We start from the raw sequence: 57,671 nt of genomic DNA, 5'->3' as shown, positions 1-57,671 counted from the left end.
TGTTATTGTACCCGTTTGTTATCGGGATTAGTATGTTTTTAGGAATTCTGGGCGGTTGGATTGCTGGTGTTTACGGTGGTTTTACCTCAAGTACCGATTTTATAACAGGAGCACAAATGGAATTCATTCCATTTCATATTACCTATGCGTTTATCAAAACTTTCATTTTTGCCATGTTATTAGCTACCATTCCTTCCTTCCATGGTTATTATATGAAAGGTGGAGCACTGGAAGTAGGTAAAGCGAGTACAGTTTCCTTTGTTTGGACATCAGTTTCGATAATTCTTTTCAATTATATACTAACTCAGTTGTTACTAGGATCATGATAGAAGTAAAAGACGTAGAGAAATCATTTGGAGACAGCAAAATCCTTAAAGGAGTTAGTACAGTTTTCGAAACCGGAAAAACCAACCTTATTATTGGGCAAAGTGGTTCCGGAAAAACGGTATTATTAAAGAGTTTACTTGGAATTCACCAACCCGAAGTAGGAACTATTTCTTTTGACGGTAGAATTTATTCTGAATTGGATCCCGATGAAAAAAGAGAATTACGTACCGAAATTGGTATGGTTTTTCAGGGAAGTGCCTTATTCGATTCGATGACCGTAGCCGAAAATGTGGCTTTCCCTCTGAAAATGTTCACCAATGATGACAAGGCAAAAATTGACGATCGGGTAGATTTTGTTTTAAAAAGAGTGAATCTAATTGACGCTCATAAAAAATTACCTTCTGAAATTTCAGGTGGTATGCAAAAACGTGTGGCTATTGCCCGTGCCATAGTGAACAACCCAAAATATCTGTTTTGTGATGAGCCTAACTCCGGATTAGACCCAAATACATCGATATTGATTGATAACCTCATCAAAGAAATTACTGAGGAATACAACATCACTACCGTAATCAACACCCATGATATGAACTCGGTGATGGAAATAGGCGAAAAAATCCTATTCTTAAAAAACGGTTTAAAAGCCTGGGAAGGAACTAAGGAAGAAATTTTCAGAACCGATAATGAAGCTGTAGTAGCTTTTGTATATTCTTCTAATCTGTTCAAAAAAGTGAGAGAAGCACATTTGAAAGAATAGCGCTTTCAAATTCCAAATAATCAAAATCCCAAATTCTAACTTTACTATAATTGGAATTTGGGATTTTTTAATTGAGATTTTTAATCAATTCCACCTCAGCGTTGGGATTAAATAAATACAAACGTCCAGAGCTCATTTCTAAGCACTCATATCGTTTGGTTCTAACGGCTATTTTCTTGAAAACCTTACCATTTTTAATTCGGAATACACTGCCGTAGGGAATTTCGAAAACATAATTTTTATCGTTTTGCTTGTCAAATTGTTTCAAGGCAAGTGATAAAGTAGTATCGGTATCGCTGCTGGCACTAGGATTTCTAAAATGTCTGGCTAACAAAGGTAGCAATTGGTTTGGGAAAATTTCAGGGCGAATATAAGGCACCATCAATTGCTGAAAAGTATGTTTCCACTCATTTCCATGCGGTTTAATGTTGCGACCAAATTTTTCGAAAGCTACTAAATGTGCTATTTCGTGAATGAGCGTAATTAAAAAGCGGTATTTATTCAAACTTCCGTTTACGGTGATTTCGTGTTTTCCAGTCATGGCTTTTCGATAATCCCCATGACGGGTCAAGCGCTCGTTAACGATTTTTAAATGCACCCCATGCTCCACAATCAACTCAAAAACAGGTTTGACTGCGTGATCAGGAAGATATTTTGCTAAGGTATCGCTCAATTTTTTTTCAGTTATGGGTTATGAGTTTTCAGTTATGAGTTTTCCGTGAAATTAAAATAATAAAAGTTGTTAAATCCTTCGAACTCTTAACCTATAACTCTCAACTTTTTTTATGGATTAGTAGTTGAAACCTGCAATACTTTTCCGTTGAAATATTTATTTCCGTTCAATGTAAAATCAAAAATATAGGTTGCCATACCTTCTGCCGAAATTGGTGCCTGATAACCCGGAAAAGCTTCCTGCAACATTTCCGTTTGCACAGCTCCTAATGCCAAAACATTAAAAGCGATACCGCGTTCTTTGTATTCTTCAGCTAATAATTCCGAAAGCGTAATTACAGCTCCTTTACTGGAACTATAAGCGGCAAGACCTGCAAATTTCAAACTGCCTTGAACGCCTCCCATCGAACTGATGGTAACTACATGACTTCCTTTTTGTAAAAATGGAATGCAAATGCGAGTCAAATTGGCAACAGCAAAAACATTCACCTTATACACATTTTCAAAATCCGTTTGGGTTAAGGTTTCGAAAGGTTTACAAATTAAACTTCCCGCATTATGAATCACAGCATCAACCTGTTTCCATGTTTCAGCAAGAAAATTTTCTACTTTTTCTAAATCAGATTCGTTCGACAAATCAACCGAAAGACAACTGATATTTTCATGAACGATTAACTCTTGAGGTGTTTTTCTCGAAATTGCCAAAACCTGATGTCCTGCATTAGCAAACTTCAAAGCCAATTCAAATCCGATTCCTCTACTTGTTCCTGTGATAATAATATTCTTCATGCCACAAAAATAAACAAAAGCTACAAAATAGTCATTCGCTTATATAAAACAATATTGCGCTTATTTTTACGAACTCAAGGTTCTGGAAATTACTATTTTTTGAATCTCCGAAGTACCTTCATAAATCTGGGTAATTTTAGCATCACGCATCATACGTTCCACATGATATTCGGCCACATATCCATTTCCGCCGTGAATTTGGACCGCTTCAATAGTGACATCCATAGCCGTTTGTGAAGCAAACAACTTAGCCATCGCTCCTGATTGGGTAATATCCATACCCGCATCTTTCTCTGAAGCCGCTTTTAGACACAATAATTTAGCAGCGGTAATTTGGGTTGCCATATCCACTAATTTAAAAGCAATGGCCTGATGTTGGAAAATTTCTTTCCCAAATGATTCCCTTACATGGGAATATTTTAATGCCAATTCATAAGCCCCTGTGGCAATTCCTAAGGCCTGGGAAGCAATCCCTATTCGACCGCCATTCAATACCGCCATGGCAAAATGAAACCCAAAACCATCTTCCCCTATCCTATTTTCCTTTGGTACTTTTACATCATTAAATATTAGTGAATGTGTATCTGAACCTCGAATTCCCATTTTCTTTTCCTTAGGACCAATCTCAAAACCAGCCCAACCTTTTTCGACAATAAAAGCATTAATTCCTTTGTGCCCTTTTTCAGCATCCGTTTGCGCCATCACAATATAAGTCGAAGCCGTAGAACCATTGGTTATCCAGTTTTTTGTTCCGTTTAACAAATAATGGTCTCCCATATCGATGGCTGTTGTTTTTTGCGAAGTGGCATCAGAACCCGCATTGGGTTCCGAAAGACAAAAAGCACCAATAATCTCACCTTTTGCTAATGGAACTAAATACTTTTGTTTTTGTTCTTCGTTACAATATTTTTCTAATCCGGCACAAACCAAAGAATTATTTACCGACATGATGACCGCTGATGAAGCATCGACTTTTGCAATTTCGCTAAGCACCAAAACATAAGAAACATTGTCCATACCCGAACCTCCGTATTTAGGATCGACCATCATTCCCAGAAAACCTAATTCGGCCATTTTTTTCACCTGTTCGGCGGGAAATTTAGAAAATTCATCTCTCTCTATCACTCCCGGCAATAATTCGTTTTGGGCAAAATCTCTAGCGGCTTGCTGAATCATTTTTTGTTCTTCGGTCAAATTGAAATCCATAATAATTCTTTTAATAGATTAAGTCCTGAAATACGAATGAAAACTCATTTTGGACATAAAAAATATTTCAAAATTCCATACACAATCTTCGCTTATTGCTTTTGTGCTTTCTAAATTTACTTACTTTTATTTAAAAAAAGTAACTTCGGCTTTTAATATTTTAATCGTTTCTCATTTCCACTATATGAAAAAAGAATTTTACAACGTAATTGGCGTTATGTCAGGAACTTCACTTGACGGAGTTGATTTGGCTCACATTCAATTCGAAATAAAACAAAACCAATGGTCTTTTAAAATTCTGGAAAGCGAAACCGTTCCTTATAGCACTGATTGGGTGAATCAATTAAAATCAGCAGTGGATTTTTCGAAAGAAAATCTCGATATTTTAAATCAAAATTACACCCAGCTGCTTTCAAAAATCATCGTTGATTTTATCGAAAAAAATAAAATCATCAATTTGGATGCCGTATGTTCTCATGGCCACACTATTTTACACCAACCGCAAAACGGATTTACACTTCAAATAGGAAATCTTCCGGAAATTGCGACTTTAACCCAACAAAGAATAGTCTGTGATTTTAGAGTTCAAGATGTGCAATTGGGCGGACAAGGCGCTCCATTAGTTCCTATTGGCGACCGGATTTTATTTAGCGAATACAATTATTGCATCAATTTAGGTGGTTTCTCCAATGTTTCTTTCGAAGAAAACAATCAAAGAATTGCTTTTGACATTTCGCCAGTAAACACCGTTTTGAATTTTTATGCCAATCAACTGGGATTGAATTATGACGATAAAGGTAAAATTTCGAAAACTGGAAAAATCAGTATTGAATTATTAAACGAATTAAACGCTTTCGATTTTTATCAAAAAAAGCATCCAAAATCATTAGGATTCGAATTTGTAAAAGAAGCTGTGTTGCCGCTGATCGAAAAATTCAATATTTCAATCGAAGACAAACTACACACTTTTACCGAACATATAGCTTTGCAAACGGCCTTGGCTTTGCCAACAAAAAAAGGAAGTTTATTGATTACCGGAGGTGGTGCATACAATGATTTTCTTATTTCCAGAATCCAACATTATTTACCCGAAATGAAGCTCATCATTCCCGAAAACAAAATTCTGGAATTTAAAGAAGCTTTAATTTTTGCCTTACTTGGAATCCTAAAATTAAGAGAGGAAATCAATGTGCTAAGCAGCGTGACCGGAGCAAAAAAAGACCATAGCTCTGGTTTTATTTACTTGCCAAAACATAATTAAAACTAAATTCTCGATACCTGCCTGTGGCTGACAGGCATTTTTTGTTTCTCCCGAAGTTTCGGGACATTACACAAAAAACACTCGAACTGACATTTTGATAATTTAATCCGATGAGCTATTTTAATTGAAAGCAGTGTTTTTTACTCTTAACAATTTTTAGTACTTTTCGACGTTTTTAATACTAGCATTAAAATTTAAAAATACCAATGAGTTCAACCATTTCATCAGATCAAAAAAAATCGTTAGCAATCTCTACGCTTTTGTATGCAACACTGCTACTGATTTTATTCTTCATCCGTTTTTGGCCTCCTGCAAATTTGGACGAGCTAACTGGTGGTGGCGGTGGCGGCGGTGTTACTGTTAATTTTGGCGATAGTGATTTTGGTTCCGGAGCAAATTATAAAAGCGAGGTTTTAGAAGTAAAAAACCATGCGAAACCAGCACCTTCGAAAACAATTCCTGAAGAAGCCATATTATCACAGGAAAACACCACCGAAGAAAGTGTTGTAATCCCAACGAAAGAAAAGACAAAAAAACCTATAGTAGTCGTAAAAAAAGAAGAACCAAAACCTATAGTTGTTGCAAAACCTAAAGTTTCTAACAGTACCAACGATGCCTTAGCCAGCATTATGAAAGGTTCTAACAGAGGTGGAGACGGTGATGACAGAACAGCAGGAAACAAAGGAAAACCTAACGGAAGTTTAAGCTCAAACAGCTATTATGGAGCTGGTGGCTCTGGCGGAGGAACAGGTGGCGGCAATGGTACTGGAAACGGAACTGGCACAGGTCCCGGAAGCGGAAGCGGCTACGGAGGAGGCTCAGGAAGTGGTTCTGGTGGAGGAACAGGTTATTCGCTAGGAAACCGAAAAGCAATTTCAAAACCGGTTCCAAAATACACTTGTAACGAAGAAGGAAGAGTTGTTGTTGAAGTTTCGGTTGACCGAAATGGAAGAACCATAAATGCGGTAGCCGGAATAAAAGGAACAACAAACACAGCAAGTTGTTTATTAGACCAGGCAAAAATTGCAGCAATGAACACCCGATGGGATGCCAGTAGCAATGCTCCCGAAAAACAAGTGGGTAAGATTACTTATAATTTCAACTTGAATTAAAATTTTCTTTTTTGCTTGATCAAAAAAGAAACAAAAAAATATTCATGCGTTCTTATTGTTTTTTAGGTATTCATGAATCTTCGATTTCAAGTCTTCCGCTCCCTCGTCGGTCAAATTAGTTTTCGAATACTAAAAGAAAATAACTCGCTACGCTCAAACAGATTTTCTTTTTACGTATTCTTCAAACATTTGACACTCGACTGCGGAAGCTAAGGACAGCTAAACATCGGAAATAACAGCATTTTGTTTTATAATTAAAACATAGTTTTATCTTCCTTTACGACTTCCATAAAATCTAGATTACCACATATACATAACAAAAAATGCCTCGAATATTATCGAGACATTTTTGTGTATATAAATTTTTCTTCTTCTTTACTTTGGACTCGTAGCAATCACAAATTTCAGATTATTTTTAACTCCTATTTGTAACACATCAACCAAATCCTGTACTTGTAAATTAAACGGAATTCTAACAATTACCGTTTGGTCTTTCTCAGTATTCATCTTAGACATCAAAGTGGTTTCTAATTCATCAAAAACAACAGGCTGCTTGTCGATGTAGAATTTCTTGTCTTCAGTAACCGACAAACTAATGTATTGCTTGTTTGTTTTCTCATTAGACTTCGCCTTAGGCAAAGTCATTTTTATAACATTCGGATTTGCAAGAGTAGATATAATCAGGAAAAACAGCAACAAGAAAAACATAATGTCACTCAATGACGAAGTAGCTACTTCAGCATGAAATCTTCTTTTTCGCTTAATTGACATAACTTATGATTTTTGAATAATATTGACAAACTCCAATATTTGTTTCTGAATTTTTAAAGCAAAATGATCAATCTTTCCGTTCAACAAATGGTAACCACTGTAAGCAATAATCCCCACAATCAAACCAGAACCACTACTAATCATCTTTTCATACAATCCACCAGAAATATTTCCGATACTGATATTTTCCGTTACCGAAATACTGTAAAAGATTTTAATAACTCCTGAAATAGTACCAATAAATCCTAATGTTGGCGCAATACCAGCAATAAGACCTAATTGTCCCAGATGTTTTTCCATCTCCCCTATTTCAATATCAGCCGCACGATCCATATTCGACTCAATCTCGGTAATAGGTCTTCCCACAACCTGAATTCCTTCCTTAAGGATATTTCCGGAAGCCGAATTGCTTCTTTCGGCAATAGAAAGTGCCATATTCAAATTTCCTGAAACTAGATTTACACTTACATCCTTTATTAAATGAGCATCAATCTTTGAAGCTTTATGAATGTATAAATAACGCTCAATAATCAAATAAAAAGTATAAAATAATAATATCGAAATTGGAATTAAGAAAAAACCTCCCTTTAAAATAAAGTCCAAAACAGAAATTTCAGTATTTGAAGCCACCTTTTCGACAAGAACATTCGAAGCAGCATTAGCAATTGTATCGGCCTGTAATTGTATAGAACTAAACATATATTATTTTTTAATTTTACTCATTAATTATAAAAAATACTTCAATTTTGCATTGCAGTAACTTTTAGTTGCAATATTAAACTAAAAAAATCAAAATTTATTTCAGACCTCAACTAATTTATCAAAAATAAATGAATTATCAAGAAACTACAGCCTGGATGTTTAACCAACTTCCGATGTACCAATTGCAAGGAGCTTCTGCTTACAAAAAAGACTTAACCAATACTCATTTACTGATAAATCACTTAAATAATCCACATGCAAATTTAAAATGTATTCATGTGGCCGGGACAAACGGAAAAGGCTCTAGCTCACATATGCTGGCTTCTATACTTCAGGAAGCAGGTTACAAAGTAGGTCTTTATACTTCGCCTCATTTAAAAGATTACAGAGAACGCATTAAAATTAATGGCACTGAAATTACAGAAGATTTTGTTTGTAATTTTATCAATTCGAACAAAGCTTTTTTTGAAGCCAATGACATTAGTTTTTTCGAAATGAGCGTTGGATTGGCTTTTGCTTATTTTGCGAAAGAAAAAGTCGATATTGCTATTATCGAAGTGGGCATGGGCGGAAGACTAGACGCTACTAACATTATCACTCCGTTGGTTTCGGTAATAACGAATATTGGATTAGATCACGTACAGTTTCTTGGAAACACCTTAGAATCGGTCGCTTTTGAAAAAGCTGGAATTATAAAACCAAACATCCCTGTAGTTATTGGCGAATATATCCCTGAAACACAAGCTGTTTTTTTGGCCAAAGCCAAAGAAAATAATTCCGAAATCTACTTCGCCTCCGATTTAATTTCAGAAAACCTTCCTTCTGATTTAATTGGTGATTATCAAATTCACAATAAAAAAACGGTTCTACAAACCATCCAAATTTTAAACACTCAAACTGATTTTTCTATTAACCAAAACCAAATTGAATCAGGCCTATTAAATGTGGTCAAAAACACAGGGCTTTTGGGAAGGTGGCAACAATTAGGAGAATCTCCAAAAATCATCTGTGATACCGCTCACAACAAAAACGGACTTGAAATTGTACTGAACCAAATTAAAAACGAAAAATTCGAGCGATTACATATCGTTTTAGGAGTTGTAAACGACAAAGATTTAGATGAAGTCTTGCCTTTATTTCCAAAAAATGCCATTTATTATTTTTGCAAACCAAATATTCCACGAGGACTCGAAGCATTGGCATTAAAAGAAAAAGCAGCACAATTCGGCTTAAAAGGAGCGATACTACACTCTGTACCAGAAGCTTATAAAAAATCAAAAGAATCAGCTAATTCCAACGATTTCATATATGTGGGAGGAAGCACCTTTGTAGTTGCAGAAATTTTATAATTTTTTTCGTTTTTTGCTTGCACATTCGAAAAAGCATTGTATATTTGCACTCGCAATCACAAACGATAGCAACCTAGTAAAATAGGGCGATTAGCTCAGCTGGTTCAGAGCACCTCGTTTACACCGAGGGGGTCGGGGGTTCGAACCCCTCATCGCCCACCAAGAAACTCCTTAAGCAATTAAGGAGTTTTTTTTATGCTTTTTTTTAATGTAAATTAGCTCAGTATTTAAAGCATAAAACTTCCTTAATATATTATTTCAAATGAAATGGATCACTAGAGAAAGACCTAAAATAGATCGAATTGCCTGCCCCTGGTTAATTAAAAAATTTGTTGATTCGGAGGCTGAATTTATTTATGTTCCTTTCAGTGATGTTTTAGATAAAGCAAAAGAATTAGACGCCATTCCCTTTGATATTCCTGATACCGAGTACACACACTATAAAGAGCAAACCACCTTTGATTACATCATCAAAAAACATAAAATTGATGATGCTGCCGTTTTAATTATTGCAGGAATTGTGCGTGGAGCTGATACTGACAGACATGATATCGCTCAGGAATCGGCTGGACTTTGGGCTATTTCTGCCGGGCTTTCTTACAACATTACAGATGATGTTAAATTGCTGGAAACAGGAATAATTCTTTATGATGCACTATATAGTTGGGCCACTCATTTATACAAACAGAATCATTTGCAAAACAGTCCTTTTGAGAACTTATTACATCAGGTTTATAATAAGTTGTTAAATGAAAAAAAATCTAAAAACAAAAAAACACCTACTTGGGTCAAGGATTTAAAAGAAATGATTCAGGACCAAATTGACACTCAATTCACATTTGACTTAAAACAAATTTCAAATGACCTGGAATTGAATCCGTCTTATTTATCCCGAGAATTTTCTAAATATTTCGAAGATTTAAATTTTGGGGATTATGTGAGAAAATTGCGGATTGAAAAAGCAATTAATCTAATTGAAAACTCAACATACACACTAACTGAAATAGCTTATAGGACTGGTTTTTCAGACCAAAGTCATTTTACGAGAATTTTCAAATTGCATACCGGTAAAAATCCATCTTCTTATCGTAAAAAAAATACAAAAAAGTAATTCAGGTACAAAAAGTAAATAGTATACTATTTCTACCTTTTTAGTATGATTATTTTTGCATCATAAATAAACAACGTTATGATACAAATTAAACATGCTATTCTTTTAGTTTTACTGACATTTAGCTCCTCCATTTTTTCCCAGACCACTTATCCTAAAATTACTGGATACTTTGGAATCATGCATCCTTTAGTTTCGATTAATAAAGATGAAACTACCGTAAATTTTAGAGATTATTATGCTATAGGCTTCCCAACAGGAATTAACATCTGGAAAAGTGAAAAAATTGGATTTTCTTTTGAAGTAGTTCCTAATATCAAAGACGATCAAGGCACAAGCAAAGTAAATAATTTATTATTTCATCCCGGAGTTTTAGTAGCTTTAGGCCATGGATATACCTTTGCAGGAAGATTAGCATTCGAAACCAGTGGAAGATATGGTGTAACACCCGTAATTAATAAAACAATAAAGAAAAACGCCAATAGTAGTTACTTTGTAGCTGTGCCATTACCAGTTCGATTTGGTAATGACCACCCGGCAAGTTTTACTGTAGGTTTTCAATTTGGAATCGCTTTTTAAAATTACTTAGCTATGAATGAAAATCATAAATACACATTAAGAGAATTAACCCTATATTTTTTAAAATTGGGCACCATCGGCTTTGGTGGCCCGGTAGCATTGGTAGGCTATATGCATCGGGATTTAGTCGAGAATCGAAAATGGATTTCAGAAGAAGAGTACAAAGAAGGTTTAGCTTTAGCACAATTAGCTCCGGGACCTTTAGCAGCTCAACTAGGAATCTACTTAGGATTTGTTCATTACAGAATTTTGGGCGCAACACTAATAGGCTTTGCATTTGTACTTCCTTCTTTTATAATGGTCGTTTTGTTAGGGATAATCTACAAATTATTTGGCGGCTTATTATGGATACAAGCCGTATTTTATGGTGTTGGCGCAGCCGTCGTTGGAATTATCGCACTGAGTTCTTATAAACTCACCTTAAAATCAATTGGCAAACTCAATCTGGAGTCTTTTAAATCAAAATGGTTATTGTGGCTATTTTTTATTCTGGCTACAATAATAACTTATGTTACTGAACAGGAACAAATTTTATTGTTTATAGCGGCCGGACTTTTATATATGATTGTGAAAGCAAGTCCTAAGTGGTGGAATGTAAGTACAGTGAATTCTTTAATTCTTGCTCCTATTGCTTTTTGGAATTATGAAAGCACCACACTAACAAAAATAGCTGTTTTCTTTACCGAAGCTGGTGCTTTTGTCTTTGGAAGCGGATTAGCCATTGTTCCTTTTCTACATTCAGGTGTAGTTGTAGAAAATCAATGGTTAACGGAGCAACAATTTCTTGATTCGGTTGCTGTAGCCATGATTACTCCAGGACCTGTTGTTATAACAGTGGGATTTATTGGATATTTAGTCGCAGGATTCGTAGGAGCTGTAGTAGCTGCACTGGCTACGTTTTTACCTTGTTACTTATTTACAATTGCCATGGCTCCGTATTTTAAAAAAATTGCAAAAAACGAATCTGTGAAAGCGTTTGTAGAAGGAATTACTGCTGCAGTTGTAGGTGCCCTAGTAGGCTCTGTAATTGTAATAGCAAAAAGAAGCATCATTGATACTCCAACAATAGCTATAGCTATTCTAAGTATTGCTGCTTTACTTTATTACAAAAAAATTCAAGAACCTTATATCATTGCTATCGCTGCCGTTTTAGGAGTTTTTATAAAATTAATCTAGCATCGCAACTACAAAGCAACTCTTTTATAGCAAATTCAAAAAAGCCAAAAACTCCTTAAGAAATTAAGGAGTTTTTTTTTCGCCTTTATGCAAAATTATCCAGATCAATTCTTAAATCTATAGACCAGCAAAAACAAATTGATTCGTCAGTAGTAACAGGACAGAACAGGATACTAATAAAATGTTAAATTAATAGTTTTGAGACAACCAACTTAAAATCTATTAATTTATGAAATTTAAAACTTTACTTTTTAAGCAAGTTCCAAAAGCCCTAATGCTCTGCGGACTTGCATTAAGTTCCGGGAATGTTTGTTCCCAAACACTAGCCTTTCCTGAGGCACAAGGATTTGGCAGATACACTACCGGAGCCAGAGCAGTCGCTAACCCTAAAATTTATTTAGTAACCAATTTAAATGATAGTGGACCAGGATCTTTCCGTGATGCAGTTAGTCAGGAAGGCCGCTTTGTAATATTCAAAGTTGGGGGAATAATTAACACCCTATCCCAAATTGTCGTAGCAAAAAACACAACAATTGCAGGACAAACAGCAACCGGAGAAGGAATAGTACTTTTAGGTGCCAAAGTAACCTTTACAGGTTCAAGCAATACGATAGCCCGATATCTTCGTATTCGTTATGGATCTACTACCCAAGGCCAGGATGCATCAGGTTTAGCGAATGGGGCAAATATGATTTTTGACCACATGGCTTTTACCTGGGGAACTGATGAAGTATTTTCAATTAACTGGGACAGCAAAGGCACGAGTCCTGACAATATAACGATTCAAAATTCAATTATCGGTCAGGGATTACACCGTCACAATCACTCAGCCGGAGGATTGATGCAGCCTTCAGGTGGAAAAATAAGTTTAATTGGAAACTTATATATCTGTAACAAAACCCGTAATAACAAAATAAAAGGGATTAATGAGTTTGTGAACAATGTTGTTTACAATTGGGGTAATTATGGTAATACTTATGGACATGCCGAATCTGGAGAAGCCTACATCATGGGTGGTGATTCATCAGGAAGTTCAGATGTAAACATCATCAACAACTATTTCATTGGTGGTCCAAATACAAGTACTACTGTTGGAACACCTTTTAGCCGTGGAAATGACAACTTCTCATTATATGGTTCAGGTAATTATTTTGATAATAACAGAAATGGAATATTGGATGGAACATTAGTACCTCAGGATTTATCAGGATATCCTACCGGAGATGCATCAACAATTCATTCAACTCCTTATGATTATCCTATGAAAAACACAACTTTATCAGCTCAGGATGCTTATGATAAAATTGTGGCAGGTGTAGGCCCATCGTATCCAAGACGCGATCAGGTAGACAATCTTATGATTTCTGATTTAAAATCTAAAGGAACAGTCGCTACTTATGTATATGTTCAAACTGATTTAACGAACAAGTTTGGCTTTATTAATGGAGGTGCCGGACACGTTTATGGCGCTCCTGCCCCACTAGACACCGACAATGACGGAATGCCTGATACCTGGGAAGACAGCAATGGATTGAATAAAAACAATGCTAATGATGCCGTTGCTTACAGCACAACTTCTCCTGAATACTTAAACATTGAAGTTTACATAAATGGATTAATCAATACAGTACCACCTGAATTTGTAATTCCTCCAACTTCAATTGCTTTCAACGCAACTTCAGTTGAAACACCAACTCCTTCAAGCAAGGTAATTTTGACTTGGAAAGACAATTCAGACAATGAAACTAATTTTGTAATTGAGCGTTCAATCGATGGAACAAACTATACACAAATTGCGCAAGTAGCTGCAAATGTAACTACATACACTGATAATAATTTAATTCCAAATACTAAATACTATTACCGTATTAAAGCAACAACTACAACTGAATCTTCCAGTTATAGTGATGTAAATTCCCTTACCACACCAGCTATTCCTTCAGCCCCTACAAAAGCAGCTACTCCTACTCCTACAACAGGAATGAATACAGTAGACTTAGTAAATGGCACTTTAGCTTTAAAATGGACAGGTAGTGCAAATACAACAACTTATTCTGTTTATTTTGGAACTGATCCTGCTAACTTAACAAAATTAGGCGATATAGCTTATGTTGCAGCTCCAAGCTATACACTTACAGGTTTAAGTCCGGCAACAATCTATTACTGGAGAATTGATGCTACTAATGCCAAAGGAACTGTGACTGGAGATGTATGGAACTTCAGCGCTCAAAAAGCAGAACTGGTTGGTCATTGGCCATTTAAAGAAGTGGCAGGTGAAGGCGAACAAATTGCAGATATCTCTGCTTATGCCAATGATGGTCAGTTAGATGCTGCTTTCGACAAAGCTGCTGTCAGAGTAACCGGTAAAGCTAATAATGCAATAGATTTTTCAACATTTTTACCAAATAAGCAGATGGTGACTATCCCTCATCAGGACAATCTCTTATTCGATAAAAATTCATTTTCTGTTTCTTTTTGGATGAAGGCTGATGCCAGTCAATTACCAGCTACTTCAACTTTGAGTTCTTATATATTATGCAAAGGCTCGATTACAAAAAACACTACAACAGGTGCTACAGGTAAAAGATTTGATGTAGAAATTAAAAATAATCAATTCCGATTTGCTATAGATGATGACAAAGTAAAAACAGAACTTACATCAACATTAGCAGCTACTAAATATTATACCGGAGACTGGGTGCATGTAGTTATCATGCGAGATGTTACTGCAAAAAAATTAAGATTATACACTAATGGTGTTTTCACGAATGAACTAGCTGATGCAACAGGAACAGCTGTGGGTATTGGCGAGCCAACTGATTTAGTAGTTGGTAATATTGGAGTACTTGAGTTGTATGCTAATACTACTCCTGCTCCTTACAAAGGAAAAATAGATGAGTTAAAAATATTTAACTACGCTTTATCAGCTGCAGAAGTTGCAGCGATATACAACACAACCTTAATTAATTCGCCATCTAATGTAACATTCGAGACGAATATTATACCAACACCAACTCCCTCAAGTACAATAGCTTTAAAATGGAATGACAATTCTAATAACGAAGCTAATTTTGCAATTGAACGTTCATCTGACGGAAACTCTTTTGTACAAATAGCAGAAGTTGTAGCCAACACAACGACTTACACCGATACTAATTTAGCTGCTAACACCAAATACTATTACCGATTAAAAGCAACTAACAAAACGGATTCTTCAGCATATTCAGAAGTATTTAATGTAACAACACCAACTGATGATGACAATGACGGTTATTCCAAAACTAATGATTGTAATGATAACGACGTAACTGTACATGTACCTATTCAATATTATGTAGATGCTGACAAGGACGGGTTTGGTTCGACTGAAACAGCGATGTTATGTTCATCTGTCGCTACTGAAGGTTATTCGACCAATAATACTGATTGTAATGATAATGACGCTACTGTACATGAGCCTATTTTATATTATGTAGACACAGACAAAGACGGATTTGGTTCTACTGAAACAGCTATGTTTTGTTCATCAGTAGCTCCGGGAGGATATGCTAAAAATAATACCGATTGTAATGATAATGATGCAACTGTTCATGAACCAATTTTATATTATGTAGATGCGGATAAGGATGGATTTGGTTCGACTGAAACAGCGATGTTCTGTTCATCTGTCGCTCCGGAAGGATATGCTACAAACAATACCGATTGCAATGACAATGATGCAACTGTTCATGAACCAATTTTATATTATGTAGATGCAGATAACGATGGGTTTGGATCAACTGAAACAGCAATGTTATGTTCTTCAATCGCTCCTGCAGGATATGCTACAAATAACACTGATTGTGACGACAGCAAATTATTATATACAGATAATGATGGTGACGGCCTAGGTGCTGGTTTAGCTGTAGCTTGTGGTGTAGCAAACAATGATGATTGTGATGATACCAATGCTATTCAATTAACAGCATCGATTCCTGATGTTTATGCTATTAACAATACGCAGGAAAAAAACACAATCTATGTAGGTTATGGAACTGGATTTTTAAATATAAAAGCAATTCCGGCAGGTGGTACAGCACCTTATTCTTATGCATGGAGTACAAACCAAACCGATCAGACAATCGCAGTATCTCAACCGGGAAGCTACAACGTAATAATAACTGATGCAAAAGGCTGTCAAACTTCAGCTTCGATTATTGTTAATTCAATAAATGTACAATGCGGAAGCTCTGCTGATAAAGTTATCGTTTGTCATAATGGTCAGGAAACTTGCGTAAGTCCGAGTTCAGTTCAGGCGCATTTAAGTCATGGAGACAAATTAGGAAGTTGCAATACCATTTCTTCATCTAGTATTACTGAAAATGTTACAGTTTTCCCTAATCCGGTTGCAACAATTCTAACTGTTAAAGTAGATAAAGTTTATGACGGAGCAGAACTTGCGCTCTATAATATTTTAGCAAGAAAAGTAAAATCAGAACCTTTAACAAGCACTATGCAACAAATGTTTTTGGGTGATTTAAACAAAGGAATCTACTTTTTACATGTTAAGAATGGAAAATATTATACAATAAAAGCTATCGTCAAGAAATAACTAATTTTTTTAAAAGCAAAAGCCGACTCTAAATTTAGAGTCGGCTTTTTACTTTATCAAATAATGCCCCTAAACAACTGAAAAACTTTAATCATTTTGTTAAAATTATTTTTCGGGTTTCCACATTTTCTCCAATTATTAAGTTCAAAGAATACATTCCTTCTGGTAAAGTATGACTAAGTTCAATTGTTTCTTTGATACAACCTTCTATTTTAAATGCTTTTTTAGAATAAATAATTTGCCCAAGAGTATTTACAACTTGTAATTTTGCTCCTTTTACAACATTGTTTTTACAAACTTCTACTGTAAATGAACCTGTCGTAGGATTTGGATACAATATAAACATATCATTATTTTCTATGATAGAAGTATTTATTTTTTTTGCAAAACTAACTGCATTGTTACAGGTTCCCAGATAATCCCCATGCGCTAAATGCATTTTAACATCATTTGTTTTAACACAGGTTGTAACATTATTGTGGCATACATATATACTGCTTTTTCCGCAACTTATATCAATTGCATTTACAACCACATCATCAGTTTTAAAGCATCCACTGGCGTCTGTAACCCTTAAAGTATAGGTTGTTGTCACCGTAGGGCAAACATTAATACTAGCAGTTTTGGCACCTGTACTCCATAAATATTTATAGGGTGGTACCCCCCCAGATCCAGAACCACTAAGCGTGGCACATTTATTTTGAGTATAACTAGGATAAACTGTTTTGTCTGGTCCTGCATTTGCCATTGGACCATTAACCTGAATGCTTGTAGTAGCAGAATTACTGCAACCATTACTATCGGTATAGGTATAAGTAACTACATGATTCCCCAATCCCGCAACAGAAGGATTAAAACTACCCGAACTAACTCCGTTACCTGAATAGACTCCGCCTAATGGTAGACCTCCACTTAAAGAAAATGGAGTAGCATTTATACAAACGGGAGAATATGCTCCTAGAGATACAACTGGTATTGGATTGACTGTTATAGTAATTTCTTTAGAAACAGAACAACCTGCAATAATGCCTGTACCGGTTACCATATAAGTCGTAGTTTGTGTAGGTGTAGCTATGACTGTAGCTCCTGTGCCAGAACTTAATGACTCAGAAGGTGTCCAAAAGTAAGATGTAGCACCGGAAACAGTCAGTTGACTACTTTCGCCATTACAAATTTCACTATCACTTGCAGCAACTGTGATATCGCCTTCTAAAACTTCAACCTCAAAAGAAACGGTGCTGCTGTTTCCATTAATATCCGTTGCAGTCCAGTCAATGATATTAATTCCTTCCGCTAAACTGATTCCTGATAACGATTCTCCTGTTGAAGATAACCCTGCATTATTATTTACCATACTATAAAAGAAGCTGATAAGTTGGCAATTATCTGTGGCAGCTAAATCAAATTCCCCACCCTCAACATCATAAAAGCACAACCCATTGTTAGCAGTTCTTGTATAATGAAATTCCGTTGGTGCAGTTATATATGGGGCTTCAGTATCAACAACTGTTACAGTTTGTGTACAGGTTCCGGTATTATTATCTCCATCTATTGCCGTCCAGGTAACTGTTGTTTCTCCTAACGGATAGGTGACAGGAGCATCATTAGTTAGACTAATTAATTCTCCTGCAATATATCCTGCAGCCCAATTGGAAGTTAGCCCAGTGAGTGCAAAACTATTCAATGTCCCGTTAAATCCATTTCCTGAATCATCTATAGCCGTATTAATTGCCGGTCCCGGAGAAGCGGAGTTATTTCCTCCCACGAGTCCTTGATTAAAATGATACAAGGCTACCAGTCCAGACTGTGCACCAAGTTCTTTATTCATGTCAGCTTGTATTTGTGCTTGGGAACGTTCAATATTCCATATTCTTACCTCGTCCATTACATCTCCACTATTGGATATCGCGGCATCATCGCCTCTGGCACCAATTTTAAGAGAACCATTACTGGGAATTACAGGCAAACCTATTATACCATTTATCTGTCCGTCAAGAACTCCATTCACATAAACTTTTAAAACTCCTGCCGTTCTGTTATATGTGCTTGCCAGATGGTACCACACATTGGGTAATAATGTTGTTGATCCTGTTAACTGCGGTCCGTCGTAATTCAAAACCATTGTAAATACTTTATTTTCAGGAGAAATCCGTAATAAGTAACCGAATGAATCTGCCTGACTGGTATATTTTTCAATCAAACTTTTTCCACCTGAAACAAATTTAACCCAGGTTTCAATTGTCAGATTGTCTGTCGGGTTAATTAAATTATTATGAGGTATATTAACATAGCCACCATCAAAGTTCAAGGCGTTCCCAAAAGAAGTCCTGCAATTATCATTTACTATTGGATTTACCAATGTGATTGTACCGGTACAGAGTCCTGGTGTATTATTGAGAATTATATCGGGCGCACAAACAATAGTTGGGCTTTCTGCATCGACTACTGTTACTGTTTGTGTACAGGTTGCTGTATTATTATTTGCATCCGTTACCGTCCAGGTCACTGTTGTGTCTCCTTCCGAATAGGTAGCTGGAGCATCATTGGTAATGTCAAGTGTCTCTACTTCAGCATTTCCTAAAACCCAGTTGGAATTAGCACCTGTGAGTGCAAAGCCATTCAGTGTCCCGTTAAATCCATTTCCTGAATCATCTGTAGTCGTATTAATTGCCGGTCCCGGAGAAGCGGAGTTATTTCCTCCGGCGAGGCCTTGATTAAAATGATATAAGGCTACCAGTCCGGGCTGTGCATTTAGTTCATTATTAAAATCTGCTTGTATTTGTGCTTGCGAACGTTCAATATTCCATATTCTTACCTCATCCATTACATCTCCATTATTGGATATCACGGCATCATCGCCTCTGGCACCAATTTTAAGAGAACCATTACTGGGAGTTACAGGCAAACCAGTTATACCATTTATCTGTCCATCAAGAACTCCATTCACATAAACTTTTAAAACTCCTGCCGTTCTGTTATATGTGCTTGCCAAATGGTACCACACATTGGGTAATAATGTTGTTGATCCTGTTAATTGCGGTCCGTCGTAATTTAAAACCATTGTAAATACCTTATTTTCAGGAGAAATTCGTAATAAGTAACCAAATGAATCTGCCTGACTGGTATATTTTTCAATCAAACTTTTTCCGCCTGAAACAAATTTAACCCAGGTTTCAATTGTCAGATTGTCTGTCGGGTTAATTAAATTATTGTGCGGTATATTAATATAGCCGCCATCAAAGTTCAAGGCGTTCCCAAAAGAAGTCCTGCAATTATCATTTACTGTTGGATTTACCAATGTAGTTGTACTGGTACAGAATCCTGGTGTATTATTGATAATGATATCGGACGCACAAACAATAGTTGGGCTTTCTGCATCGACTACTGTTACTGTTTGTGTACAGGTTGCTATATTATTATTTGAATCTGTTACTGTCCAGGTCACGGTTGTGTTTCCTACCGGATATTCGTCGGGAGCATCATTGGTAATGTCAAGTGTCTCTACTTCAGCATTTCCTAAAACCCAGTTGGAAGTAGCTCCTGTGAGTGTAAAGCCATTCAGTGTTCCGTTAAATCCATTTCCTGACTCATCTATGGCCGTATCGATTGCCGGTCCGGGTGAAGCGGAATTATTTCCTCCGGCGAGGCCTTGATTAAAATGATATAAGGCTACCAGTCCGGGCTGTATATTTAATTCATTATTAAAATCTGCTTGTATTTGTGCTTGCGAACGTTCAATATCCCATATTCTTACCTCGTCAATTATACCACCATTGGTTAATCTTGTTGCGGCATCATCTCCTCTTGCACCAATTTTAAGTGATTGGGCACCCGGTGCTGTGGGTAATCCGCTTATGCCAGCTACCTCCCCGTCAAGAACTCCATTCACATACAATTTCAAGATCCCTGTATTTCGATTGAAAGTAGCCGCGATATGATACCAAACATTGGGTAAAATTGTTGTACTGCCTGCAACTCCTGTACCTTGATTACTGGCATTCAAGACCATCGTAAACGGCTTATTTTCAGGAGTAATTCGCAGTAAATAACCAAAAGTATTTACGCTATTAGAATATTTCTCTATCAAACTTTCTTGCATATTGTTTGATGATCGTTTCACCCAAGCTTCAACTGTAAATTGGTCTATAGGGTTTAGTAAATTGTTATGTGGCACATCAACATAACCACCATCAAAATTCAATGCATTTCCAAAAGATGCATTACAATTATCATTGACTGTTGGATTTATTAATACGGTTGTACCGATGCAATGTCCCGGTGTATTATTGATAATGACGTCTGGTGCGCAAACGATGGTTGGAATTTCAACATCATTTACAGTTACCGTAAAGCTACAGGTTTTGGTAACATCAGCTGTTAATGTGTATGTAACAGTCGTTACGCCTTTATTGAAGATTAACCCGTTGGCACTTCCGTTACCGGAACCAGTTGTTGCACCGCTTAAAGTATAAGTATAGGAAGAATTATCAGGAGTTACTGTTGGATTGATAGAATTAACTATCGCGGAGCAATATCCATTATCTGTATTTAAAATTTGGGTGGTTGGACAAGCTATGGAATAAGATATCTCATTACCAACAGAACAAACAAAATTGTTTTTATTAATGGTAGTTCCATCACCTAGTTGACCATACCCATTATATCCAGATGAACAAAACTCCATGCTATCAGATTTAATTCCCGCTGAATGAAGAAAACCAGCAGCTACATCTTTCCAGTTAGTAGATAAGTCTATTTGGAAAGGAACATTGCTATTGTCATTGATACCATTTCCTAATTGACCATAACTGTTAAATCCCCATCCCCAAAGAGTTCCATCAGATTTTATTCCAAATGTATGCTGATATCCTGCTGAAATAGTTTTCCAACTCGTGTCTATACCTATTTGAGTGAGTAGTGTATTATTAGTAGTGGTGCCATCACCTAACTGACCACTTGAGTTAAGACCTAATGCCCAAAGGGTGCCATTGCTTTGAATTCCAACGATATGTCTATCACCCGCAGCAATTTTTAGCCAATCGTTTGCCGAACCTATTTGAATTGGTATTGTTGTGTTTGGCTGTCCCTCAAAGAGTGTTCCCCATTCCCAAAGAGTTCCGTCATTTTTTATTCCAATAGTAAAAAGATAGCCTCCGGCCGCATCCTTCCAATTGGTATCTGTTCCAACTTGTGTCGGCGTGTTTTTATTAATATTTGTTCCATCTCCTAACTGCCCATTTGTATTAAATCCCCATGTCCAAAGAGTCCCGTCGGATTTTGTTGCAACAGTATGATGAATTCCTGCATTAATTGTTTTCCAATTGTTTTCGGTACCTATTTGAGTGGGAATATTCATACTTGCGTTATTTCCGTCTCCTAATTGACCGTTTGTATTACCTCCCCAAGTCCATATAGTTCCATCGGTTTTAATAGCCACAGTATGAAAGTCGCCTGCAGAAACATTTTTCCAATTGGTATCTGTGCCAATTTTTACAGGAGAATTTCTATCAGTTGTAGTACCATCTCCTAATTGACCCTGAGAATTAAATCCCCAAGTCCAAAGTGTTCCGTCAAGTTTTACCCCAACTGTATGGAACATTCCAGCCGCAATACTTTTCCAATGATTCTGCGGGTTTTCATTTTCTAAAACAGTTACCGTAAAACTACAAGTGCTCGAATTGCAATTATTATCCATTGCAGTTACGATTACTTCAGTTATTCCAAGGGGAAATTCAGTATTTGGGTCTTTACTGTAAGTAATAGAAGTAATACCGGAATCATCTGTTGCGGTAGCTATAAAATTAACTATTGCTGTAGTGTTCGGCGCATCGATGGATACTGAAATAGGCGCAGGACAGGTTATAACGGGTGGTGTGTGCTCAAAATCAGGGCTGGTACCACTAACATTGCCAGTAGTCCAGTTGGATGTATTTCCGGTTAATGCAAAATTGTTTAGTGTTCCGGTTAGATTATTGCCGCTGGAATCCAATAAACTGGTAATACTTGTATTTTCACAAATACTTAGACCTTGGTTAAATTTATAATACACCACTAAACCGTGTTGAGGAACAGCTAATTCACCGGTACTGTTGTTTACTATTTCTGCAGCACATAGAGAGCGGTTCCAAATCCGAACTTCTTCAATAGCTCCCATAAATTGTCTGTCTTGCGACATAAAAGGATCGTCTTTTCCTATTCGTGTTATACCGTTAAATTCTTCGATGGCATGAGTTACGTTGTTTACATGAGCTACTCCGTTTAGGTAAATAGTAGCTTTCGCAGGTTCAACAACTAAAGCCACATGACTCCATTCATCTGGCGGAGCAATAGCACCACTGGACCAGGCATAAGTTAAACCATCATTATTCCAATGGTATTCTATTTCATTATTAGCCTTGATTCCAAATCCCGCAATAGTACTTCCGGAACGGGAAAAAACAATCCCATCATAATCGCCCTGTAATCCTGTGGGTTTAATCCAGGCTTCCATTGTTACGGTATTAGAATTTAAATTCAAAGCCGGGATACTTACATAATCATTGATGCCATCTAAACTTAAAGCTCCCGCAGATTCTGCATTTACCATTACCGTAAAGTTGCAAGTGTCACCACTTCCACAGCCATTGCTTGCTGTAATAGATACATTGGTTACCCCTTTATTAAATATGGAACCACTGCCTGTTCCACTACCGCTTCCTGTTGTCGCTCCACTAAAAGAATAGGTTATAGTTGGGTCTGGCGTACCAGTTGCAGTAACCACATAAGATACAGTTACCGAACAAGTTCCTGTGGTCGTATCAGCCGTAATATTTGACTGACATGATGAAAATGTTGGTGCCAAACAAGGGGTATATAACTCACAACTGCTTATAATACCTCCTGCTCCCGTCCCGTTTGCCACCAGCACTTTGCCATTGGACAAGAGTGTGGCAGTATGGGAGCTCCGAATCTCTGCCATAGAAGCAGTTGTGCTCCATATACCAGCTACTGGATCGTATATCTCACAACCGCTCAAACCACCACCTGTCACCAGCATCCTGCCATTGGAAAAAAGTGTGGCAGTATGATAGGCTCGACTCGCCGCCATTGAAGCGGCCGTACTCCAGGTATTTGTCACAGGATCGTATAATTCACAACCGGCTAAAAGACTACTTCCGTTGGTTCCGCCTGTCACCAGTACCCTGTCATTGGACAAAAGCGTGGCGGTTTGATAGTAACGACTATCCGCCATTGAAGCGGCGGCACTCCAGCTATTGGCTACCGGATCGTATAACTCACAACTGCTTAAACTACTTCCGTTAGTTCCGCCAGTCACAAACACCCTGCCATTGGGCAAAAATGTGGTAGTATGATAGTAACGACTCACCGCCATTGAAGCGGCCGTACTCCAAGTATTTGTCACAGGATCGTATAATTCACAACTGGCTAAAACACCACTTCCGTTGGTTCCGCCTGCCACCAACACTTTGCCATTGGACAAAAGTGTCGCAGTAGGATAACTACGACTCTCCAGCATCGAAGCGGCCGCGCTCCAACTATTGGTTAGTGGATCGTATAACTCACAACTGCTTAAATTACCACCTCCGCCATACCCACCAGTCACCAGTACTTTCCCATTGGACAAGAGTGTGGCAGTATGATTGTAACGACCGACCGTCATTGAAGCAGCAGGGCTCCATATATTTGTTACCGGATCGTATAACTCACAACTGCTTAAAAAACTACTTCCGTTATATCCGCCTGTCACTAGCATCTTGCTATTAGACAAAAGTGTGGCAGTATAAGCGTGACGACTGTTCGCCATTGAAGCGGTTGCGCTCCAGGTTTGAGCATTTGCAGTAATTGTTCCTGCTAAGTACAGTATTATTGCAAATAGTAGTAAATTATAAATAGTAATTAATTTTTTCATGAGATTTGTTTTTTATTGTTAATTACAAATGATTGTCACCATCTAAAAATTGACTTTTGATAAAAGAAAAGAATAGCCTTGAGATAAACTAGATTTGTTTCTCATTATTCTTCAATAAAATCTTATTGGGGAGAATCCATTATTGGATGCTGAAGGAGGTATTCTTTTCCATAAACGTCTTTTTTAAATTTACTTTTTAAAAATCGGCATAAAATACAGCCGGCTACCGTCGGTTCGAAACTAATCCTAACGATCCTAAATCAATTAAAAATGTAGTAGATGGGGCGTTTATTATAGCAAATAACTGGTATTTAAACAAATAACTCCTTTTCAATCCAAATTCAACAGGAATCATAAAAAAAGGAATACCTTACAATTAGGTGTTTTTAAGTCTTTATTTTCAATAGGTTGAAAATAAAAACAGACGGATTTCTCATCTTCTCCCATTGGCTCCTTATTTTAAATTGGGTTTTAACACCAAATCAAGAATATCCTATCAAATTTCGAGGATATATTTAGTAAAAAAAATAGTTATAAATAGCTATTTTTTGTAAATTTATAAAGCTGAACACCAATTATTTACATTTTTATTTTAACAAAACTATGTTGGATTTAATAAAATTATCATGAAGAAACACTACCCTATAGATTACAAGACAGTTATCAAGGAAAACCCCATCCCGATTAAATCTGCCAGCAATGATTTGTTGTCAGTCTTCAGAGATGAAGCTGACCGATTAGCGGCTTTACCTTTGGGTATTTTGCCTACTTTTTATATTCTGAACTATCAAACCAAGGAATATGAATTTATATCGAAGGCTTTTCAATGTTTTTCAAAGTACAAAGCAGAAGAAATTATCGAAGGAGGTATTGAAAAGTTTTTGTCTATTTACCAAAAAGATGATTTTGATTTGTATTCGGAACAAATATTTTATAAAAATTTAGAAGTTATCCTTAATACTATACCAGAAGAGAGAGACCAATTACTCTTTACCAACACCTACCGCATTTTTAATAAAGACAAAACGATTTCTCATATTTTGCAAAAAAATAGGATCATTGCCGACCCAATAACCGGATTGCCGCTTTACGCTTACGGCTGCATCCATAATCTAACCCATCATACAATTTTCAACAGGGAATTGTTCCACCAGATTGAGAAAATAGAAGATTTGGAATCGGGCAATAAATCGATTATTTTTTCCAACACCTATAAAGTGTATGAGGAAGACAAAATGTTAACCCCACAAGAAAACCGGATTGTGGAATTATTAATTAAAGGTTTAACGACTAAAGAAATAGCCCAAAAATTATTTGTAAGTTATCATACCATTGATGCCCATAGAAGTAACATATTAACAAAAACAAACAGCAAAAATGTAGTTCAATTAATTTCAAAATTTATCAATTCAAACATTTAAATTTTCCAAATATGTTACATTTTGTCAAAAAAGGAAACGCTCCACAAAAAATAGTTTTTATTCACGGAAGTTCCAATGCGATGAATTACTGGGATAGTGCTTTGGAAAGTAAATGGTTAACTGACTATAAGCTTATTGCACTAGATCTTCCGGGACACGGGGAATCCTTTGTAAGCGATTTTCCGGAACGCGATTATAGTATTAAAGGTATGTCTAAAATTCTGTCTGAATTTCTTGAAGAAGAAATAAAAGAGAATTATATCCTAGTGGGACACTGTTTTGGCACCAATCTAATCGGGGAGTGCGCCGAATCTATGACGGGTTGTAAAGGTGTTTTTTTGACCAACCCAACAATTTTAGGAAAAGAAAAAACACCTTCGGATATTTTACAACCAAATCCTCTTATAACCCCTTATTTTATGGCTGATTCAAATGATGAGGATTTAAAAATCTTATTGGAAGATGCCATAATATGTGCCAATGAAAACAGTAAGCAAATTTTATTTGACAATTATAGAAATACCGATCAAAGGGTTAGAACCGTCATTGCTGAGGCTGTAATATCATCTAATTATAGTGATGAAATTGCCGCTATTGAAAAGCTTAAAATCCCTGTTGCTATAGCTTTCGGAAAAGAGGATACTGTAACGTTTCCTAACTATTTGGATTCAATCCCTTTTAAGCTTTGGAGAGATGAAATTATTAAAATTCCAGATGCGGGACATTATATCCAATCAGACCAACCTGAAAAAATAAATCAATGGCTGGCTATGTTTGCACAAGATTGTTTTACCTAGAAGTAATTTTAATAAATTCATATTATAAATAGATCATGAATAAACCGATTACATCTGAAACTTTTTATATCGATTTTATTGATTCATTACAATCTAATGGAAAAGTACATCCAAAAGAGCATTATCTAAAAAGTGATACTTTTTTTAAAAATGGATTGCACTTACTTCCTTGTGTTATGTATTTATTAGATTTTCAGAAACAATCATTTTTTTTCATAAGTGATGAAATCAAATCTTTTATTGGTTATTCTTCCGAAGATTTTTATAGTTTCGGGCATAGTGGTTTTTTAGACCTATTCAACCCCAAAGATTTAAAAGAATATATAGAACCCGTTTTTAGGGAGTTCGTTAGCTACGCATCTAATTTAAACAAAGGACAAATTAAAAACATTCGATTTTCGGTTAATTATAGAATAAAACACAAACAAGGACACTACATCCAATTATTAGATCAATTCATTGTTCTTGAAACAAATGAAAACAATTATCCAATAATAATATTGGGAATCTATAACGATATTACAACGACTAAAACGGATGATAAAATCATTTTCACAATAACTGAAATTGACTCTAAAAAGGGTGACGTACCTATTTATTCCAAAACATTCCCAGAAAGCATTGCTGTAACCTCAAAAGAAAAAGAAATACTACAATTACTTAAAAATGGGGAAACCAGTAAAAGTATTGCAACGAAACTGAATATTAGTTATCACACTGTAAATGCCCATCGTAGAAACATTCTTGAAAAGTTTAATTTTAAAAACACTTCTGAGTTAATAAGCTATTGCATGTCAAATGAAATTATTTGATTAATATTTAAAATACAATATTTATGAAAAGGTTTGTCCGAGCGTTTAAATACTAAATATTACAGGTTAAGATTTAAACAACAACTTAAAAATTTTGATAAAATAAAAAATAGACCTAAGTAAACCATCAAAACTCCTTAAGAAATTAAGAAGTTTTTTTTATTCTTTATGAATCAAATACCCCTGAGCCAATTTTTGAAAAGCAACAACTTGCTCTTGCCCCCATTCAGAGTTTTTCTCTAATAAGGGAGCCATTATACCAGCTACAATTGGCGCTGCTTCCATTGCTGCCCTTGCATCCAGAAAAAGCAACCTGATTCTCCTTGCTAAAACATCTTCAACAGTTAAAGCCATTTCATTTTTTACAGCCCAGACTACCTCTGCTTTTGTATAAGAATATGACGGATGGATTTTTTCAGATAAAGAAACATCTGTAGCAATCATTTGTTGTATCAAATGAGCATCCGAACCATAAATAGCTAAATCAGGAATCATTTTTTCCTTTGTATAGCCATGAATCTTTAAATGTCTTGTTTTACAACGAACAAATTTTAAACCTGAAACTTGTATTGCTTTACTAATTGTTTGCTGCCCCATTTTTCGATACGTAGTCCACTTGCCTCCAGTTACATTAATCAATCCCGAAGGAAGCACTTTAATACTATGCTCTCTTGACAACAAAGCTGTTTTTTTCTCAGCACCTACTTTCACCAATGGACGCAAACCTGCAAAAACACTATTAACATCTGCATAATCAATTTTATGTTTCGAATATTTATTGAAATGATTGATAATAAAATGAATTTCCTCTTCCAATGGTTTTGGCTCCAATGCTACTTCCTTAACGGGAGTATCGGTAGTACCTAACACTATTTTATCATGCCAGGGAATTACAAACAAAACCCTGCCATCAGACGTTTTAGGAATCAACATCGCCGAAAAACCTTCAAAATAAAACTTATTCAATACCAGATGAATTCCTTGCGAAGGCGCAATAGTTACTTCTGCATGTCCTTCCGCCTTTTGCAATAAAGCATCCGCAAAAACACCAGTGGCATTAACAACTACATTCGATTTGATACTATATTCCTGATTTGATAATTCGTCTTTTGCAATTAAACCAATTATCTTATTGTCCTTTTTTATAAAATCAGAAACTGCACAATAATTCAACACTAGTGCTCCATGTTCAATTGCGGTTTGAGCTAAATTAATTGCCAATCGACTATCATCAAATTGCCCATCATAATACAAAATCCCTCCTTTTAAATCGGTCGAATCCAAATCTGGCAAATGCTTTAAAGTAGCTGCTTTAGAAAGGATTTGTGTTTTTCCCAAACTAAATTTAGCCGACAAAAATTCGTAAATCCAAAGACCAAAACCATAATAGCATTTGTCCCACCATTTATATACAGGTACAACAAAACCTAATTTATGACAAATATGCGGTGCATTTCTAAGCATTCGACCACGCTCTAACAAAGCCTCACGCACCAAATAAATATTCCCCTGAGCGAGATAACGAACTCCGCCATGAACTAATTTTGTAGACCTGCTGGAAGTTCCTTTAGCAAAATCATACTTCTCTAAAAGTAAGGTTTTGTAACCACGACTGGCAGCATCAACAGCACAGCCCAAACCGGTAGCTCCACCGCCGATTATTACAATATCAAATTCCGCATTTTCACGAAGTTGATTGAATTTTTCTTCTCTATTCATCAAAAAAAATAACTTTAAACTTGCGGCTGTATTTTACAACTACAAGTCTAAAGTTAATTTATTTATTGCTGCTTCTATAAATTCTAGAGAAATACTTTTACAAGAATTCAAAAACAGCTCTTAAACGAATAAATATTCCCTAGTGTTTCAAATCAGTAAACGGAGTATCAAGTGCAAATGCAGGATATGTTTTCTCCACTACTTTTTCTTTTTCTAATGTGAATTCAGCCGTTTTTTTAATATTCAATGACGATGCACCAACAGCAACTTTATATTTTCCAGCTTCTGCAATCCAGGCGTTTCTGTTTGGAACAAAAGAAGCTAAGTTTTTAGCATTTAATGTCAAAATGATTGTTTGACTTTCACCCGGTTGTAGCAACTTAGTCTTCCCAAAAGCTTTTAACTCTTCTCTTGGTTTATCAATTGATTTTTCGGGAGCAGAAAGATACAGTTCTACTACTTCTTTACCTACAGTTTTACCCGTATTTGTTATAGTAACCGAAACCGTCATTTTATCATTAAATGTTTTTGAGCTCAATACAAGATTCGAATAATCAAATGCGGTGTATGATAAACCGTATCCAAATTCATACGATGGCTTAACATTAAAAGTATTAAAATAACGATATCCAACATAAATACCTTCTTCATAATTAACACTCGTAGGATTTTCGGCAGGAGTTCCAATCCAATTTTTAGTAGCTGCAGCATCTTCATAATTCACTGGAAAAGTCATGGTCAATTTTCCTGAAGGAGTCACCTTTCCTGAAAACACATCTGCAACAGAATTTCCGCCTTCCTGACCCGGTTGCCATGGTAATAAAATAGCGTCTACTTTGTCTCTCCAGCTCGCTGTTTCAATTACACCACCAATATTTAAGACTACAACCACTTTTTTGCCTTGAGCATGAAAAATTTCAGAAACACTATTAATTAAGTTAACTTCGTCCTGTGCTAAATTAAAATCATCAGCCACTTTACGATCATCCCCTTCACCGGCATTTCTTCCAATTGTGATTAAAGCCAGCTCAGAAGCTTTCGCTTTATTTTCAATGGTTTCCTTGTTTACATCTAATTCGACAATTCTTTTTGGCGTTGCCAATAAACCACCTTCTTTTTCGCGACGAGCCATTTCTTTTACCTTTTGGTCTGCCACATAAGGTTTATACAAGCCTTCTAAATCTTTATCAATTGAAAATCCAGAATTGGTAAGTCCGTCAATTAATGAAACAGAATAAGCTTCGTTGACATCACCACTTCCGGTTCCTCCTGCGATAAAATCATAAGAGGTATTTCCAAAAACCGCCAAAGGAGCTGATTTTGATACAAATGGTAAGATAGCATTGTCATTTTTTAACAAAATGGTTCCTTCTGCAGCAGCCTGTCTGGTAACTACTGCATTTTCTTTTAAATTTGGTTTATTGGAATAGTTATAATTATTCATCACCGGCGATCTCATAACCAGTTCCAAAATCCTTCTTAAATCGGTATTAACTACTTCTTTAGTTAATTTACCATTTTTAATATTTTCTAAAATAGCTTGTTGCTGACTAGGTAATCCTGGCATCAATAAGTCATTTCCTGCCGAAAGTTGTTTTACAACATCACTGACAGCATTTTTAGAAGAAATAGATCCAAATCCATCATAACCACCAAACCAGTCTGACATTACTAATCCTTTAAATCCCCACTCCTCACGAAGCACTGTAGTCAATAAATCTTTTCGGGCTGATGTATATTCTCCATTCACTAAATTATAAGAAGACATTATTGTCCATGGCTGAGCTGTTTTAACCGCGATTTCAAAACCTCTTAAATAAATTTCACGCATGGCTCTTTCGCTAATGTGAGCATTAATCCCCATACGATTTCTCTCCTGATTATTGGCAGCAAAATGTTTTATCGAAGTTCCAACACCGTTTGATTGTATACCATTTACCATCGCAGCAGCAATGGATCCTGACAGCAATGGATCTTCTGAATAATATTCAAAATTTCTTCCACATAATGGATTTCTGTGAATATTCATACCTGGCCCAAGCAATACATCAACACCATATTCTTTCACTTCATTACCCATGGCTTTCCCAACATTGTTAATCAGCTCTTCATTCCAAGTGGAAGCCAAAGCAGTTCCAACAGGAAATGCTGTTGCATAATAGGTATTGGTATCATTATCTCTTGTTGGATTAATTCGTAAACCAGCTGGTCCATCAGACACTATAACTGCAGGAATTCCCAAACGTTTGATTTCATAAGTTCCTCCGGCTTCTCCAGGGACTTTTCCCTTATCAGCTCCCGGAATGAATGTAAAAGTGTTCACATCAAAACCAGGCATTCCAATCCCAATAAGCATACTCGCTTTTTCCTCATCGGTCATTTTATTGATTAAGTCCTGAATTCGGTCTTCTACAGCAAGACGATAGTCTTCATAAATATCCAATTTTCCGTTTCTGTTTAAATCCGTAAAAGTGAATCCGTTTATCGTAATAATTGGATTTTTTTCAATCTTGCTATTTTCAGTTTTTTGATTCCATGAAATTCCTGAAACTACTAATGTAGAAACCAGCGAAACTTTTGCTATTTTCTTGATATTGATAAAATTCATATCTAATATTATTTGATGTTTATTACTACTATCTGAGTTAGTTTTCTTCAATTACTAACATTCCCCATGGAGCAAGATTGACTTCTGAATTTTTTATCACTTTTTCTGAGCTAAGCAAATTCGTTCCATTTTTACCTTGGGTGTAAATAAAAGTTTTGGCCTGTGCCGAATAATTAAAAAAGTATCGGATTGTTTTTCCCTGATTATTAATCCCTGACTTTGTAATTAACGGAAAATGTAATTTTTGATCTTCATTCCACAAACCGGCTTCTTTCAAACTGCCTTCCAGAATTTTCTCCATAAGATTATCACCTGGCATAAATCCAATATAGGTCACCGTTCCTTTGCCGTAATTGTTTTGGGTAACAGCGGCATAATTATTCCATTGCGGATGGTCGTATTTAGCCAATACTTTTGCAGTTGTAGGAGTTAGCAATTCCATCCAATATTTTATTTCATTTTTGTCTTTCCCTAGCTGAAATGGATCATCTTTTAATGATACATTTTCCGGAATCACAAACTGGCTATAGCTCACGCCCGCAGCCTCATTTATAATTCCGGGCTGAACTGTATTGCGTACCGTTACATTTTCATCACTAAAACCACTTTTGAAAGTATAAATAATGTGTCCTCCATTTTTTGCATAAACATTCAATTTTTGCAACAATGCATCTGGTGCTGCATACAAAGCCGGCACAATAATCAACTTGTATTTTTCAATATTTACGGAAGATGGATCTATAAAATCAACTCCTACATTCATTTTGTACAAGGCATCATACATGGGACGCAAAACATCATTATATTGTTCTTTGGCTCCCCATCCAAAACTAAAAGCGTTAAAAGCAGTTTGAGCCTCATTACTGAAAAGCACCGCCACCTCATTCGTTTTTTTAAGACTGGCTATTTTTGAACCTATTTTTTTAAAATCACGACCAATGGTCATAGCTTCATTGTAGGTAGGATTGGGCTGAAAATCATGACTCAATAATCCTTTCCAATACGTCTCGGCCGAATTATGAATCGAATGCCAATGCCAATACTCTAACATATTAGCTCCAGAGGCAATATGACTAAATGCCTGTAACCGTAACTGTCCCGCATAAGGCACCCATTGCGGAAATCCTTGCGCTTCAGTTTCAATAACCAAATAGTTTTGACCATTTTTCATCGAACGTGCCATATCTCCACCAAAAGAAATTTCAGTACCCGTTAAATGATCTTGTGTAGGATGATAAATATCTACTCCAGCTATATCCATAGCTTTTGAAGCAGCAAAATGATCTACATCTCCCTGTATTCCATAAGAATAGCCTCTCCAGTCAAAGTCAAAATTTTGAGTAACAAACTGCTCCGGTTTTTTATATTCACGAACGATAGCCGCCTGCCATGAAAGGAAATCAGTAACTAACCCTCGTTGAAACTTAGAAAATTCCGATTTCAATCCGGCATTAATTGTCCCTACCATAGAAGGAAATTCTTCCCATGAGTTAATGCGATTACTCCAATAATCCAGTCCAAAAGCTTTATTGATAGCTTCGGTAGTTTTAAATTTATTCTTCAGATACTGGACAAACTGAGCCTGAACATTTGCACCCGCTGTACCGTAATGTTTGGTTTCATTGTCTACCTGATACCCAATAATAGCAGGATGGTCTTTTACATGTTCCATGATTTTACGGATAATCCTTTCAGCATGAAACAAGTAATCCTTGTTCGTAATATCCATATTTTGTCTGGTTCCATATTGATTTTTACCCATTTGTGTAGTAGCCAATATTTCTGGATACTTTTTAACTAACCAGGCAGGAACAGCATAAGTAGGCGTTCCAATAATTACTTTAATTCCTGCTTTATGCATGGCATCAAGAACCCGGTCGATATGACTAAAATCGAATACGTTATCCTGCGGCTCTTCGGTACTCCATGTGCTTTCGGCAATACGAACTACATTTATCCCCGCATCCTTCATCATTTTTATGTCTTTGTCTAAGCGGTCATACGGCATATACTCATCATAATAAGCAACACCATAAAGCAATTCATTTTTGGGAGCCTGAGCATTTATAGCAGATACCGTTAGTATCAAAGCCATAAATCCTATCATTTTTTTATATAAATCCATCAATTTTTAATTTAAGTATTGAAGTCAAATGAAGTCTTATTTCAACAGAAAGGTGTTGTACGAATCAGCTTCTAATATTGGTGTAAGTGTTTTTCCTCCCACTTTTATTTTAAACATTTTTTCTTTGGCACTATCATTTTGAACCATTATTACCACACTATTATCCTGATTGACAAATGCTAATAAATTATCATAATCACCAGATGTTTCCAGACGTTTTGCTCCCTGTTTTACAAAATGACTAAGATGTTTTATCAAATAATATTCATAATTGTATTTGAAGGTTTTATTAGTAGTATCAACGCTTACCAATGAATTTTGTCTCCAGCCCCAGGTGCTTATACCTCCTTCTTTTAGTGAAGCATTCCAATACATGTAGGCATTAGCTCCATTAGTCAGATAATGTTTCATTAAGCCCCAAGCATATCCACAATATTTCCAATCATTTTTTCCATTCCCACATTCCTGTTCTGATTGGTATAATTTAAGATTGGGATAGTTTTTATGAATTGTTGGAATGGCACCTTTTCCAGCCCATTGAAAACCGACTCCTTTAATGGATTTATTAATAGTAGAATCACTCAAAATGGAATCGACTAACTTATAATTTGGACGTTCCATTGTACCAAAGAAAACATCTACCTTTTCCTGATTCATTGCCGGAATTAAATAATTTAAAAATCGGGACAAGCCTTTTGACGTCCAGGTACAGCTAGGAAAAACCTGAGCCGAATTGAATTCATTTTGTGGCATTACCATACTGATATTAATATTTTGGGCACGGTATTCCTGAATGAATTTTGAAAAATACAAGCTGTACGCTTTAAAATATTCATCTTCCTGAATAAACATATCTTTCCCTTCAAAACCTTCCTGTTCTGGTTTTAGTCCATTATCGAAACCTTTAAAATCCATTCCCCATTTTTCTCTTGCTTCCTCTGCAGCATCCTGCGGCATATCTTTAGGAAATGGTTTTGAAGCATAATGTTTATTATATTTCATCCAGATAGGCGGAGACCATGGCGAAGCCCATAGTTTTATATTTGGATTGTATTTCAATGCACTTTTAATGAATGGAATTAGTGTTTGAGAATCGTGTGCTATGCTAAAATCTTTCATTTCGAAGTCACCAGCTGTTTCATTATAGGAATACCAATTATTAGAAAAATCATTGGCTCCAACTGGCATACGGCAAATTGTAAAATTGGCTCCTACATTTGGCGAAAAAAATTCTTTTAATATCTTTTCTCTGTCATCCGCATTTAAAACACTCAACGAAGTCCAGCCCAATTCATTAAAGCAAGTACCAAAACCGTCAATTTGCTGCAAAGGTTTATTTAAGAGAACCTCCACATCCGTTTTTCCAGTTGTTAAACCCGCTTTTATATTCTTATGACTTTGCCATTGTTTGGCTTCTGTACTTGATACCCAGGTTATTTTGCTTTGCGAAAAAGAACAAAAAGTTGTCAGTAACAACATTAAAAATAGTTGTATATTTTTCATTGATTTATTATTATTTATGCGGTTACAAAACCATATTTAATATTCACTTTCCACTAATTAAATTGAGAATAGCTTTTCTTTTAGAAAAACATGCTCAATTTATACTATGTCATTATGAATTTAAACAGGGAAATTTGAAACTGCTTTTTGATGAAAATTGAATTTTAAAACAATTTTAGAAAGTAATAAACGACAAGCTTATTAGTCCAAAACATTAATTTTATGACATTATATTCCCTTGCGGACTTGTTTTGTAGTACAACAAGTCCGCTTCAGAAATAACAAAGCCAATTAGGCTTTTAGTAAAAAAACACTGAACTTAATTTATTAACCAACCCAACAAATTAATCTTTTCAGTAATCTAAATACTTATTTAATATCCTGTATTATTAGGTAAAAGATTCTTGTTTATTTGAATATCTCCTAAAGGAACTGGCAACAACTTATGAAAACTTTGCATTCCATAATTAAGTGGTTGAAGACTTGAATTCACCTGACTGTTCATTAAATTCACCATGTTAATAGTTCCATTTGCATCAGCTCTTTTCAAATCATTCCATCTGGTGCGTTCGTAAACTAATTCTAAACGTCTTTCTTTTAATACCGCTAAAGCTAAATCGCTCTTTGTAGTGGCAGTAGTATTGGCTAATCCAGCTCTTGTTCTTATTTTATTTAACTGAATTGTCGCTTCAGGAAGTTTTCCAAGTTGCACATTGGCTTCAGCTGCTAACAAAATAATATCAGCAAGTCTTATCATGATTAAATTATCCCCATTTGTCCAGGTATCACTATATGAAAACTTACCACAGAACGGAATTGCCTGAGTTGGATTCCATGCATTAAAAGGCATATTGAAAGAAGCTCCAGTAACCTGCCAATTGAAAGTAGATTTATATCTTTTACCGTTATCTCCGGCATCATTAAAAGCTTTCACTAAATCATAAGAACCTATTTGACGTTTTGGCCAGTTATCAAATGGACCATAAGAAAGCACATTTATCTTCCAAACATTATAAGGAGAACCTGTTGTAGGAACTTGTAATTCAAAAATTGACTCAGAAGTATTCTTGTTTGAAAGCCCCCATAGTTTAGAATAATCAGACACCAAAGTGTAAGGTCCTTCTTCGATAACTTTATTACAGTAAATTAGACAGTTTGGATAATCTCCCATTTGAGCATAAGTTTTAGCTAATAATGCTCTTGCAGCTCCTTTTGTGGCTCTACCATAATCTCCATGATACGGATTATTATCTAAAACTGCTTCTGCATCTTTCAAATCCTTAATAATTTGTGCATATACTAAATCAGCACTAGTTCTTGAAGGGTAGTAGTTTCCGGCATTATTAGATGAAAGAATAAGCGGTACATTTCCCCAAGATGTAACTAACCAATAATAAGCAAAAGCTCTCAAGAAAGTAGCTTCAGCTATTATCTGTGCTTTTCTATTGGTTCCATCCCATTTAGGATCATTAATAAGAGTTACATTATCAATAGCCGTATTTGCAGCCGTTATATGCTTGTATAATTCCTGCCAACTTAATTGGATTTCACCATTGGAAGATGTAAAAGTGAAATTTTCAAGTGGTTGCTCAACATTATTATCCCCATTGATATAGGTATTATCAGACATACCCTCGGTAGTAAAAAAGTTACTGTATGAATAATAATCTGGCATTGCATTATAAGCACCATTCAATATGCTTTCAGCATCAGAAGCTGTAGTTAAAGAACCTGCTGCTAATTGAGACTCAGGAGATTTATCTAGAAAATCCTGAGAACATGACGTAAGTATTATTGCTAATACAAAGAAATGAGCGTATTTTAATATATTTATTTTCATAATATTTTTTTTAAAGTTGAATATTAACACCAGCTGTAAAAATTTTTGCTGCCGGATAAGTTCCTCTATCAATACCAAGTGACATCAGTGATGAACCAGAACCCGCATTTTCAGCCTGATTATTTGTTCCTTGTCCAAATCCATTAACCTCAGGATAATATCCTTTGTAATTATGAATGGTGAATAAGTTTTGAGCAGTTCCGTAAATTTTTAGACCTGACAAACCTAATTTTTCAACAAACTTTTTCTCAATTTGATAGCTTAAAGTAATATTTCGTAATCTAAAGAAAGAGCCGTCTTCTATGTAATGTGAAGACACTTTGTTTTGCAACATTGCTGCTGCTGCAGTATTAGTTGTACCATTTCCTAATGCTCTTGGAACACTTGTAATATCTCCCGGTTGTTTCCATCTATTTAATACTTCAGTACTCTCATTGGCATAACCTGACAACCCCTCAATTTCCATTCTTGTTGCATTGTAAACTTTATTACCCTGAACTGCATCAATTAAAAATGATAACGTAAGCCCTTTGTATGCGAATTCATTTGAAAAACCAACCGTATATTTAGGTAAGGCTGAACCTAGATTAACCAATTCATTACCATAAACTAAATTACCTGTTTGTGGATCTACCCCTTTCGATTCGTATCCCCAGAATGTTCCAAGAGGATAACCATTTTTAATAATTTGAGTGTAAAGAGGCACTTGGCTTCCTCCTATCAAAATAGGTCCTGTTTGAAAAGATGTGTTGTCATCAATGCCTTCGATACGATTTATATTCTTAGAAAAATTCACATTAGATGACCAGGTAAAATTATCCCCTTTAATAATATCGGCATCTAATGATAACTCTATACCTTTATTAACGTCATATCCTGGTAAATTCATTGCAGTAACAGAACTTCCTGTAGTTAAAGGTAGTTGTAGTGTAAAAATCATATCTTCCACTTTCTTATGGTAATAATCAGCTGTGAAATTTAAACGGCTATCAAAAAATCCTACTTCTAAACCGATGTTTGTTTGCGTTGCCGATTCCCATTTTAAATCAGGATTTCCTAACTGAGCAGCTGGTTTAATACCAGGAGCAATATCTGTAGAATTGTATGCATAAGGAGCACCTACATTTAGTAAGCTATACGTTGGATACAACATAGTATAAGGAGGTAAATTACCTGTTTTTCCCCATCCTACACGTACTTTAAGATTTTGCATCCATTTTACGTTTTCCATGAATTTTTCATTAGAAATCTTCCAACCGGCAGATAAAGCAGGGAAATTTCCATAAACTACATTTGTACCAACTCTTGATGATCCATCACGACGGAAAGTAGCTGTAAAAAGATATCTATTGTCATATCCATAATTAAATCTTCCAAAATAAGAATTTGTAGACCACTCATATTCTCCTGTTCCTATTTGGAAATCAGAACTGGCAGCATTCAAAGTTTGTACAGCACTTGTTGCAAAACCAGCTCCATGTTGAGTTGAATTTGAAATTGATTCATTCATTGCAGATGTTCCTACGATTACATCAAAAGAATGTTCTCCAAAATTTTGCTTATAATTCAAAGTGTTATCCCATTGCCATCTAAAAACTTCGTAGTAATTGCTATCAGCTCCACCTTGAGAACTACGTCCATTCAAACTGCTGTATGGATCTAAGAAATAATCATATTTTGAATTTTGAACCACTCCGTTTAACTGAGTTTTAAAAGTTAAATTCAGCGGTAATTTAGCTTCAACATAAGTACTTCCCAATAAATTATTAGCGATAGTTTTATTTTCATTGTTATAAATTAATGCTAATGGGTTTTCGCCAGAATAAAAATTACTCACACCATAAACACCCGGAATAGGCGCATTTGACGGCATATAAACTGGAATATACTCAGGAGTAACAAGGGCACTCAATACAACCCCTCCAAAATTAGCAGAAGCATTATCTGTAATTGATCTTTGATTCGTTCTGTTGTAATTAATCGATCCTCCGAATTTTATCTTTTCTGTAACATCCTGATTAACGTTTAAATTAAGCGAATAACGTTTGAAATTTGATCCAACAATAATACCTTCTTGGTTTAAGTAGCCCAGACCTAAGTAATAATTCCCAGTATCCGAACCACCTGAAGTACTTACATTAACACTCGATTGAGCTGCTGTACGATAAATTAAATCCTGCCAATTGTTGTTTGTTCCTGCCAAATCATAATAACTTGGAACATTAGGTGCAGTACCTAAAATCTCTGTTTGTAAATCAACCCATTGAGAATTATTTAATACCGGTAATTTTTTAACAATTTGTTGTACACCACCGTAAAAATTAATTTCTGTTCTAGGTTTTCCTTTTTTACCTTTCTTAGTTGTAATAAGAACAACTCCATTTGTTGAACCTGCAGCTCCATAAATACCTGCAGCCGATGCGTCTTTTAAAATATTAATTGATTCAATATTATTAGGATCAATTGCCTTAACATTACTTGTAAGCACCCCATCAACAACATACAATGGTTCACCACCATTAGGTGATCCAATTCCACGTACACGAACTGATAATGCCCCACCAGGTGATCCGGATGATGATGAAACCTGTACTCCAGATGATTTACCTGTTATTGCTTCAACAGCATTAACAATAGGTCTATCTGAAACATCCTTAACTTTTACACTAGAAATTGCAGAAGTCACATCTGTTTTCTTTTGGCTTCCATAACCTATAACAACAACTTCTTCTAGCTTTTGCGATTCTGTTTTAAGTTTTATAGTTATATCCTTTCTCCCCTTAATTGGTTCTTCAATTGTAGTATAACCTACAAAGCTAACAGCAAAGACTCCATTTAAAGGAGCTTTTATTTCAAAGTTACCATCAAAATCTGTAGTGGTAGATTTAGAGGTACCTTTAATTAAAATTGATGCCCCTGGAACTGACATCCCAGTTTCGTCAAGCACTTTCCCTTTTACTACAGCATCCTGTGCCTGTGCGTAAACTGAGAATAAGATAGACAAAAAGCAAAAAATAAACATTTTTGTTAATTTCATTTTTCTAAATTTTTTGGTTAGTAAATTAGTTATTTGATACAAACTTATCTATAATTTTATGTTATCAATAATTTTAAACTATTACAAAAACACATCAAACAACAAAAAAACACTAGACAAAAACACATCAAAATTCAAATAAAATACTGATTTACAATTATTTAATATTTTATCTAACCCTGTTATTAAAACGTTAAATAAATAAAAAACACTACATTTATATAATCATTAGAAATTATGAAATATAAAAGAGATTTTAACACAAACAACAAATTTTAAATATTAATAGTTGAAATACTAACAACATCTATAAACCATTAAGATAACATTATTTTCATTTGAATTATGAGTCTAATAAAACCATACCTTATTATCATTATAGTGCTACTTTCAAGCAACCTATTTAGCCAGGAAAAAAAAATTGGGTTACCCGAAATTAAAAACTACAGCCGAATAGATTACAAAGGAGATACTCAAAATTGGGAAATCAATCAGGACAAAAGAGGAAACTTATATTTTGCCAACAACAAAGGTCTTTTCCAATTTGATGGTTCATCATGGCGCAAATATTCCTTACCCAATTCAGGATTAATCAGATCATTTAAAATAGATGAATCCGGGAAAATTTTCGTTGGTGGAAACGCTGAATTTGGCTACTTCAAACCTGATTCAAAAGGAAAAATGAAATATTATTCTTTGTCTAAATTGATTAATAAGAATGCCATTAAACTAATTGACATTATATGGAAGACACATATACATGATGATGAGATTATTTTTCAATCTTTCACTAATGCTTATATCCTTAAAAAAAACAAATTAAAAATTTTAGAAGCACCAAGCCGTTTTCAATTTTCATTTAAGGTTAGATCAAGACTTTATATTCAAGACCATAAAAAAGGCTTACTTGAATATAAAAACGGCACACTTATCCCCTTAGAAGGCACTACCGCTTTGAACAATCGGGAAATATGGGGAATTTTCACATTACCTGATAACAAACTATTAATTGAAACCATAAACAATGGTTTGTTTATATATGATTTTAAAAAATTAGTTCCATGGGACACTGAAGCTAATGAATTCATGAAAAAAAATGGTTCCTTAGGAGGCACTGCTTTTCGAAACAATTTTATTGTTCTCAATTCAGCTACCAATGGAGTTATTATTTGCGACCAAAAAGGAAAAATTGTACAACATTTCAATAAAAACAAAGGACTGCAAAACAATACCGTTTTAACATCATTTGTAGATAATAAAAACAATATCTGGTTAGGACTTGATAGCGGAATAGATTTTATTAATGAAAACTCACCTATAACCTATTTTGGATCGAGTTATGGCATAAGCACCGTTTATGCTTCAGTAGTTTATAAAAACATTCTTTACATAGCTACAAACCAAGGTCTTTTATACCACTCTATGGAAGATTTATCTAATGACAATAATTTTAATTTAGTCAATGGCACTTCTGGTCAGGCATGGAATATTCAAATATTAGACAATCAATTATTTTGCGCCAGTAATAAAGGTGCCTTAGTAATTGAAAATGGAAAAACAGTAAACACAATTGACACTAAAGGCTATGTTAGTTTTAAATCAGTCCCAAACAAACCCAATTACATGATAGGTTGCAATTATACTGGCTTTGCAGTATTTGAAAAAGTCTCAAATAAATGGCAATATAAAAATCAACTAGAAGGTTTTTATGGGTATCCTTATTCCTTTCAGGTAGAAAATTTAAACTTATGGTTTCATCTAGATAATTTAATCTACAAAGCAACTTTAACTGATGATATGACCAGAATTAAATCTATTAAAACTTATAAGAATTTATCTAATAAAGACAAAGGTATCGGAAGCATTCAACAAATAAACCAAGTAATCTATTTTCAAACTAACAACCATTTTTATAAATACAGTGGAGACCAAGATCTATTTTATGAAGACAAAAAAATCAGTACGCTTTTTAAAAACCTTCCAAAAATAAGCGAGATAAAAGAAGACGATAATGGTAACATTTGGTATGTTTTCAAAGAATCTTTAGGAGCATTGATGAAAAACAAAAATGGAACTTATAATAATATCATAACTCCATTTTCAAATTTAACCGGCAATCTGGTATCAAATTATTTATCAATAAACACAATTGATCCTCAAAACATATTCATCGGACTAACAAACGGAATAGCTCATTATAACCCAAAACAGAAAAACAACCTTGTCATCAAACCAAAAGCATACATAAGAAGTTTTTCATATCCTGGTGATACTTTAATTTTAGGAAATGGACAAAAAGAGCTGGAGAACTATGACATTCCATATAAATCCAATCATGTTAAATTCTCCTTTTCTTCTCCTACTTTTGAAAATCTGGAAAATGTAGAATTCTCATACCAACTAAAAGGATTTGACAAGAAATGGAGTTCCTGGTCAAATAATTCTATCAAAGAATACACTAATCTGAGAGAGGGTAATTATAAAATGAAAATCAAAGTACGTAATAGTTACGGTATTCAATCTGATGAAGCATTTTTATTGTTTACAATTTCACCTCCTTGGTACAGACATCCTTTAGCCTATTTTATATATATAATACTTATCATTACGACTATTTATATTATTCGAAAAAGAATAAAAATGAAAATTCGAAAAAACAAATACTATGAAACTCTGGAACAACGCCGATTATACTTAGAAAAGGAAACTAAAATCAGACAAGAACAATACGAACTTGAAAAGGAAATCGAAAAACTTAAAAACGATAAACTTAAAATAAAAATCTTAGCCAAAGACAAAGAACTAGTAAACAACTCCTTGCAAGTTGCAAAAAAGAACAAAGTCTTAAACAACATTATCAATAAAATAAAAGACATCAATGTAGATACTTTTGACGAAACAACTAAAACACAATTTACTAAATTAAACAGAAGCATTGTAAAAGAAGTAAATGCAGATAAAAGTTGGCAAGATTTAGAAAAACATATAAAAAATGTACATTATGATTTTCTAAAAAGATTAAAAGAAAAATATCCTACTATTTCGCCTAGAGAATTAGACTTAGCAACCTATTTATTGATGAATATGTCAACCAAAGAAATTGCCGAAGTAATGAATATTTCAAACGGAGGTGTAGAACTGGCCCGTTACCGATTAAGAAAAAAATTAAACCTTAATAAAAAAGAAAACCTGATTGGTTTTCTGATGAGTATTTAAACAATAAACGCCATCATCTCTGATGGCGTTTATTGTATGCGTTAATTTATGTTATTATAAGAAATCCAAAGTACGCTCTAAAGCCATACCACGAGAACCTTTAATTAGCATTGTATTATTTTCGAAATTCACACCTTCTAAACCAGCTGAAAAAGTATCAAAACTGTCATAGAAATTGAAATTATCCTTTGCAACTTGGCATTCATAAAATGCTTTCCCAACAAAATAACACTTTACATTAGCTTCGTTCACCAAAGAATTTACCAAAGCTTCATGCTCCTTATGACTTTCATCTCCAAGCTCGAACATATCTCCTAAAATCATTATTTTATTTGATTTTTCAAGCTGCAAAAAATTGGTAATCGCAACAGCCATACTGCTTGGATTGGCATTATAAGCATCCAGAATAATCTCATTAGTTCCCTTAGTCAACAATTGTGATCTGTTATTCTCAGGAATATAACTTTCTAATGCAGCCTTTATAGCTTCATCCTCAACCTCAAAAAACTTCCCAATAGTCAAGGCTGCATTTACATTATTTGCATTATACAAACCTATCAAATGTGTTTTAATTTGAAGCAAATCAAAACCAACTTCTACAAAAGGATTGGCTTTAATTTCAGAAATCACAACATCTGCATTTTCCTTATTTATTCCAAAAGAATAGTGTTTTAAAGCTTTGGATTTTTCAAGCTGAATTGGGTCTTCAAGATTAATGAAAGCTAATTTATCATTCTTTGCAAGATATTGATACATTTCGCTTTTTCCTTGGATAACACCTTCCACACCTCCAAAACCTTCCAAATGTGCCTTGCCAAAATTAGTTATGTATCCATAATCCGGTTGGGCAATTTCACAAAGAAACTCAATTTCCTTTTTATGATTCGCTCCCATCTCAACAATTCCAATTTCTGTATTTGCATCAAAAGACAACAAGGTCAACGGAACACCAATATGATTATTCAAATTCCCAACAGTAGCCTTAGTCTTGTATTTTTTAGCCAAAACCACATTGATCAACTCCTTAGTAGTGGTTTTCCCATTACTTCCTGTAAGAGCAATGATAGGCAATTTTAAATAATTCCTGTGAAACTTTGCCAATTCCTGCAAAGCAACCAAACTATCCTCGACTAAAACCGTTCTCTCATCAATATAATAATCTTTATTATCAATGATAACAAATGAAGCACCTTTATCTAAAGCTTCATTAGCAAAAGTATTCGCATCAAATCGCTCTCCTTTTATAGCGACAAACAATGACTTTTCTTGAATTTTGCGAGTATCTGTTGAAACTCCTGAACATTTTAAAAATAAACTATGAATGTAATTGATATCCATATAAGAATGATTTAAAAAAATAAAAGCCCTAATCAAAGGGCTTTTATCTATTATGTTTTAGAAATTAATTTCTTGGTGTCTTTCTTTTATCTGATTTAGAACCAACTCTTGACATTGCGCATCTAAACCCAATATAATCGGTTGCCATGTCTTGAGGGAAATACCTTCTTTGTGCCGGATCTAACCAATAAGCTCTATCTCTCCAGGAACCTCCTTTGTATACTCTGATTTTATCATTTATCAAAGTTGTTCTTTTACTTGACTTATCATATTTTCTCACCATTCTACCTAAACTATCAGTAGTCACATTGTGAACAGGCGAATTATACATTTTTTCTATATTTTTCCCCTTTTCATTATCTGATTCAGAAGAACCAAAGTTATAATACTTAGAAGACTGCTTATCCCCATCTCTATAATTGATGTTATTACTCTTATCGAAATTTTGTCTCAAATAAGTTTCTTGTTCATCAACAGGAACCTGAGCAATTTGACCAGGGAAATTTCTAGCGATGATTTTTCCATTACTCAAAGTATCATATTTCATGTTTTCTCTTGAAACAATTTCAACTTTTCCATCAGCACCAATTTTATTCTTAGTGTATGAATTCCCTCTGAAATAGTTAAAATCATTAGCCTCGTTATCAATAATAGGTCTGTAAACATCCGCTACCCATTCGGCAACGTTACCAGCCATATCATACAATCCGAAATCATTTGCCGGATATGATTTAACCGCATTAGTGATATCAGCTCCGTCATCAGACCAACCTGCAATTCCACCATAATCACCATTTCCTTGTTTGAAATTGGCCAATTGATCTCCTCTTGTTTGTCTTTTTCCTGAACGGGTATATTCACCTGACCAAGGATATTTCTTTTGTCCTTTGTAAATATTGTATTCTCTTTGACCTACGTCAGCAGCAGCTGCATATTCCCATTCTGCCTCTGTTGGAAGTCTATATTCTGGCATAACAATTCCTGAAGAACGTTGAGCATATACTCCTTTTGGCTCAGCTGCACTTCCATCCTTAGTTTTTACAACTCTACCTTTTACTCTTTTTAAAACAATTTCTTCACTTCCACCTCTTGAAGTTGAAGGTGATGCTAAATAAGCTTCTGTACTAAAAGCATTATCAGCCGTTACATCATCAGTTTTAGCATTTTTTTTCAAATAACCATTTTTCTCTAAAATTGCTTCGTTAACACGCTCTGTTCTCCAATTAGCAAAATCAACAGCTTGAATCCAATTTACCCCAACAACAGGATAATTAGCATAAGCCGGATGTCTTAAATAGTTATTTGTCATGGTTTCATTGTAGCCTAATCGATTTCTCCACACAAGAGTATCGGGAACTACACCATTATAAACGTCTTTATAACTTTCATCAGTTGGAGAAAAAACTTTCTTAACCCAATCCAAATATTCTAAATACATAAAATTAGTTACCTCAGTCTCATCCATATAAAAAGACTGAACGTGTTGTTGAGTTGGCGTATTATTCCAATCATGCATCACATCATCCTGGACTTTTCCCATTGTAAACGTTCCTCCTTCAACAAAAACTAAGCCTGGGCCAGCTTCTTGTTTTTTGGCTGCTGTTTTATTATCTACATTCCAACCTGTTGCTCTCGAAGTACCTTTAGAACTGGATTTCTTACTACAACTAGCAAATCCTAGCATCATTATCGATGATAATATCAATCGAAATACTATAATTTTATTTACTCTCATACTATTTTACTATGGTGATTTTGGGTGGTGCAATATAATAATTAACGACAAACCTACAATATCATTTTTAAATAATTGCTTCCCCTTACTTTACTCAAAATAAACGCAAATTTATACTATTTATTATTTATTCACATACTTAATGCTTTTTTTTTACTCTTTTGATTTCTTCATTAAATATACAGCGCAATTAAACACAATATTATTTAAATTTAGCAGTTATAGTTAATTACAGACACAAGACTAAAGCATTAAAAATGAATCTAAAAACTAAGTATGTAATATCTTAAAAGTAAAGGAAGAAAAAATTGCAACTTTTTAATAAAACACTATATTTGTTCTAACATTTTTTTACTAACCAATGAAAAAAACAATACTTTTAACCATCTCTTTATTTTCTATTTCGCTGATTCAAGCTCAACAAAGGACCATTACAACTGCGGTTCCTTTCCTGTCTGTTTCTGCTGATGCCAGAGCAGCAGGTATGGCCGATATTGGAGTCGCGACATCCGCAGATGCTTTTTCACAACAATGGAATCCGGCCAAATATGCTTTTGCAACAAACAAACAAGGAGTTAGTGTTAGTTACACTCCTTATCTAACAGGTCTTGCTAACGACATTTCATTAGGACAATTCACCTATTACAATAAAATTTCAGACCGAAGTGCTTTTGCCGGAAGTCTTCGCTATTTTGGTTTTGGAGATATCGAATTAAGAAAAACCGGAGACCCTGACGAACAATTTGCCACGGTTGCCCCTAATGAATTTGCAATAGATGGTTCTTACTCACTTAAATTAAGTGAAAAATTCTCCATGGCTGTTGGCGCCAGATACATTCATTCTAATTTAAAAGTCGCAACCGATAACGGAGATGCTACAGCTGCCAGCTCTTTTGCAATAGACGTAGCCGGTTTTTATCAGTCGGAAGAAATAGCATATAGCAGATTTAACGGAAGATGGAGAGCCGGTTTTAATATTCAAAATTTAGGACCAAAAATCAGCTATGATAACGACGAAATCAGCACGAACTTCTTACCTGCCAACCTAAAACTAGGAACAGGTTTTGATTTTATTTTAGACGACTATAATAAATTAGGCCTTAATCTTGAACTTAGTAAATTACTTGTACCTACTCCAAAAGTTGATTACACCAATGGCACTTATAACGGTACCGACATGAATGGAGACGGTGTTATCGACAATACTGATTACAACTTAGCTACGGCAGAATACAGAAAAACAGGATGGTTCTCAGGCGTTTTCAAATCTTTAGGCGATGCTCCTGATGGTTTTAGCGAAGAATTAAAAGAAGTAATGTACTCACTAGGCGCCGAATATTCCTATCAGGACTCATTTGCCTTACGTGCAGGATATCACCATGAAAACATCACCAAAAGCGGCTTGAGATACTTTTCTCTGGGAGCCGGTTTCAAATACACCACTGTAAAAGTAGACGTATCCTATCTATTCTCTGCTTCTAAAATCCCAAATCCGTTAGAAAACACACTCCGTTTTTCATTAACATTTAATTTTGGAGACAAATACGAACAATATTAATTTTCAACAAAATACAATACCAAAATCCAAATTTCCATCTAATGAAATTTGGATTTTTTTTACTCATATAAAATGGAAGAAGTTATTATCACCAGTAAATTCACTATTTACAACACCATAGAAGAATTACCCATTGAAACCCAAAACCTTTTCAAACAAGCAGCTGAAGCTCAAAAAAACGCCCATGCTCCCTATTCAAAATTCAGAGTCGGAGCAGCACTTTCTTTAGACAATGGAAAAATAATTCTAGGATCTAACCAAGAAAATGCAGCCTATCCTTCAGGTCTTTGTGCAGAAAGAGTCGCTTTATACCAAGCCGCATCAAATTTTCCAGAATCTAAAATCCTAAAAATAGTTATTACTGCCGCACCGGAAGCAACAGGAATCCCTACAGCAATTCCTCCATGTGGCGCATGCAGACAATCTATTGCCGAATACGAAATCAAACAAGACAGTCCAATTAAAATTTATTTCATGGGAGAAATAGGTAAGATTTACAAATCGGAATCTTTAAAAAACCTGCTCCCTTTAATATTTAACAAAAAACTGCTCTAATAAAACTAAAAATTAGCTTTATAATTTTAGTTCTTAATTGGAATGTCCTATTTTTGCATTTCGCAAATTCGACCATATAAAAATCAATTTGTGAAAAAGTACTAATTGACAACACAATAAAAACTTTAGTAAAAGAACACTTGAGATGAAAGAAGTTACAAAAGAAGTATATTTAAAGTGGTATGAAGACATGCTGCTTTGGAGAAAGTTTGAGGATAAACTAGCTGCATTATACATACAACAAAAAGTTAGAGGTTTTCTACATTTATATAATGGTCAAGAAGCCGTACTTGCTGGAGCATTACATGCAATGGATTTAACCAAGGACAAAATGATTACTGCTTACAGAAACCACGTTCAGCCAATTGGTATGGGTGTTGATCCTAGACGTGTAATGGCTGAGTTACTTGGAAAAGCAACAGGAACTTCTAAAGGAATGGGTGGATCCATGCACATTTTCTCAAAAGAGCACCGTTTTTATGGTGGCCACGGTATTGTAGGAGGTCAAATCCCAGTAGGTGCCGGATTGGCTTTTGGAGACAAATACTTCAATACAGGAGGAGTTACAATGACCTATTTTGGTGATGGTGCTGCTCGTCAAGGTTCTTTGCACGAAGCTTTTAACATGGCTATGTTATGGAAACTGCCTGTAGTTTTTATTGTTGAAAACAATGGGTACGCTATGGGAACTTCAGTAGAAAGAACAGCAAATCATACGGATATCTGGAAATTAGGTTTAGGGTACGAAATGCCTTGTGGACCAGTTGACGGAATGAACCCTGTAAAAGTAGCTGAAGCAATGCACGAAGCTATTGAAAGAGCTCGTCGTGGTGACGGACCAACTTTCTTAGAAATGAAAACATACCGTTATAGAGGACACTCAATGTCTGATGCCCAATTATACCGTTCTAAAGAAGAAGTAGAAGAGTACAAAAAAATTGACCCTATTACTCAGGTATTGGACATCATTAAAGATAAAAAATATGCTAACGATACAGAAATCGAAGCAATTGATCAAAGAGTAAAAGATTTAGTTCAAGAATGTGTTGATTTTGCTGAATCTTCTCCATATCCAGAACTTGAGCAATTGTACGACGTAGTATACGCACAAGAAGATTATCCATTTACACCTCATAAACTATAAAAATATTATGGCGATAAAAGTAACAATGCCTCGTTTGAGTGATACTATGACGGAAGGAACAGTAGCAACTTGGCTTAAAAAAGTAGGAGACAAAATTAGCGAAGGAGATATTCTTGCTGAAATTGAAACTGACAAAGCAACGATGGAATTCGAATCTTTCAATGAAGGAACACTTTTACATATTGGAATTCCAGAAGGAGAGACAGCCCCTGTAGATTCATTATTAGCAATTATCGGAAACGAAGGTGAAGACATTTCTGCTTTACTTTCTGGAGGTGCTGCACCAGCTGCCGCTCCTGCTGCTGAAGCTAAAAAAGAAGAAACTGCTGCTCCTGCTGCTGCTAAACCAGCCGCTTCTTTACCAGCTGGAGTTATCGTTGTGACTATGCCTCGTTTGAGCGATACAATGACTGAAGGAACAGTAGCTACCTGGTTGAAAAAAGTAGGTGATGCTGTTTCCGAAGGTGACATTCTTGCTGAAATCGAAACAGATAAAGCAACAATGGAATTTGAATCTTTCAACGAAGGAACATTATTATATATCGGAATTCAAGAAGGAAATACAGCTCCTGTTGATAGTCTTTTAGCTATCATTGGACCTGCAGGAACTGACATCAGCGGAATTGCTGACGGTTACGTTGCTGGCGCTGCTCCACAAGCTGCTCCTGCTGCTGAAGAAACTAAAGCTACTCCTGCTGAAGCTGCCGCTGCAGTTGTTCAAGAAGCTGCTGCTGACGGAGGAAGAATCATAGCTTCACCATTAGCTAAAAAAATTGCTTCTGACAAAGGAATTCAATTAAATCAAGTAAAAGGTTCTGGAGAAAACGGACGTATCGTAAAAAGCGATATCGAGAACTTCACTCCTGCTGCTGCCGCTCCACAAGCTGCTACTGCGCCTGCAAAAGCTGAATCTGCTACTGCACCAGCCCCAAAACCTTATGTTCCAGCAGGGCAAATTGCAACTGAAGAAATCAAAAATTCGCAAATGCGTAAAATCATTGCGAAACGTTTATCTGAATCATTGTTTACTGCGCCACATTACAATTTAGTAATTGAGGTAACAATGGACGAAGCAATGAAATCAAGAGGAATTATCAATAGCGTTCCGGATACCAAAGTATCTTTCAATGATATGGTAATTAAAGCTTCCGCATTAGCTTTGAAAAAGCACCCAAAAATCAATTCACAATGGTCTGCTGACGCTATCACTATCAACTATCATGTAAATATTGGTGTTGCTGTTGCTGTTGAAGACGGATTAGTGGTTCCTGTACTACCATTTACAGATGGCATGAGTTTATCTCAAATTGGAGCAAGTGTAAGAGATTTGGCAGGTAGAGCTAAAAGCAAAAAATTATTACCATCAGAAATGGAAGGAAGTACGTTTACTATTTCTAACCTTGGAATGTTTGGTATTACTGAATTCAATTCTATCATCAACCAACCTAACTCTGCAATCCTTTCAGTAGGAGCTATCGTTGAAAAACCAGTGGTTAAAAACGGTCAAATTGTTGTTGGAAACACGATGATGTTATCTCTTGCTTGTGACCACCGTACTATCGATGGAGCAACTGGAGCACAGTTCTTACAAACATTAAAACAATACATTGAAAACCCAGTGACAATGCTTGCATAATTACTGATTTTTTATAAAACTAAAACCCGTCTTGTATAAAAACTTGACGGGTTTTTTATTTGGTTTTATTTCCGCATGCCCTCATTCCGCAAATATAGCAGTTATATAATTGCGGTAATAAATACCTAAAAGTAGGTATTGTATTTATGCAAGATAATTACTATTATTGAAATAAATTAATTTATAATGAAAACCTATCAAAAAAAAATTTTAGTGTTTTTATCACTTATAATAGTATTTACAGTGCTCTTTTCTTGTTCTAAGGATGATGACAATAAAAATGTTAATGTATCACTAGTCGGAAAATGGTATTTAATTAAAGGAGAGTATTATGATTCTAATGGTGAACGTTTTAGTAGCTTTGATGCACCAGCATTAAATTTAAGCTGCCCTAGTTATAAGGAATATAAATCAGACGGAACTTTTTTTCATATTTTAATGAGTTTAGATTGTAGCTTAAATTTTTCTTATAATGGCACATATTCATTTGATGAAACATATATTACATATAAATTTGATGGATACCCAGATAGTAGACCTGAAAAAGTAACTTTATTAACCTCAACAGATTTAGAAGTAGAAATTCTTCAATATGATAATAGAACTCAAAAGTATTATTATAAAAGGATGAAATAATATGATTTAATACTGCTAATCAAGTAATTTAAAAAAAAATATAATGCTCATTATCATCATGGCTAGCGAGTTTTTTTATCTACACTTTTTAACCGCTATCTATAAAAACTAACGATACGTACGGTCGGTCTGTCCACTGTATTCCCGATAAAAAACTTCAGCTAAAAAAGGCTTGTTTTTATATTCGGGAGATACCGCTCCTATCCCTCATGCAATCAAAAACACAAATTATTTATTCTTCTCCTCAATCCATTTTGACATATATTTTGTGCTCTTCAAAGTATGATGTTGCAGCAATTCTCCCATAAAATTATTTAATCGATGTTGCTTTATATTCGAAAGTAAAAACTGAATTTGCGTAGCAAAATCTTCTTCAAACAATTCTCTCAAATAACGCTGATTCATTATTTCAATTCCATTTTTTTGTGCTTGAATCCAGGTAGTTGGATCTTGATACAATCGCACTGCTTTATCAGCAAAATCTACTGGATTATCTTCAACAAAACCATTCCAAGCTAAATCCTTTTGCATCGATTCGGCACCAATAGAAGTTGTAACACTCGGCGTCCCACATTGCATGGCTTCGAGTAATTTTCCTTTAATTCCTGCTCCAAAACGCAAAGGAGCCAAAACAACAGCTGCTTTTTCAACTACATCATTGGCATTTTCTGCACGACCCTGAATCAAAAAACCTTCCTTAACATTATTTAATTGTAATACTTTTTGAGAAGGATAAGCTCCATAGATATTTAAAACCGCTTCAGGCAATTGCTTTTTTATTAGTGGCCAAATCGTTTCTTTCAAATACTGAACCGCATTCCAATTGGGTTCATGAAGAAAGTTACCTATAAAAACAAAGTCCTTTCGCTCTTCAAAAGAAGGTAATTTAGCTAAATCAGGAATTGCATTCGACTCTAATAAAAGTGGTAAATAACACAATAAGCTTTTATCAATTTTAAAAACAGTCGTCAACAATTCGATTTCATATTCCGAAATCATCAACGATAAATCGCAACGTAAAATACTGGCAATTTCACGCTTCGCAACTTCTTCAACTAATAAATCTGAAATTTGAAACTCTCGTTTTTCCTTAAATGCTTTTTGTCTCGCCAATCGCAAACAATGTAGATCTTCGGTATCTAGAATTCGTAAAGCATTTGGACAATTTTCGGCAACACGCCAGCCAAATTGCTCCTCAATCATAAAACGGTCAAACAAAACTACAGAAGGATTCAACTCCTTTACAAAATCATCAAAACTGGAAGAATTCAAGGCAATAGACTTTCGTTCTACATTATAAGATTTTAAATCAATCATAAAATCACTATCCTGCGCCGGACTTGCAAAAGTAATTTCAAAATCCTGTTTTTGAAACAAAGAAATTAACTGCATCATCCTTCCTCCTGCAGCAGAAGAATTAGGCTCAGGCCAAACAAAACCAATTATTAAAAGCGATTGCTTCTGATTCATATCAACATAAAATTAGTTTCACAAAATAATACTAAATTTATCGTTAATCCGCCCATTTGAACAAAAACCTCTAAAATAAACATTAATTTTGCATAAAATTATAATGATATGTTAGGATTAAAATTAGTCACAGATCCAAGATGGGTCAACATAGTAGAATCTAATATCGAAGAAATTTTAACCGACCATGCCTGGTGCGAACAAAAAGCAGCTTCCAATGCGATAAGTCTTATTACCCAAAACTCCGAAAAAGAGGAATTGGTTACTGAATTAGTACTTATTGCCCAAGAGGAAATAGAACATTTCAAAATGGTTCATGACCTTATCAAAGAAAGAGGACTCACCTTTGGACGTGAACGCAAAGACAGCTATGTAAACGAGCTGTTTAAATTCATGAAAAAAGATGGAAGCCGTAATGATGCTTTGTGTGAGCGTTTGCTTTTTTCAGCGATGATTGAAGCCAGAAGCTGCGAGCGTTTCAAAGTATTATCAGAAAATATAAAAGACCAAAAATTGGCTAAATTTTATCGTGATTTAATGATTAGCGAAGCAAACCACTATACCACTTTTTTAGGTTTTGCCCGAAAATATGCTGACAATGTTGATGTGGATAAACGTTGGAAAGAATGGATTGAATTCGAAACTTCAATCATCACCAACTACGGCAAAAACGAAACCGTTCACGGATAATATTCCACCTAAAAACACGTTCCTAATTTTATTTCATAATAACACCTTATCATGTCCCAAACAAAAGCTATATTTTTCAAAATATTGAAATATACAGGAATTACTTTAGCCAGTTTATTGGCCTTTATGTTTATTGCACCTTATGTTTTTGCGGACAAAATCAATACTGAAATAAAAAAAGTAGCCAATCAAAAACTAAATGCTAAACTGGATTACTCCGAATCCAATGTTTCCTTTTTTAATCATTTCCCTTCATTGACCGTAAGTTTAGATAATTTTAAACTAAATGGTTCGGCGCCTTATCAAAATGAAAATCTAATCACAGCTAAAGAAATTGCTTTTGGTATCGATGTACCAAGTTTAATCTTTGGAAAATCTGTCAATATCGACAAAATCTTTCTTTCTAATGCTGACATTAATGTAAAAGTCAATAAAGAAGGATTTGCTAACTACAACGTCTATAAAGCTGATAAAACTAAAACATCTAAAAAAGAAGAAGACAGTTCATTAAAACTGGAGAAAATCGAAATAACCAACAGTAAAATTGTTTATGATGATTTATCGACCAAACTTCATTTCGATATTTTTGGTTTTAATTATTTGGGCAAAGGCGATTTAAGCAAGGCTATTTTTGATTTATCATCTAAAGCAAAAATTGACAAGCTCAATCTTTTATATGACAATGAGCCTTATTTGATGAATAAAAAAGTCAATGCCGACTTAATTACCAAAGTGAATGTTAATTCGCTTTCGTTTATTTTTGAGCAAAATGATTTAAAAATAAACAACCTAATCGTTGACTTTAAAGGAAAATTCGACTTTCTCAAAGAAGGTTACAACATGGATTTCATCCTAAAAACAACCAATAGCAACCTAAATGATTTCTTTACTGCCTTTCCACCAAAATTCATCACTTGGCTTGACAAAACCAAATTAACCGGAAAAACAGATTTTAATTTAGCTTTAAAAGGAAATTACATTGCGTCTAAAAATATCGCACCAAATCTCAATTTGGATTTTAAAATTCAGGACGGTAGTGTTAATTACAACCAAAGTCCAGCTACTGTTAGCAATCTGAATGTCAATTTTTCAACACAATTACCCTCATTAAATCATGATTTATTAATAGTCGATTTAAAAAACCTTTCGCTTAATATTGAAAAGGATTATTTAAAAACAAAATTATACAGCACCGGAACCACTATTCTGGATCTTAATGCAGCTTTAGAAGCTAAAATAGATTTGGAAAAACTAAATCGTGCTATTGGAATTCCAGACATAGAACTCAAAGGAATACTTACTGCCAATGGTACGGCCAAAGGAAAATTTGACAAAAAAAACGGAACATTTCCTGTAACAAATGCGGTTATCAACCTAAACAACGGTTTTCTTAAAACAAAATATTATCCAAATCCGATAACTAACATTGGAATTGTTTCGACTATTTCGAATCCAAAAGGAACATTTGAAAATTTAAAAGTAGTTTTACAACCTGCCCAATTTACTTTTGAAGGAAATCCTGTTTTTGTAAAAGCCAATCTTAGTAATTTTGATAATCTTGTTTATGACATCAATGCCAAAGGGACTTTGGATATCGGTAAAATCTACAAAGTTTTTTCGCAAAAAGGACTCGATGTTGACGGTTTCATCAAAGCCGATTTAGCTTTAAAAGGAAAACAAAGCGATGCCGAAAAAGGAAATTATTCGAAACTTAAAAATAGTGGAACACTTGAGATTAAAAATATTGCTTTTGCTTCAGAATATCTTCCAAAGAAATTCTTGGTTAAACAAGGGATTTTTAAATTCAAACAAGACAAAATGCGTTTCAATACTTTTCTGGCATCTTATGGGCAGTCTGATTTTAAAATGAATGGTTATTTACAGAACGTATTTAATTTTATGGCTTCTAAAAATGGCGTTTTACGAGGCGCATTTACCTTAGATTCCGATTATATCAATGCCGATGAATTCATGTCAAATACTACTACAAATTCATCTGAAACCAGTACAACTAATTCTCCAAATACAGCTGCTAAAACAGAAACAGGAGTAATTGTAATCCCTTCTAATCTAGACTTACATTTTCAAGCTAATGCTCAAAAAATAAACTTTAATGGATTAGACCTTAAAAATGCAAAAGGAGGCTTAAAAATGAAAAACGGCTTGCTTAGCATGCAAAATACCGGTTTTGATTTGATAGGTTGTACCGTTGCTATGGATGCCTCTTACAAAAGTGTCAATTCAAAAAACGCAAGATTTGACTATCATATAAAAGCAAACGAATTTGATATCAAACGCGCTTATAAAGAAGTAAAACTCTTTAGAGAAATGGCAAGTGCTGCCGAAAAAGCACAAGGAATTATATCGTTAGATTATAAATTAAAAGGACGATTAAATACAAGTATGGAACCCGTTCTTCCTTCTTTATCAGGAAACGGAATTATCTCTGTAAAAAACGTTAAAATGTATGGCATGAAAATGTTTAATAACGTTGCTAAAAAAACAGCTAAGAAAAGCATTAAAAATCCTGAATTAAATCAAGTAGATATTAAAAGTTCGATTAAAAACAACATCATTACTATAGAACGATTCAAATTCAAATTTGCCGGATTCAGACCGCGAATTGAAGGAACAACCAGCTTAGACGGAAGACTAAACCTTAAAATGAGGCTTGGTTTACCACCTCTTGGAATCTTCGGAATCCCATTAACAATCACAGGAAACAAAGACAATCCAAAGATTAAAATAGGACGAAAAACAGAAGATCTGGAAGAGACTAAAGACAGTATTCAATAAGTCTAAATTCAATATTATTAAGAGGCATGTTAAACATGCCTTTTTTTTTATATAATAAAACAAGAACTCTTATTCATTTCAAGAGGCATCTTTTAATTACTATAGCATCAGTGCTAGCTATTTAGCTAATTTACACTTACTATTCTGGCGTTCCCTCGTTGCGGAGCATTTTCGCAAAATATAAGGTTTTCTTCAGCAACGAGGTCGGGCTGTGCGCTGTATCTTTTGTTCGGGTGCGTTTATTTTAGTCCACGATGTCTTTACACTCACAAAAGGATGCCGCTTCCATCCCTAACGCAAACACAAATCCTTGTTAAAAAAAAAGCTTCAATCAGCATAGCCAATTGAAGCTTTTAGTACTCAGAGCGGGACTTGAACCCGCACGAACATTGCTGTTCACTGGATTTTAAGTCCAGCGTGTCTACCAATTTCACCATCCGAGCAATATTGTGGTACCTCCAGGGATCGAACCAGGGACACATGGATTTTCAGTCCATTGCTCTACCATCTGAGCTAAGGTACCTTTTTTATTCTATTATAATTAAACTAATAAAATAAGAATAAAAAACCCCTCCCGATTATCGGGAAGGGTTTTCAAAGAAAGGCGACGACATACTCTCCCACATAACTGCAGTACCATCTGCGCAGGCGGGCTTAACTACTCTGTTCGGGATGGGAAGAGGTGAGCCCCGCCGCAATAACCACCTTAAGGTCGTTTTGCAA

At 35.0% G+C, this 57,671-nt stretch carries 35 protein-coding genes, 3 tRNA genes and 1 rRNA gene (1 of these 39 running past the window's edge); 21 read left to right on the top strand and 18 right to left on the bottom strand.

Annotation, left to right across the window (positions count from 1 at the left end; all coding sequences use genetic code 11):
- Both EOD40_RS09870 and EOD40_RS09865 read left to right on the top strand, forming a co-directional pair.
- Positions 1-326, top strand: the 3' end of a protein-coding gene (locus EOD40_RS09870; RefSeq protein WP_128195090.1) for an MlaE family ABC transporter permease. The gene continues 424 nt to the left of window position 1, outside the view; 326 of the gene's 750 nt are visible here — the last part of the coding sequence; its start codon lies beyond the left edge, outside the window; it ends in the stop codon at positions 324-326.
- A complete protein-coding gene (locus EOD40_RS09865) occupies positions 323-1,084 on the top strand; it encodes an ABC transporter ATP-binding protein (protein ID WP_128195089.1) in 762 nt (253 codons plus the stop codon). The genes EOD40_RS09870 and EOD40_RS09865 overlap by 4 nt, the downstream gene beginning before the upstream one ends.
- A gap of 67 nt (positions 1,085-1,151) precedes the next feature.
- On the opposite strand, the gene EOD40_RS09860 is transcribed toward EOD40_RS09865, so the two are convergent.
- The 3 genes from EOD40_RS09860 to EOD40_RS09850 form a co-directional block, all read right to left on the bottom strand.
- Positions 1,152-1,757, bottom strand: coding sequence for a SprT-like domain-containing protein (locus tag EOD40_RS09860; protein ID WP_128195087.1), 606 nt, complete (start codon positions 1,755-1,757; stop codon positions 1,152-1,154).
- Positions 1,758-1,867: 110 nt separating this feature from the next.
- A complete protein-coding gene (locus EOD40_RS09855; protein ID WP_128195085.1) occupies positions 1,868-2,545 on the bottom strand; it encodes an SDR family NAD(P)-dependent oxidoreductase in 678 nt (225 codons plus the stop codon).
- Between the two features lie 66 nt (positions 2,546-2,611).
- The gene (locus EOD40_RS09850; protein WP_128195083.1) at positions 2,612-3,751 is read right to left on the bottom strand and encodes an acyl-CoA dehydrogenase; all 1,140 of its coding nucleotides are present in this window, start codon (positions 3,749-3,751) and stop codon (positions 2,612-2,614) included.
- 184 nt (positions 3,752-3,935) lie between these two features.
- Between EOD40_RS09850 and EOD40_RS09845 the strand changes: the two genes are divergently transcribed.
- Positions 3,936-5,012, top strand: a complete 1,077-nt coding sequence (locus EOD40_RS09845) for an anhydro-N-acetylmuramic acid kinase (RefSeq protein ID WP_128195081.1) — start codon at positions 3,936-3,938, stop codon at positions 5,010-5,012.
- A 206-nt stretch (positions 5,013-5,218) separates the two neighbouring features.
- Positions 5,219-6,124 carry an energy transducer TonB family protein gene (locus tag EOD40_RS09840; protein ID WP_128195079.1) on the top strand — a complete coding sequence of 302 codons (906 nt, stop codon included), beginning with the start codon at positions 5,219-5,221 and terminating at the stop codon, positions 6,122-6,124.
- Positions 6,125-6,499: 375 nt separating this feature from the next.
- Here EOD40_RS09840 and EOD40_RS09835 read toward each other — a convergent pair whose 3' ends face one another.
- Together EOD40_RS09835 and EOD40_RS09830 are read right to left on the bottom strand one after the other, a co-directional pair.
- On the bottom strand, positions 6,500-6,895 hold the full coding sequence (locus tag EOD40_RS09835; RefSeq protein WP_128195077.1) for an ExbD/TolR family protein: 396 nt from the start codon (positions 6,893-6,895) through the stop codon (positions 6,500-6,502).
- A gap of 3 nt (positions 6,896-6,898) precedes the next feature.
- Positions 6,899-7,594, bottom strand: a complete 696-nt coding sequence (locus tag EOD40_RS09830) for a MotA/TolQ/ExbB proton channel family protein (protein ID WP_128195075.1) — start codon at positions 7,592-7,594, stop codon at positions 6,899-6,901.
- A 131-nt stretch (positions 7,595-7,725) separates the two neighbouring features.
- Here EOD40_RS09830 and EOD40_RS09825 point away from each other — a divergent pair, with 131 nt between their 5' ends.
- From EOD40_RS09825 to EOD40_RS09800, 6 genes are all read left to right on the top strand, one after another.
- A complete protein-coding gene (locus EOD40_RS09825; protein ID WP_128195073.1) occupies positions 7,726-8,946 on the top strand; it encodes a bifunctional folylpolyglutamate synthase/dihydrofolate synthase in 1,221 nt (406 codons plus the stop codon).
- Positions 8,947-9,030: 84 nt separating this feature from the next.
- Positions 9,031-9,108: transfer RNA gene (locus tag EOD40_RS09820), tRNA-Val, on the top strand.
- A 100-nt stretch (positions 9,109-9,208) separates the two neighbouring features.
- Positions 9,209-10,057 carry a chromate resistance protein ChrB domain-containing protein gene (locus EOD40_RS09815; protein ID WP_128195071.1) on the top strand — a complete coding sequence of 283 codons (849 nt, stop codon included), beginning with the start codon at positions 9,209-9,211 and terminating at the stop codon, positions 10,055-10,057.
- Positions 10,058-10,135: 78 nt separating this feature from the next.
- Positions 10,136-10,636, top strand: a complete 501-nt coding sequence (locus tag EOD40_RS09810; protein ID WP_128195069.1) for a hypothetical protein — start codon at positions 10,136-10,138, stop codon at positions 10,634-10,636.
- 12 nt (positions 10,637-10,648) lie between these two features.
- Positions 10,649-11,812, top strand: a complete 1,164-nt coding sequence (locus EOD40_RS09805) for a chromate transporter (protein ID WP_128195067.1) — start codon at positions 10,649-10,651, stop codon at positions 11,810-11,812.
- Positions 11,813-12,041: 229 nt separating this feature from the next.
- Complete coding sequence (locus EOD40_RS09800) at positions 12,042-16,403, top strand: LamG-like jellyroll fold domain-containing protein (protein ID WP_128195065.1); 4,362 nt, start codon at positions 12,042-12,044, stop codon at positions 16,401-16,403.
- A gap of 91 nt (positions 16,404-16,494) precedes the next feature.
- On the opposite strand, the gene EOD40_RS09795 is transcribed toward EOD40_RS09800, so the two are convergent.
- Positions 16,495-24,312, bottom strand: coding sequence for a LamG-like jellyroll fold domain-containing protein (locus tag EOD40_RS09795; RefSeq protein WP_128195063.1), 7,818 nt, complete (start codon positions 24,310-24,312; stop codon positions 16,495-16,497).
- A gap of 626 nt (positions 24,313-24,938) precedes the next feature.
- Here EOD40_RS09795 and EOD40_RS09790 point away from each other — a divergent pair.
- Genes EOD40_RS09790 through EOD40_RS09780 form a run of 3 tightly spaced genes read left to right on the top strand, consistent with a single transcriptional unit; the run spans position 24,939 to position 27,342 of the window.
- Positions 24,939-25,733, top strand: a complete 795-nt coding sequence (locus EOD40_RS09790) for a response regulator transcription factor (protein WP_128195061.1) — start codon at positions 24,939-24,941, stop codon at positions 25,731-25,733.
- Positions 25,734-25,744: 11 nt separating this feature from the next.
- Entirely contained in the window at positions 25,745-26,530 is a 786-nt protein-coding gene (locus tag EOD40_RS09785; RefSeq protein WP_128195060.1) for an alpha/beta fold hydrolase, read from the top strand.
- 35 nt (positions 26,531-26,565) lie between these two features.
- A complete protein-coding gene (locus tag EOD40_RS09780) occupies positions 26,566-27,342 on the top strand; it encodes a LuxR C-terminal-related transcriptional regulator (protein WP_128195058.1) in 777 nt (258 codons plus the stop codon).
- Positions 27,343-27,501: 159 nt separating this feature from the next.
- Here EOD40_RS09780 and EOD40_RS09775 read toward each other — a convergent pair whose 3' ends face one another.
- The 6 genes from EOD40_RS09775 to EOD40_RS09750 all read right to left on the bottom strand — a co-directional run bounded on the left by EOD40_RS09775 (position 27,502) and on the right by EOD40_RS09750 (position 40,174).
- Positions 27,502-29,061: a glycerol-3-phosphate dehydrogenase/oxidase gene (locus EOD40_RS09775; protein ID WP_128195056.1), complete on the bottom strand. Its 1,560-nt coding sequence runs from the start codon at positions 29,059-29,061 to the stop codon at positions 27,502-27,504.
- Between the two features lie 139 nt (positions 29,062-29,200).
- Positions 29,201-31,669, bottom strand: a complete 2,469-nt coding sequence (locus EOD40_RS09770) for a glycoside hydrolase family 3 N-terminal domain-containing protein (protein ID WP_128195054.1) — start codon at positions 31,667-31,669, stop codon at positions 29,201-29,203.
- A 37-nt stretch (positions 31,670-31,706) separates the two neighbouring features.
- Positions 31,707-33,794: a beta-galactosidase gene (locus EOD40_RS09765; RefSeq protein WP_196781431.1), complete on the bottom strand. Its 2,088-nt coding sequence runs from the start codon at positions 33,792-33,794 to the stop codon at positions 31,707-31,709.
- 36 nt (positions 33,795-33,830) lie between these two features.
- Positions 33,831-35,297 carry a glycoside hydrolase family 30 protein gene (locus tag EOD40_RS09760; protein WP_128195052.1) on the bottom strand — a complete coding sequence of 489 codons (1,467 nt, stop codon included), beginning with the start codon at positions 35,295-35,297 and terminating at the stop codon, positions 33,831-33,833.
- A 373-nt stretch (positions 35,298-35,670) separates the two neighbouring features.
- Positions 35,671-37,137 (bottom strand): RagB/SusD family nutrient uptake outer membrane protein, encoded by a 1,467-nt coding sequence (locus tag EOD40_RS09755; protein WP_128195050.1) that lies wholly within the window; start codon positions 37,135-37,137, stop codon positions 35,671-35,673.
- Between the two features lie 10 nt (positions 37,138-37,147).
- Positions 37,148-40,174, bottom strand: a complete 3,027-nt coding sequence (locus EOD40_RS09750) for a SusC/RagA family TonB-linked outer membrane protein (protein WP_128195048.1) — start codon at positions 40,172-40,174, stop codon at positions 37,148-37,150.
- Between the two features lie 345 nt (positions 40,175-40,519).
- Between EOD40_RS09750 and EOD40_RS09745 the strand changes: the two genes are divergently transcribed.
- The gene (locus EOD40_RS09745; RefSeq protein ID WP_128195047.1) at positions 40,520-43,390 is read left to right on the top strand and encodes a triple tyrosine motif-containing protein; all 2,871 of its coding nucleotides are present in this window, start codon (positions 40,520-40,522) and stop codon (positions 43,388-43,390) included.
- Positions 43,391-43,444: 54 nt separating this feature from the next.
- Here EOD40_RS09745 and EOD40_RS09740 read toward each other — a convergent pair whose 3' ends face one another.
- Both EOD40_RS09740 and gldJ read right to left on the bottom strand, forming a co-directional pair.
- Positions 43,445-44,728 carry a UDP-N-acetylmuramoyl-tripeptide--D-alanyl-D-alanine ligase gene (locus EOD40_RS09740; protein ID WP_128195045.1) on the bottom strand — a complete coding sequence of 428 codons (1,284 nt, stop codon included), beginning with the start codon at positions 44,726-44,728 and terminating at the stop codon, positions 43,445-43,447.
- Positions 44,729-44,792: 64 nt separating this feature from the next.
- Entirely contained in the window at positions 44,793-46,463 is a 1,671-nt protein-coding gene (gldJ, locus tag EOD40_RS09735; RefSeq protein WP_128195043.1) for a gliding motility lipoprotein GldJ, read from the bottom strand.
- Between the two features lie 361 nt (positions 46,464-46,824).
- On the opposite strand from gldJ, the gene porV reads away from it, so the two are divergent.
- From porV to EOD40_RS09710, 5 genes are all read left to right on the top strand, one after another.
- Positions 46,825-48,021, top strand: coding sequence for a type IX secretion system outer membrane channel protein PorV (gene porV, locus EOD40_RS09730; protein ID WP_128195041.1), 1,197 nt, complete (start codon positions 46,825-46,827; stop codon positions 48,019-48,021).
- Positions 48,022-48,093: 72 nt separating this feature from the next.
- On the top strand, positions 48,094-48,576 hold the full coding sequence (gene cdd / locus EOD40_RS09725) for a cytidine deaminase (protein WP_128195039.1): 483 nt from the start codon (positions 48,094-48,096) through the stop codon (positions 48,574-48,576).
- A 145-nt stretch (positions 48,577-48,721) separates the two neighbouring features.
- A complete protein-coding gene (gene pdhA / locus EOD40_RS09720; protein ID WP_128195037.1) occupies positions 48,722-49,720 on the top strand; it encodes a pyruvate dehydrogenase (acetyl-transferring) E1 component subunit alpha in 999 nt (332 codons plus the stop codon).
- A 7-nt stretch (positions 49,721-49,727) separates the two neighbouring features.
- Positions 49,728-51,356, top strand: a complete 1,629-nt coding sequence (locus EOD40_RS09715; RefSeq protein ID WP_128195035.1) for a dihydrolipoamide acetyltransferase family protein — start codon at positions 49,728-49,730, stop codon at positions 51,354-51,356.
- Positions 51,357-51,542: 186 nt separating this feature from the next.
- Positions 51,543-51,992, top strand: coding sequence for a lipocalin family protein (locus EOD40_RS09710; RefSeq protein ID WP_128195033.1), 450 nt, complete (start codon positions 51,543-51,545; stop codon positions 51,990-51,992).
- Between the two features lie 228 nt (positions 51,993-52,220).
- Here the strand turns inward: EOD40_RS09710 and EOD40_RS09705 are convergent, their stop codons facing one another.
- The gene (locus EOD40_RS09705) at positions 52,221-53,462 is read right to left on the bottom strand and encodes a glycosyltransferase (RefSeq protein WP_128195031.1); all 1,242 of its coding nucleotides are present in this window, start codon (positions 53,460-53,462) and stop codon (positions 52,221-52,223) included.
- A 108-nt stretch (positions 53,463-53,570) separates the two neighbouring features.
- Here EOD40_RS09705 and miaE point away from each other — a divergent pair, with 108 nt between their 5' ends.
- Together miaE and EOD40_RS09695 are read left to right on the top strand one after the other, a co-directional pair.
- The gene (gene miaE, locus EOD40_RS09700) at positions 53,571-54,152 is read left to right on the top strand and encodes a tRNA-(ms[2]io[6]A)-hydroxylase (RefSeq protein WP_128195029.1); all 582 of its coding nucleotides are present in this window, start codon (positions 53,571-53,573) and stop codon (positions 54,150-54,152) included.
- Between the two features lie 51 nt (positions 54,153-54,203).
- Positions 54,204-56,948 (top strand): AsmA-like C-terminal region-containing protein, encoded by a 2,745-nt coding sequence (locus EOD40_RS09695; RefSeq protein WP_128195027.1) that lies wholly within the window; start codon positions 54,204-54,206, stop codon positions 56,946-56,948.
- Between the two features lie 357 nt (positions 56,949-57,305).
- On the opposite strand, the gene EOD40_RS09690 is transcribed toward EOD40_RS09695, so the two are convergent.
- From EOD40_RS09690 to rrf, 3 genes are all read right to left on the bottom strand, one after another.
- A tRNA-Leu gene (locus tag EOD40_RS09690) sits at positions 57,306-57,391 on the bottom strand.
- Positions 57,392-57,398: 7 nt separating this feature from the next.
- Positions 57,399-57,471, bottom strand: a tRNA-Phe gene (locus tag EOD40_RS09685).
- Positions 57,472-57,547: 76 nt separating this feature from the next.
- Positions 57,548-57,657 (bottom strand): 5S ribosomal RNA (gene rrf, locus EOD40_RS09680).
- Between the last annotated feature and the right edge of the window lie 14 nt (positions 57,658-57,671).

It is taken from the genome of Flavobacterium sufflavum, assembly GCF_004016525.1.
Lineage (GTDB): Bacteria > Bacteroidota > Bacteroidia > Flavobacteriales > Flavobacteriaceae > Flavobacterium > Flavobacterium sufflavum.
Note: the sequence above shows the minus strand (reverse complement) of the source record. Positions and strands in the feature narration are given on the sequence as shown.

What these genes read in the sequence shown, in the direction of transcription:
- EOD40_RS09865 (WP_128195089.1), top strand. Translation starts at nt 323, where the DNA reads ATGATAGAAGTAAAAGACGTAGAGAAATCATTTGGAGACAGCAAAATC.
- EOD40_RS09855 (WP_128195085.1), bottom strand. Translation starts at nt 2,545, where the DNA reads ATGAAGAATATTATTATCACAGGAACAAGTAGAGGAATCGGATTTGAA.
- EOD40_RS09850 (WP_128195083.1), bottom strand. Translation starts at nt 3,751, where the DNA reads ATGGATTTCAATTTGACCGAAGAACAAAAAATGATTCAGCAAGCCGCT.
- EOD40_RS09845 (WP_128195081.1), top strand. Translation starts at nt 3,936, where the DNA reads ATGAAAAAAGAATTTTACAACGTAATTGGCGTTATGTCAGGAACTTCA.
- EOD40_RS09840 (WP_128195079.1), top strand. Translation starts at nt 5,219, where the DNA reads ATGAGTTCAACCATTTCATCAGATCAAAAAAAATCGTTAGCAATCTCT.
- EOD40_RS09835 (WP_128195077.1), bottom strand. Translation starts at nt 6,895, where the DNA reads ATGTCAATTAAGCGAAAAAGAAGATTTCATGCTGAAGTAGCTACTTCG.
- EOD40_RS09830 (WP_128195075.1), bottom strand. Translation starts at nt 7,594, where the DNA reads ATGTTTAGTTCTATACAATTACAGGCCGATACAATTGCTAATGCTGCT.
- EOD40_RS09825 (WP_128195073.1), top strand. Translation starts at nt 7,726, where the DNA reads ATGAATTATCAAGAAACTACAGCCTGGATGTTTAACCAACTTCCGATG.
- EOD40_RS09815 (WP_128195071.1), top strand. Translation starts at nt 9,209, where the DNA reads ATGAAATGGATCACTAGAGAAAGACCTAAAATAGATCGAATTGCCTGC.
- EOD40_RS09810 (WP_128195069.1), top strand. Translation starts at nt 10,136, where the DNA reads ATGATACAAATTAAACATGCTATTCTTTTAGTTTTACTGACATTTAGC.
- EOD40_RS09805 (WP_128195067.1), top strand. Translation starts at nt 10,649, where the DNA reads ATGAATGAAAATCATAAATACACATTAAGAGAATTAACCCTATATTTT.
- EOD40_RS09800 (WP_128195065.1), top strand. Translation starts at nt 12,042, where the DNA reads ATGAAATTTAAAACTTTACTTTTTAAGCAAGTTCCAAAAGCCCTAATG.
- EOD40_RS09795 (WP_128195063.1), bottom strand. Translation starts at nt 24,312, where the DNA reads ATGAAAAAATTAATTACTATTTATAATTTACTACTATTTGCAATAATA.
- EOD40_RS09790 (WP_128195061.1), top strand. Translation starts at nt 24,939, where the DNA reads ATGAAGAAACACTACCCTATAGATTACAAGACAGTTATCAAGGAAAAC.
- EOD40_RS09785 (WP_128195060.1), top strand. Translation starts at nt 25,745, where the DNA reads ATGTTACATTTTGTCAAAAAAGGAAACGCTCCACAAAAAATAGTTTTT.
- EOD40_RS09780 (WP_128195058.1), top strand. Translation starts at nt 26,566, where the DNA reads ATGAATAAACCGATTACATCTGAAACTTTTTATATCGATTTTATTGAT.
- EOD40_RS09775 (WP_128195056.1), bottom strand. Translation starts at nt 29,061, where the DNA reads ATGAATAGAGAAGAAAAATTCAATCAACTTCGTGAAAATGCGGAATTT.
- EOD40_RS09770 (WP_128195054.1), bottom strand. Translation starts at nt 31,669, where the DNA reads ATGAATTTTATCAATATCAAGAAAATAGCAAAAGTTTCGCTGGTTTCT.
- EOD40_RS09765 (WP_196781431.1), bottom strand. Translation starts at nt 33,794, where the DNA reads ATGGATTTATATAAAAAAATGATAGGATTTATGGCTTTGATACTAACG.
- EOD40_RS09760 (WP_128195052.1), bottom strand. Translation starts at nt 35,297, where the DNA reads ATGAAAAATATACAACTATTTTTAATGTTGTTACTGACAACTTTTTGT.
- EOD40_RS09755 (WP_128195050.1), bottom strand. Translation starts at nt 37,137, where the DNA reads ATGAAAATAAATATATTAAAATACGCTCATTTCTTTGTATTAGCAATA.
- EOD40_RS09750 (WP_128195048.1), bottom strand. Translation starts at nt 40,174, where the DNA reads ATGAAATTAACAAAAATGTTTATTTTTTGCTTTTTGTCTATCTTATTC.
- EOD40_RS09745 (WP_128195047.1), top strand. Translation starts at nt 40,520, where the DNA reads ATGAGTCTAATAAAACCATACCTTATTATCATTATAGTGCTACTTTCA.
- EOD40_RS09740 (WP_128195045.1), bottom strand. Translation starts at nt 44,728, where the DNA reads ATGGATATCAATTACATTCATAGTTTATTTTTAAAATGTTCAGGAGTT.
- gldJ (WP_128195043.1), bottom strand. Translation starts at nt 46,463, where the DNA reads ATGAGAGTAAATAAAATTATAGTATTTCGATTGATATTATCATCGATA.
- porV (WP_128195041.1), top strand. Translation starts at nt 46,825, where the DNA reads ATGAAAAAAACAATACTTTTAACCATCTCTTTATTTTCTATTTCGCTG.
- cdd (WP_128195039.1), top strand. Translation starts at nt 48,094, where the DNA reads ATGGAAGAAGTTATTATCACCAGTAAATTCACTATTTACAACACCATA.
- pdhA (WP_128195037.1), top strand. Translation starts at nt 48,722, where the DNA reads ATGAAAGAAGTTACAAAAGAAGTATATTTAAAGTGGTATGAAGACATG.
- EOD40_RS09715 (WP_128195035.1), top strand. Translation starts at nt 49,728, where the DNA reads ATGGCGATAAAAGTAACAATGCCTCGTTTGAGTGATACTATGACGGAA.
- EOD40_RS09710 (WP_128195033.1), top strand. Translation starts at nt 51,543, where the DNA reads ATGAAAACCTATCAAAAAAAAATTTTAGTGTTTTTATCACTTATAATA.
- EOD40_RS09705 (WP_128195031.1), bottom strand. Translation starts at nt 53,462, where the DNA reads ATGAATCAGAAGCAATCGCTTTTAATAATTGGTTTTGTTTGGCCTGAG.
- miaE (WP_128195029.1), top strand. Translation starts at nt 53,571, where the DNA reads ATGTTAGGATTAAAATTAGTCACAGATCCAAGATGGGTCAACATAGTA.
- EOD40_RS09695 (WP_128195027.1), top strand. Translation starts at nt 54,204, where the DNA reads ATGTCCCAAACAAAAGCTATATTTTTCAAAATATTGAAATATACAGGA.